At 72.5% G+C, this 57,671-nt stretch carries 51 protein-coding genes (1 of these 51 running past the window's edge); 33 read left to right on the forward strand and 18 right to left on the reverse strand.

What is annotated here, in order from left to right:
- Nucleotides 1–304: 304 nt before the first annotated feature.
- The 4 genes from BM290_RS40445 (at nucleotide 305) to BM290_RS40460 (ending at nucleotide 6,513) form a co-directional block, all read left to right on the forward strand.
- Nucleotides 305–943, forward strand: a complete 639-nt coding sequence (locus BM290_RS40445) for an alpha/beta fold hydrolase (RefSeq protein WP_093621280.1) — start codon at nucleotides 305–307, stop codon at nucleotides 941–943.
- A gap of 9 nt (nucleotides 944–952) precedes the next feature.
- Nucleotides 953–1,789 (forward strand): hypothetical protein, encoded by an 837-nt coding sequence (locus BM290_RS40450; RefSeq protein WP_093621281.1) that lies wholly within the window; start codon nucleotides 953–955, stop codon nucleotides 1,787–1,789.
- 482 nt (nucleotides 1,790–2,271) lie between these two features.
- The gene (locus BM290_RS40455) at nucleotides 2,272–3,795 is read left to right on the forward strand and encodes a S8 family serine peptidase (protein ID WP_093621282.1); all 1,524 of its coding nucleotides are present in this window, start codon (nucleotides 2,272–2,274) and stop codon (nucleotides 3,793–3,795) included.
- 81 nt (nucleotides 3,796–3,876) lie between these two features.
- Nucleotides 3,877–6,513 carry an EAL domain-containing protein gene (locus tag BM290_RS40460; protein WP_093621283.1) on the forward strand — a complete coding sequence of 879 codons (2,637 nt, stop codon included), beginning with the start codon at nucleotides 3,877–3,879 and terminating at the stop codon, nucleotides 6,511–6,513.
- Nucleotides 6,514–6,748: 235 nt separating this feature from the next.
- Here BM290_RS40460 and BM290_RS48825 read toward each other — a convergent pair whose 3' ends face one another.
- The gene (locus BM290_RS48825) at nucleotides 6,749–6,925 is read right to left on the reverse strand and encodes a hypothetical protein (protein ID WP_177320099.1); all 177 of its coding nucleotides are present in this window, start codon (nucleotides 6,923–6,925) and stop codon (nucleotides 6,749–6,751) included.
- A 110-nt stretch (nucleotides 6,926–7,035) separates the two neighbouring features.
- On the opposite strand from BM290_RS48825, the gene BM290_RS40470 reads away from it, so the two are divergent.
- The 4 genes from BM290_RS40470 to BM290_RS40485 all read left to right on the forward strand — a co-directional run bounded on the left by BM290_RS40470 (nucleotide 7,036) and on the right by BM290_RS40485 (nucleotide 12,313).
- Nucleotides 7,036–8,265: a sensor histidine kinase gene (locus BM290_RS40470; RefSeq protein ID WP_093621285.1), complete on the forward strand. Its 1,230-nt coding sequence runs from the start codon at nucleotides 7,036–7,038 to the stop codon at nucleotides 8,263–8,265.
- Nucleotides 8,253–8,897, forward strand: coding sequence for a response regulator transcription factor (locus BM290_RS40475; RefSeq protein WP_093621286.1), 645 nt, complete (start codon nucleotides 8,253–8,255; stop codon nucleotides 8,895–8,897). The genes BM290_RS40470 and BM290_RS40475 overlap by 13 nt, the downstream gene beginning before the upstream one ends.
- A gap of 99 nt (nucleotides 8,898–8,996) precedes the next feature.
- Nucleotides 8,997–9,752 carry an ABC transporter ATP-binding protein gene (locus BM290_RS40480; RefSeq protein ID WP_093621287.1) on the forward strand — a complete coding sequence of 252 codons (756 nt, stop codon included), beginning with the start codon at nucleotides 8,997–8,999 and terminating at the stop codon, nucleotides 9,750–9,752.
- On the forward strand, nucleotides 9,749–12,313 hold the full coding sequence (locus BM290_RS40485) for an FtsX-like permease family protein (RefSeq protein WP_093621288.1): 2,565 nt from the start codon (nucleotides 9,749–9,751) through the stop codon (nucleotides 12,311–12,313). Before BM290_RS40480 ends, BM290_RS40485 begins: the two co-directional genes overlap by 4 nt.
- Before the next feature lie 87 nt (nucleotides 12,314–12,400).
- On the opposite strand, the gene BM290_RS40490 is transcribed toward BM290_RS40485, so the two are convergent.
- Entirely contained in the window at nucleotides 12,401–13,936 is a 1,536-nt protein-coding gene (locus BM290_RS40490; protein WP_239143855.1) for a flavin monoamine oxidase family protein, read from the reverse strand.
- A 367-nt stretch (nucleotides 13,937–14,303) separates the two neighbouring features.
- Entirely contained in the window at nucleotides 14,304–15,341 is a 1,038-nt protein-coding gene (locus tag BM290_RS40495; protein ID WP_093621290.1) for a zinc-dependent alcohol dehydrogenase family protein, read from the reverse strand.
- Between the two features lie 548 nt (nucleotides 15,342–15,889).
- On the opposite strand from BM290_RS40495, the gene BM290_RS40500 reads away from it, so the two are divergent.
- Nucleotides 15,890–16,339 (forward strand): cytidine deaminase family protein, encoded by a 450-nt coding sequence (locus tag BM290_RS40500; protein WP_093621291.1) that lies wholly within the window; start codon nucleotides 15,890–15,892, stop codon nucleotides 16,337–16,339.
- 49 nt (nucleotides 16,340–16,388) lie between these two features.
- On the forward strand, nucleotides 16,389–16,616 hold the full coding sequence (locus BM290_RS40505) for a hypothetical protein (RefSeq protein WP_143134115.1): 228 nt from the start codon (nucleotides 16,389–16,391) through the stop codon (nucleotides 16,614–16,616).
- A 4-nt stretch (nucleotides 16,617–16,620) separates the two neighbouring features.
- Here the strand turns inward: BM290_RS40505 and BM290_RS40510 are convergent, their stop codons facing one another.
- The gene (locus BM290_RS40510; protein ID WP_143134116.1) at nucleotides 16,621–16,935 is read right to left on the reverse strand and encodes a hypothetical protein; all 315 of its coding nucleotides are present in this window, start codon (nucleotides 16,933–16,935) and stop codon (nucleotides 16,621–16,623) included.
- Nucleotides 16,936–17,032: 97 nt separating this feature from the next.
- Entirely contained in the window at nucleotides 17,033–19,015 is a 1,983-nt protein-coding gene (locus BM290_RS48830) for a hypothetical protein (protein ID WP_093621293.1), read from the reverse strand.
- A gap of 162 nt (nucleotides 19,016–19,177) precedes the next feature.
- On the opposite strand from BM290_RS48830, the gene BM290_RS40520 reads away from it, so the two are divergent.
- The 9 genes from BM290_RS40520 to BM290_RS40560 all read left to right on the forward strand — a co-directional run bounded on the left by BM290_RS40520 (nucleotide 19,178) and on the right by BM290_RS40560 (nucleotide 28,803).
- A complete protein-coding gene (locus tag BM290_RS40520; protein ID WP_093621294.1) occupies nucleotides 19,178–20,134 on the forward strand; it encodes an NAD-dependent epimerase/dehydratase family protein in 957 nt (318 codons plus the stop codon).
- A gap of 246 nt (nucleotides 20,135–20,380) precedes the next feature.
- The gene (locus BM290_RS40525) at nucleotides 20,381–21,532 is read left to right on the forward strand and encodes a glycosyltransferase (protein WP_239143854.1); all 1,152 of its coding nucleotides are present in this window, start codon (nucleotides 20,381–20,383) and stop codon (nucleotides 21,530–21,532) included.
- A gap of 12 nt (nucleotides 21,533–21,544) precedes the next feature.
- Nucleotides 21,545–22,252, forward strand: coding sequence for a hypothetical protein (locus BM290_RS40530; RefSeq protein WP_093621296.1), 708 nt, complete (start codon nucleotides 21,545–21,547; stop codon nucleotides 22,250–22,252).
- On the forward strand, nucleotides 22,249–22,587 hold the full coding sequence (locus BM290_RS40535; RefSeq protein WP_093621297.1) for a hypothetical protein: 339 nt from the start codon (nucleotides 22,249–22,251) through the stop codon (nucleotides 22,585–22,587). The genes BM290_RS40530 and BM290_RS40535 overlap by 4 nt, the downstream gene beginning before the upstream one ends.
- Entirely contained in the window at nucleotides 22,587–23,672 is a 1,086-nt protein-coding gene (locus tag BM290_RS40540) for a glycosyltransferase family 4 protein (protein ID WP_093621298.1), read from the forward strand. The genes BM290_RS40535 and BM290_RS40540 overlap by 1 nt, the downstream gene beginning before the upstream one ends.
- Nucleotides 23,669–24,442 (forward strand): hypothetical protein, encoded by a 774-nt coding sequence (locus BM290_RS40545; RefSeq protein WP_093621299.1) that lies wholly within the window; start codon nucleotides 23,669–23,671, stop codon nucleotides 24,440–24,442. Before BM290_RS40540 ends, BM290_RS40545 begins: the two co-directional genes overlap by 4 nt.
- 96 nt (nucleotides 24,443–24,538) lie before the next feature.
- Nucleotides 24,539–26,041 carry a M1 family metallopeptidase gene (locus BM290_RS40550; RefSeq protein ID WP_093621300.1) on the forward strand — a complete coding sequence of 501 codons (1,503 nt, stop codon included), beginning with the start codon at nucleotides 24,539–24,541 and terminating at the stop codon, nucleotides 26,039–26,041.
- Nucleotides 26,042–26,106: 65 nt separating this feature from the next.
- Nucleotides 26,107–27,582 (forward strand): M1 family metallopeptidase, encoded by a 1,476-nt coding sequence (locus tag BM290_RS40555; protein WP_239143853.1) that lies wholly within the window; start codon nucleotides 26,107–26,109, stop codon nucleotides 27,580–27,582.
- 54 nt (nucleotides 27,583–27,636) lie between these two features.
- Nucleotides 27,637–28,803 carry a hypothetical protein gene (locus tag BM290_RS40560; RefSeq protein ID WP_093621301.1) on the forward strand — a complete coding sequence of 389 codons (1,167 nt, stop codon included), beginning with the start codon at nucleotides 27,637–27,639 and terminating at the stop codon, nucleotides 28,801–28,803.
- 38 nt (nucleotides 28,804–28,841) lie between these two features.
- Here BM290_RS40560 and BM290_RS40565 read toward each other — a convergent pair whose 3' ends face one another.
- Nucleotides 28,842–30,455 (reverse strand): xylulokinase, encoded by a 1,614-nt coding sequence (locus tag BM290_RS40565; protein ID WP_093621387.1) that lies wholly within the window; start codon nucleotides 30,453–30,455, stop codon nucleotides 28,842–28,844.
- Between the two features lie 212 nt (nucleotides 30,456–30,667).
- Here BM290_RS40565 and BM290_RS40570 point away from each other — a divergent pair, with 212 nt between their 5' ends.
- Nucleotides 30,668–32,530, forward strand: coding sequence for a S1 family peptidase (locus BM290_RS40570; protein ID WP_177320100.1), 1,863 nt, complete (start codon nucleotides 30,668–30,670; stop codon nucleotides 32,528–32,530).
- A 109-nt stretch (nucleotides 32,531–32,639) separates the two neighbouring features.
- Entirely contained in the window at nucleotides 32,640–33,455 is an 816-nt protein-coding gene (locus BM290_RS40575; protein WP_239143852.1) for an SAM-dependent methyltransferase, read from the forward strand.
- Between the two features lie 9 nt (nucleotides 33,456–33,464).
- Here BM290_RS40575 and BM290_RS40580 read toward each other — a convergent pair whose 3' ends face one another.
- On the reverse strand, nucleotides 33,465–34,799 hold the full coding sequence (locus BM290_RS40580; protein ID WP_093621304.1) for an aromatic acid exporter family protein: 1,335 nt from the start codon (nucleotides 34,797–34,799) through the stop codon (nucleotides 33,465–33,467).
- Nucleotides 34,800–34,946: 147 nt separating this feature from the next.
- Here BM290_RS40580 and BM290_RS48835 point away from each other — a divergent pair, with 147 nt between their 5' ends.
- Nucleotides 34,947–35,099, forward strand: coding sequence for a hypothetical protein (locus BM290_RS48835; protein ID WP_177320101.1), 153 nt, complete (start codon nucleotides 34,947–34,949; stop codon nucleotides 35,097–35,099).
- Nucleotides 35,100–35,106: 7 nt separating this feature from the next.
- Here BM290_RS48835 and BM290_RS40585 read toward each other — a convergent pair whose 3' ends face one another.
- Nucleotides 35,107–35,403, reverse strand: coding sequence for a chorismate mutase (locus BM290_RS40585; protein WP_093621305.1), 297 nt, complete (start codon nucleotides 35,401–35,403; stop codon nucleotides 35,107–35,109).
- A 66-nt stretch (nucleotides 35,404–35,469) separates the two neighbouring features.
- Here BM290_RS40585 and BM290_RS40590 point away from each other — a divergent pair, with 66 nt between their 5' ends.
- The gene (locus BM290_RS40590) at nucleotides 35,470–36,156 is read left to right on the forward strand and encodes a hypothetical protein (RefSeq protein ID WP_093621306.1); all 687 of its coding nucleotides are present in this window, start codon (nucleotides 35,470–35,472) and stop codon (nucleotides 36,154–36,156) included.
- A 34-nt stretch (nucleotides 36,157–36,190) separates the two neighbouring features.
- Nucleotides 36,191–37,666: a hypothetical protein gene (locus tag BM290_RS40595; protein ID WP_093621307.1), complete on the forward strand. Its 1,476-nt coding sequence runs from the start codon at nucleotides 36,191–36,193 to the stop codon at nucleotides 37,664–37,666.
- Nucleotides 37,667–37,759: 93 nt separating this feature from the next.
- On the opposite strand, the gene malQ is transcribed toward BM290_RS40595, so the two are convergent.
- Together malQ and BM290_RS40605 are read right to left on the reverse strand one after the other, a co-directional pair.
- Nucleotides 37,760–39,607: a 4-alpha-glucanotransferase gene (gene malQ / locus BM290_RS40600; protein WP_093621308.1), complete on the reverse strand. Its 1,848-nt coding sequence runs from the start codon at nucleotides 39,605–39,607 to the stop codon at nucleotides 37,760–37,762.
- 110 nt (nucleotides 39,608–39,717) lie between these two features.
- The gene (locus BM290_RS40605; protein ID WP_143134118.1) at nucleotides 39,718–41,280 is read right to left on the reverse strand and encodes a GGDEF domain-containing protein; all 1,563 of its coding nucleotides are present in this window, start codon (nucleotides 41,278–41,280) and stop codon (nucleotides 39,718–39,720) included.
- A gap of 254 nt (nucleotides 41,281–41,534) precedes the next feature.
- On the opposite strand from BM290_RS40605, the gene BM290_RS40610 reads away from it, so the two are divergent.
- On the forward strand, nucleotides 41,535–42,536 hold the full coding sequence (locus BM290_RS40610; protein WP_093621310.1) for a heme-binding protein: 1,002 nt from the start codon (nucleotides 41,535–41,537) through the stop codon (nucleotides 42,534–42,536).
- 94 nt (nucleotides 42,537–42,630) lie between these two features.
- On the opposite strand, the gene BM290_RS40615 is transcribed toward BM290_RS40610, so the two are convergent.
- The 4 genes from BM290_RS40615 to BM290_RS40630 form a co-directional block, all read right to left on the reverse strand.
- Entirely contained in the window at nucleotides 42,631–43,692 is a 1,062-nt protein-coding gene (locus tag BM290_RS40615; RefSeq protein ID WP_093621311.1) for an alanine racemase, read from the reverse strand.
- 135 nt (nucleotides 43,693–43,827) lie between these two features.
- Nucleotides 43,828–44,733 carry a M56 family metallopeptidase gene (locus BM290_RS40620; protein WP_093621312.1) on the reverse strand — a complete coding sequence of 302 codons (906 nt, stop codon included), beginning with the start codon at nucleotides 44,731–44,733 and terminating at the stop codon, nucleotides 43,828–43,830.
- 57 nt (nucleotides 44,734–44,790) lie between these two features.
- Nucleotides 44,791–45,558: an RNA polymerase sigma factor SigF gene (locus BM290_RS40625; protein WP_093621313.1), complete on the reverse strand. Its 768-nt coding sequence runs from the start codon at nucleotides 45,556–45,558 to the stop codon at nucleotides 44,791–44,793.
- 99 nt (nucleotides 45,559–45,657) lie between these two features.
- Nucleotides 45,658–47,640: a sensor histidine kinase gene (locus tag BM290_RS40630; RefSeq protein ID WP_143134119.1), complete on the reverse strand. Its 1,983-nt coding sequence runs from the start codon at nucleotides 47,638–47,640 to the stop codon at nucleotides 45,658–45,660.
- Between the two features lie 208 nt (nucleotides 47,641–47,848).
- Here BM290_RS40630 and BM290_RS40635 point away from each other — a divergent pair, with 208 nt between their 5' ends.
- Together BM290_RS40635 and BM290_RS40640 are read left to right on the forward strand one after the other, a co-directional pair.
- Entirely contained in the window at nucleotides 47,849–48,565 is a 717-nt protein-coding gene (locus tag BM290_RS40635; protein WP_093621315.1) for a DsbA family protein, read from the forward strand.
- Nucleotides 48,562–49,182: a vitamin K epoxide reductase family protein gene (locus BM290_RS40640; protein WP_093621316.1), complete on the forward strand. Its 621-nt coding sequence runs from the start codon at nucleotides 48,562–48,564 to the stop codon at nucleotides 49,180–49,182. The genes BM290_RS40635 and BM290_RS40640 overlap by 4 nt, the downstream gene beginning before the upstream one ends.
- Here the strand turns inward: BM290_RS40640 and BM290_RS48840 are convergent.
- Nucleotides 49,145–49,321 carry a hypothetical protein gene (locus BM290_RS48840; protein WP_177320102.1) on the reverse strand — a complete coding sequence of 59 codons (177 nt, stop codon included), beginning with the start codon at nucleotides 49,319–49,321 and terminating at the stop codon, nucleotides 49,145–49,147. The two genes, BM290_RS40640 and BM290_RS48840, sit on opposite strands and share 38 nt — an antisense overlap.
- Here BM290_RS48840 and BM290_RS40645 point away from each other — a divergent pair.
- Nucleotides 49,296–49,694 (forward strand): TetR/AcrR family transcriptional regulator, encoded by a 399-nt coding sequence (locus tag BM290_RS40645; RefSeq protein ID WP_203779561.1) that lies wholly within the window; start codon nucleotides 49,296–49,298, stop codon nucleotides 49,692–49,694. The two genes, BM290_RS48840 and BM290_RS40645, sit on opposite strands and share 26 nt — an antisense overlap.
- Here BM290_RS40645 and BM290_RS40650 read toward each other — a convergent pair.
- Together BM290_RS40650 and BM290_RS40655 are read right to left on the reverse strand one after the other, a co-directional pair.
- The gene (locus BM290_RS40650) at nucleotides 49,684–50,343 is read right to left on the reverse strand and encodes a hypothetical protein (RefSeq protein ID WP_093621317.1); all 660 of its coding nucleotides are present in this window, start codon (nucleotides 50,341–50,343) and stop codon (nucleotides 49,684–49,686) included. The two genes, BM290_RS40645 and BM290_RS40650, sit on opposite strands and share 11 nt — an antisense overlap.
- Before the next feature lie 9 nt (nucleotides 50,344–50,352).
- Entirely contained in the window at nucleotides 50,353–52,950 is a 2,598-nt protein-coding gene (locus tag BM290_RS40655; RefSeq protein ID WP_425319653.1) for an FtsK/SpoIIIE domain-containing protein, read from the reverse strand.
- 156 nt (nucleotides 52,951–53,106) lie between these two features.
- Between BM290_RS40655 and BM290_RS40660 the strand changes: the two genes are divergently transcribed.
- Nucleotides 53,107–53,367 (forward strand): hypothetical protein, encoded by a 261-nt coding sequence (locus BM290_RS40660; protein WP_093621318.1) that lies wholly within the window; start codon nucleotides 53,107–53,109, stop codon nucleotides 53,365–53,367.
- A 304-nt stretch (nucleotides 53,368–53,671) separates the two neighbouring features.
- On the forward strand, nucleotides 53,672–54,115 hold the full coding sequence (locus BM290_RS40665; protein WP_093621319.1) for a hypothetical protein: 444 nt from the start codon (nucleotides 53,672–53,674) through the stop codon (nucleotides 54,113–54,115).
- A 3-nt stretch (nucleotides 54,116–54,118) separates the two neighbouring features.
- Here BM290_RS40665 and BM290_RS40670 read toward each other — a convergent pair whose 3' ends face one another.
- Nucleotides 54,119–55,288, reverse strand: a complete 1,170-nt coding sequence (locus tag BM290_RS40670) for an MFS transporter (RefSeq protein WP_239143850.1) — start codon at nucleotides 55,286–55,288, stop codon at nucleotides 54,119–54,121.
- 84 nt (nucleotides 55,289–55,372) lie between these two features.
- Here BM290_RS40670 and BM290_RS40675 point away from each other — a divergent pair, with 84 nt between their 5' ends.
- The 3 genes from BM290_RS40675 to BM290_RS40685 form a co-directional block, all read left to right on the forward strand.
- Entirely contained in the window at nucleotides 55,373–56,248 is an 876-nt protein-coding gene (locus BM290_RS40675; RefSeq protein ID WP_093621390.1) for a LysR family transcriptional regulator, read from the forward strand.
- 97 nt (nucleotides 56,249–56,345) lie between these two features.
- A complete protein-coding gene (locus BM290_RS40680; RefSeq protein WP_093621321.1) occupies nucleotides 56,346–57,227 on the forward strand; it encodes an aminoglycoside phosphotransferase family protein in 882 nt (293 codons plus the stop codon).
- 99 nt (nucleotides 57,228–57,326) lie between these two features.
- A protein-coding gene (locus BM290_RS40685) for a hypothetical protein (protein ID WP_093621322.1) crosses the window boundary here: on the forward strand, nucleotides 57,327–57,671 show its 5' portion. 177 nt of this gene lie beyond the right edge of the window; the window shows 345 of its 522 coding nt (coding positions 1–345); its start codon is at nucleotides 57,327–57,329; its stop codon lies off the right edge, out of view.

The following is a 57,671-nucleotide window of genomic DNA, read 5'->3' on the forward strand; positions in this document are numbered from 1 at the left end:
CCCTGCGTCCCGGCCCCTGCGTCCCGGCCCCTGCGTCCCGGCCCCTGCGTCCCGGCCCCTGCGTCCCGGCCCCTGCGTCCCGGCCCCTGCGTCCCGGCCACGGCGTCCCGGCCACGGCGTCCCGGCCACGGCGTCGCTGCACCAGGGTCCTCGCCCCGGCGTCCCGGCCCCGGTGGAATCGCCCCAGGGATGTCGCGCGGCAAGACAGCCGGGAGGCCCCGGCAGCGAGTGAGCGACAGCGCGGAAGGGCACCGCCGCATGGTTCGATGACTTCGTCCGATTCTCGACCTCGGAAGGAAGCGCGATGAGCCCTTTCGTCCTCATCCATGGGGCCGGTGATGTCGGCTGGTACTGGCATCTGGTGGAAGCCGAACTGCGGGCGCGCGGCCATCACACGGTCGCTCCCGATCTGCCCTGCGACGACGACACGGCGGGCCTGCCGGAGTACGCCGACGCTGTCGTCGCGGCGGCCGGTGACCGCGCCGGCCTCGTGGTGGTGGCACAGTCGCTGGGCGGGTTCACCGCTCCGCTCGTGTGCGAACGGCTCCCGGCGCGGCTGATGGTGCTGGTCGCCCCGATGATCCCGGCACCGGGTGAGGCGGTCACCGATTACTGGGCCGACACCGGTTGGGACCGAGAGCCGCGCGAGCAGCACGACGACCTCTTCTACCAGGACGTCGCCCCCGAACTGGCCGCCGAAGCCCGGGCTCGGGGCCGTACCCAGTCCGAGGCACGTCTGGCGGAGCCGACCCCCATGCGCGTCTGGCCGGCCGTACCCACAAAGGTGTTGATCTGTCGCGACGACCGCCTGTTGCCGCCCGCCTTTCAGCGCCGCATCGCCCGCGAGCGGCTGGGTCTCGTTCCTGACGAGATCGACGGCGGGCACACGCCGGCGCTGAGCCGGCCCGCCGCCCTCGCCGACCGCCTGGTGGGCTACCTCTAGGCTCGCCGAATGAATCTTGATGGGCTTCTGGAGGACGGTTCCTGGCAGTTCGACGGCCCTGCTTCGGCGGCGTTCCGGCTCGCCCCGGACACCACTGCTCGTCGAGGCGCGCTGGTCGAGCACATCCTGGGCCGCCCGGAGCCTGATCCGGAACTCTGGGAATCCATCCTGATCGAAACGTTCCTGAACCATCCGGCCGCCTCCGATCTTCAAAGGTTGCGCCTGGAGATGACCGATTTCCATCACTCGGCGCGCCGGGCGGCGTCCGCCATCGCGCGACAGCCACGCACCGCTCTCACTGAGCTGTGGTTCGGGCACCCTTTCCGGTACCTGTACGAGACGGCGACCACCTCGACGGGCCGCGGCTTCAATCCGCTCGACCACTACGACGAGGGTTTCGTCGGCGACGCGGGCGGCGCCATGTGGCAGGCGTTGCCCGCTCTGCGCACCCTGACCGTCGAAGGCGCGCTGCTCTTCCATGCGGTGTCCGCCCCCGCCGTCATCCACGTGCGGTCCCGGGGCGTGATCAGCTCGGACGGCTCTGTCCTCCCCGGCCCGCTGCCCACGCTGACCCACTTCGAGCTGGAGATCGCCACCGACGTCTTCGGCACCGCCTGCCCCGTCGAACAGCTGGAAGAACTGACCCCGGCGAGCTTCCCGGCTCTGATCTCCCTGGACCTGACCCGAGCCGAATTCGACGGCGAGCCCCTGCTCACACTCGCCAACCTCCCGATCCTGTCCCATCTGACCTCCCTCCGAGTGGGCCCTCACGAACTCGACGACACTGAATGGGCCGCCATCGCCCCCCACTTCGACCACTTGTCCTTGACCATCTCCGGCACCTGACCTCGCCCTGCCGCCCACGGCTCCCGGATCCAGTCACTGCCGGGCGGCCCGTGGTCGCCGCGTCCGCCCGTGCGCCGTCCGCGTGTTTCAACCGCTGCCGGCGGGCCGCGGGTTGTCGATCGTCGGTCGGCCATCCGATCGAACGCGTCCGCCAAGAGCTGGCCCATGAACTGCCGTCGCTCCGGTTCTGTATGGCCGGGCGCGGGGCCGTTGCCGGCCGGACCCGCCGGATCGCTCTCGGCTGGGCCGTTCCGGTTCTCCCTGTGTAGTCGTCCGGCCCGGGCCGTGGTCTTCGTTCGCCTTGCTGTCATGGGTATGGCTCCGCCATGGTCGGCCCGGTCGTGGTTCGCGGTGTCCTTCTTCACCACAGGCCGGGTGCGGTCGGCAGATCGGGTGTGAGCTGGAGCATCCCGGCGCGAAAGGTTCAGGTCGCTGGGCGGCCTGCCGATGCACGCCATCGCGTCACGGGAAAGAGGGAGCGGATGGTGGGAACTGGACGGTGGGTCCGGCGGACCGGAATCGGTGTGGTGGCGACGATGCTCGCCACCACACCGTTCGGGGCCGGCCCGGCGCGTGCGGCCGAGCCGGAGGTACGGCTGGCCGGCGCTGCCTGGCTCGATGCCGGCGGTGCCAACGCCGCTGTCACGGCGGTGCGTAGCGCGGCCGGAGGCACAGTACGGAACGGCACAGCCGACACGGCGTCCCTGACCGGCGCCGGCATCGGTGTGGCGCTGATCGACTCGGGAGTCGCCCCGGTCGCCGGCCTCAACCAGCCGGGCAAGGTGATCAACGGCCCGGACCTGTCGTTCGAATCGCAGACCCCCGGCCTGCAATATCTCGACACCTACGGGCACGGCACCCACATGGCCGGCATCATCGCCGGATCGGACCCGAGCAGCGGATTCCAGGGTGTAGCCCCCGGCGCGCACCTGATCAGCCTGAAGACCGCCGCCTACGACGGCGCCGTCGATGTCTCGCAGGTCATCGCAGCCATCGACTGGGTGGTCGCGCACCGCAACGACCCGGGCCTGAACATCCGGGTGCTGAACCTGTCGTTCGGCACCGACTCGATCCAGCCGTCCCTCACCGACCCCCTGTCGTTCGCGGTGGAGTCGGCCTGGAAGAAGGGCATCGTCGTGGTCACCAGCGCGGGCAACGACGGCGCTGCCCGCGTGACGATGCCGGCGGCCAACCCGTACGTCCTGGCGGTCGGCGCCGCCGACCCGAACGGAACCGACACCCGCACCGACGACACGATCGCCACGTTCAGCAACCGCGGAACCGTGGTCCGCCACCCCGACCTGCTCGCCGCCGGCCGGTCGCTGGTGTCGCTGCGGGTGCCCGGCTCGTACATCGACACCCAATACCCGACCGCGCGCGTCGGCGACAACCTGTTCCGCGGCAGCGGCACCTCGCAGGCCGCCGCCGTCGTGTCCGGCTCGGTGGCCCTGCTGCTGCAGCAGCGTCCCGGCCTGACGCCGGACCAGGTCAAGCAGCTGCTGATGAAGGCGGCCGACCCGCTGGCCAAGCCGGACCCGATCGGCTCGGGTGCCGGACAGCTGGACATCGCCGAAGCATCCACCCTGATCATGCCGCTCAACGCCACCCAGGTGTGGGCGCCGGCGACCGGCCTCGGATCGCTGGAGGCCTCCCGGGGCACCAGCCACGTGGCCGACAGCGTCTCGGGCGTCGAGCTCACCGGCGAACGCGACATCTTCGGCATGCCGTGGGTGCCGCTGACCTGGACCACCGCCGCACGCAACGGCAAGGCGTGGACGGGCGGCACCTGGAACGGCTCGGTGTGGTCCGGACCGGGCTTCACCGGCACGTCCTGGGCGTCGAGCAGCTGGGCCCTCGTCACGTGGACCGGCAGATCGTGGGCCGGGCGTTCCTGGGCGGGCGACACGTGGGCCGGCCGCTCCTGGGCGGGCGGCACATGGACCGGACGCTCCTGGGCCGGCGGCACGTGGGCCGGCCGCTCCTGGGCGGGCCGTAGCTGGGCCTGATCCAGCCGCCGACTCACCTGTTCTCTCAACCGCGGCGCAACACGGCCGACTGGGAGAACGGACAGCCGGGAGGGGAGGAACATGGCAGGCGGGGGAGTTCGTACACCCGGCGCACGTGTCCTCGCCCTCTCGGCGGCGCTGGCCGTCGTGGTCGTCGCCGTTCAGGCCGCGATGTGGCACCTCACCGGGGCACCCTCGCCACGGGGTGCCGGCCCGCTGCTGCTCGGCACACTGGTGCTGCTGTTCGCGCTGGCCGAGCGGTTCACCGTCAAGTTCCCGGTCCGTCGCGGCGCCCACACGATGACCCTGAGCGAGATCCCGCTCGTCCTCGGCCTCCTCATGATCCACCCGGCACTGCTGGTCCTGGTCCGGCTGGCCGGCGCGCTCGCCGGGCTGATCCTGCTCCGCGGCCAGCGCGGCAGCAAACTGGTCTTCAACACCATCCTGTACCTCACCCAGGCGACCATGGCCGCCGTGGTGTTCCACCTGCTCGGCGGCCCTGCCGATCCCTACGGACCGGTGGGGTGGGCGGCCGCCTTCGCGTCGACGTTCGTCGCTGATCTCGTGTCGATCGTGTTGATCAGCGCGGTCATCGCATTGCACGACGACAGCCAGGAGTGGCGGCGGCTGATGAGCGCCGACGTCAAGGAACTGCTGCAGATGCCGCTGGTCGCGGTCTCCACCACCCTCGCGCTGGTCACGGCGCTGCTGGTGCGCCAGCAGATCTGGGCGGGGCTGCTGCTCGGCGTGCTCGTCTTCGCTGCCTACCGGGTCTTCGACCGGTACGCCCAGCAGACCCGTACCCACCAGCAGGTCGAGGACCTCTACCGGTTCACCCGCTCGCTGGACGGGCTGACCGACGCCCGCGACGTGGCCCGCACCACCCTCGACCAGGCCCGCGACGTCGTCCGCGCCGAAGAGACCGCGCTCATCGTCCCGCAGGACGGCCGTCTGCTCCGCATGCGCATGCACGGCCGGGACCGTTTCGAGGTAACGCCGGTCAACGGCTCCGGCGATCCGGGATCCGGCCATCATTCCGGTCAGGCCGTCGCTGATCGGATCACGAGGGGGCACGTCGAAGGACCGACCGCCGCTGAGCCAGGGATCGCTCGTGATGCCGCCTCTGAGGTGCCTCTCGATCATCCGCCGGCGGCGGTGAACCGTGACGCTTCCGAGGACAGCGGCACGGTCGATGACGACGACTGGTGGCGGCCCGCCCGCACCGGCACGCCGGTCCTGCGGCCCCAGTCGATCGCGGTCCCGGTCCGGCTGGGAGAACTCAGCGGTGTGCTGTATGTGTCCGGCTGCCTGCCCGACACTCCCGCCTTCACCGACGACAACCTGCGGCTGCTGCAGGCGATGGCCTCGCACGCCGGTAGTGCCCTGTCCGAGGCCCGGCTGCTGGAGCGGCTTCGCCACACCGCCGCGCACGACCCGCTCACCGGTCTGCCCAACCGTCAGCGATATCTGGCCGACCTCCAGGAGGCCACCGACACCGCGGCGGCCGACGGACGGACCGTCGGAGTCCTGCTGCTCGACCTCGACCGGTTCAAGGATGTCAACGACGGCCTCGGGCACGACACCGGGGACGATCTGCTGCGCCAGATCGGCCGGCGGCTGGAGGACCGTTACGGCGCACACGGGACCGTGTCCCGTTTCGGCGGCGACGAGTTCGCCCTGATCATCCGGGACGGTGGCAGCCAGGAGGCGATCCTCGCCCTCGCCGAGGACGTGCGCCGGACCGTCGAACTGCCCGCGCCCGTCGGTGACCTCGAACTGGACGTGCAGGTCAGCATCGGTGTCTGTGTGGCGCCGGAGCACGGCGCCGACGCGGATCGCCTGCTGCGCCGCGCCGACCTGGCCATGTACGCCGCGAAGGACTCCCGCTGCGGTGTCCGCGTCTACCGGGCGGAGGACGACCACGACACGGCCCGCCGTCTCGCCCTCATGGCCGGATTGCGAGTCGCCGTCGACGCCGGCACCCTGACCGTCGTCTACCAGCCGAAGGTCGACCCGGCCGGCGGCCGCGTCCTCGGCGCCGAGGCGCTCGTGCGCTGGCAGCACGAGGGCCGCCCGGTCCCGCCGGACGAATTCATCCCCCTCGCCGAACGCGCCCGCCTGATCGGGCCACTGACCGCGCACGTGCTCGACACCGCACTCGCCGACTGTGCGACCTGGCGTGGCCTCGGGCACCCCCTGACGGTCGCCGTCAACCTGTCGCCGGACATGCTCACCGACCCGGCCCTGACCGGCCAGATCGAACAGGCGCTGAGCCGCCACGGCCTGCCCGCGGCCGCGCTGACCCTGGAGATCACCGAGAACGCCATCATGGCCGACCCGACCAACGCCCGGCGCACGCTCGACGCCCTGCACGGCCTCGGGGTGAAGCTCTCGATCGACGACTTCGGCACCGGCCATTCCTCGCTGGGCAGGCTCGCGCACCTGCCCATCCACGAGATGAAGATCGACAAGAGTTTCGTCCGGCACATCGTCACCGACCACACCCGCCGCGCCGTCACCGACGCCGCGCTGCAACTGGCCCGCGCCCTGGACCTCACCGTCGTCGCGGAAGGCGTCGAGGAACAGGACGAACTCGATTACCTGCGGCGCCACGGCTGCCACGCCATCCAGGGATACCTCATCTCGAAGCCGATCCCTCCCGTCGAGTTCCTCACCTGGCTGACCACGCACCGGTCCGCCGGGCAGCTGGCGGTGTGAGACAAGCTGCCTGCCGCCCACCTCTACGGAAGGCGGGTCAGCCATCTGCTCGATTCGTGGCGCTCGGCCGGTACCGCTACGTCCCGCCTGTTGGGCAATGGGTCGTCGGCCTGGTCCTGGACTCCGCTCACACACCGAGGCCGCAACGCCGACGGCACGTCCGCCCACCTGGTCCCCGCACATGTCGAACCCTTCATGCCCACTCTGATCGCCGGCGTCGCCACGCGGCGACACGTCAACGAGATCGGTAGTGCTGCACCGCCAGCGCCGCGGCGCAGGCGAGCGTCGCCAGCCCGAATCCCGAGGCGATGAACAGGTTGACGCCGAGACTCGACGTGACGCCGTTGGCGGCGAGACTGACGATCAGCAGCGCCCAGAGCGCCGGTCGGATCCAGGTGCGTGTCTCATTCATGCCGGCCACGCTATGAGCCGGTCGCGGGCCCGACCATCCCGCCAGGGTGAGTCTTGAAGGTATAGCCTGCGCTACTGTCGCCGCCCAGCCGGCGGCCTATCGTTCGTCGCATGCCGCAGGAGAACTGGCGCAGGTTACGCGCCGCCGTCGATGCCCTCGAACGCATCGTCGGCGGTCTGGGCACCGCGCTGCTCGCCCTCGGCGCCCTGGTGTGGACGGCTGTCGTGGTGTTGCTCTGCCCGGTCGGCATCGGGGTGCCACTGGTGCCGACGGTGTTCCGGGTCGCCCGCGCGGTCGCTGACCGGGAGCGTGCCCGGCTGACCCGCTGGGGTCCTCCGGTGGTGGACCCGCCACCGCTGCCCGCCGGCGTGCGCGACGCCTTGCATGCCCCTGATGTCCGGCGTGACATGGCGTGGCTGGCCTGGCACGGCACCGCCGGGTTCCTGCTCGGCGCCATCGGCATCAGCCTGCCCGTCTACGCGGTCGAGGACGTCACGTTCCCGCTGTGGTTCTGGGCCATCGATCCCGAGATGGGCGCACCCGGCATGATCTGGTGGCGGGTCGACGGGCTGGCCGGAGCGCTCGGCGTGGCCGTGGTCGGTGTCGGGTTCGGCGCCGTCGCCGTGGCTCTCGGGCCGGGGATCGCCCGGCTCCAGGCGATGCCCGGTCGGCGGCTGCTGCCGCCGTCGGGCGACATCGACCTGTCCCGGCGGGTGGCCGAGCTGACGGCCACCCGCGCGGCGGCCCTCGACGCGCACGCCGCCGAGCTTCGCCGGATCGAGCGTTCCCTGCACGACGGCACACAGAACAGGCTGGTCGCGCTCAACGTGCTGATCGGGGCCGCGCGCCGCGCCCAGGCCCGCAATCCGGATGCGGTCGCCGACATCCTCGACCGGGCACAGGAGGCCACCGAGCAGGCGCTCGCCGAGCTGCGGACCGTGGTGCGCGGCATCCTGCCTCCGGTGCTCGACGATCGAGGCCTGATCGGGGCTCTCGCGGGTCTGGCCGGTACGTGCGCGGTGCCGTGCGAGATCGACGTGGACGTGCCCGGCCGGTGTGCCGTCTCGGTCGAGGCGACCGCCTACTTCGTGGTCGCCGAGTCGCTCACCAACGTGGTCAAACACAGTGGCGCCACCTCGGTCCGCGTGACTGTGCGGCGCGCCGGCGACCGGCTGCACCTGCGGATCACCGACGACGGCAAGGGCGGCGCCGACGAGTCCGGCGGCTCCGGATTGGGCGGCATCCGCCGACGGGTCGAGGCTTACGATGGCCGCTTCCTGATCTCCAGCCCACCGGCTGGGCCGACGACATTGGACGTGGAGTTGCCGTGCGGATCGTGATCGCCGAGGACGATGCCCTGCTACGCGAGGGACTTGCGTTGCTGCTACGAGCCGAAGGACTGGAGGTCCTCGCCACCACCGATGGTCCCGGCACGTTCCTGGCCGCCGTCGAGGAGCATCGGCCGGACGTTGCGATCGTCGACGTCCGGATGCCGCCGACGCACACCGACGAGGGCATCGTCGCCGCCGTCGAGGCCCGCAGACGGCAGCCCGGCCTGGCCGTGCTCGTGCTCTCCGCCTACGTGGAGCAGGCCTTCGCCACCGACCTGCTGGCCGGCGGATCGTCGGGGCTCGGCTATCTGCTCAAGGAGCGTGTCGGCCGGGTCGAGGAGTTCCTCGCCGCCCTGGAACGGGTGGCGAGCGGCGGCACCGCCGTCGATCCCGAAGTGGTGGGGCAGTTGCTGGCCCGTCCACGCCCCTACGACACTCTCGGCTCCCTCAGCGCACGCGAGCGGGAGGTGCTCGCCCTGATGGCCGAGGGCCTCGGCAACTCGGCGATCGCCGAACGGCTCTTCGTCACCGACGGCGCCGTCCACAAACACATCCGCAGCATCTTCGCCAAACTCGGGCTCGCTCCCGACGACCGTGCCGATCGGAGGGTGACCGCAGTGCTGCGCTACCTCGAGAAGTAGCGCCTGCTGTACCAGGGTTGGGCAGTTCGCTTCATTTTCCGCGACTGCGCCGGCAAACAGACTTCTCCGCGAACCGAAAACACACGGAGAGGCCAGCGAATGTCCGTCCACACCGAGCCCGCGGTGCGCGTCACCGGGCTCACCCGTACGTATCACGCCGACGGCGAGCCGGTTCACGCGCTCGCCGGAGTCGACGCGTCGTTCCAGCGCGGCACCTTCACGGCCATCATGGGGCCGTCGGGCTCCGGCAAGAGCACGCTCCTGCAGGCGGCGGCCGGCCTGGACCGGCCAACCGACGGCAGCGTGTGGATCGGTGGGACCGAGTTGTCGCGGCTCTCCGAGACCAAGCTGACCGAACTGCGCCGCGGCCGGATCGGGTTCGTCTTCCAGGCGTTCAACCTCATCGGCGCGCTCACCGTCGAGGAGAACATCCTGCTGCCGTTGCGCCTGGCCGGCGCCCGCCCCGATCGCGCGTGGATCACGCAGGTGGTCGACCGGGTCGGCCTCGGACAGCGGTTGCGCCACCGGCCGTCCGCGCTGTCCGGCGGCCAGCAGCAGCGGGTCGCCATCGCGCGGGCCCTCGCCTCCCGGCCCGAGGTCATCTTCTGCGACGAGCCGACCGGTGCGCTCGACACGAACACGGCGGCCGAGGTTCTGACGCTGCTGCGGGCGATCGTCGACGAGCACGGGCAGACCGTCGTCATGGTCACCCATGATCCGGTGGCCGCCTCCTACGCGGATCGCGTCATGGTTCTCGCCGACGGGCGGATCGTGCACGACATGCCACAACCCGGTGCCGACCGGATCGCCGAGCACCTGGCCACCCTCGGCCGTAGCCGGGCGGTGACCCGATGATCTCGCTGGCCACGCGCATGCTGCGGCACCGGCCCGGCTCGTCCGTCGCCACGCTGCTGGCGCTGGCTCTGGGCGCCCTGATCCTCACCGCGATGGGCGTGCTCGTCGAATCCGGTCTCAGGTATCACCCCGCGCCGGTCCGGTATGCGGCCGCCGATCTCGTCGTGGCCCGGCCCGACACCACGTTCACCAGCAGGGAGTTCGACGGCGAGATCTATCGCAGCACAGTGGCGCTGCCCGAGGGCGGCACGGTTCCGGCTGGCTTGGCCGGGCGGATTCGCGGCATCGAGGGCGTCGCCACGGTCGCGGTCGACGAGAACATTGCGGTCCACACCGGCGCCGGCACGCCGTTGTCGGGGCGAGGCTGGGCGAGCGCCGTTCTCACACCGTATGAGCTGGTCGACGGGAGGGCGCCTGCCAATGACGACGACGTCGTGCTGAGCACGGATCCGGTCCCGGGCGGCCTCGATTCCGGTGTGGCCCCGGGCGGTGCCGCTTCTGGCGGTGTCTCGACGGGGGAGGCCGGTCGAGCGCGGGTCGGTGAGCAGGTGCGCCTGGTCGTCGGGGGAGTGCTCCGGACGTACCGGATCAGTGGTCTGGCGCGAGGGAACGGGAACGCCGCAGCGGTCTTCTTCAGCGACGCGCATGCCGCCGCTCTCGCGCCGCACCGCGGCGCTGTCAGCGCCGTCGGTGTGATCGCCGCTCCGGGGACCGATCTCGGCAGACTGGCAGACCAGGTCGGGCAGGTCGCCGGTGACACCGCGGTGCTCCGCCGCGCTGACAGCGGGCTCGCGGAGCGGTCCGCGGACGGTGCCGCGGCGGGGCTGCTGATCCAGGTCGGGGCTTCGTTCGGTGGCTATGTCATCTTGCTGATCGTGTTCGTGGTCGCGGCCACCATCGGTCTCAGCGTGCGGCACCGGCGGCGGGACCTGGCCCTGGTTCGCGCCGTCGCCGCCACGCCGGGGCAGGTACGCCGCATGATCATGGCCGAGTCGGCGCTGGTCAGCGTGTTCGCCTCGGCGATCGGTGTGCCGGCCGGCCTGGCCGCCGCTGGCTGGCTCACCGGCGAGCTCACCAGCCGAGGGTTCGTGCCGGAGGGCTTCCCGATGGCACCGGGCGTGATCGCCGCAGCGGGGGCCACGGGAGTCATCCTGGTGTCCGCGGTGCTCGCCGGCCTGCTCGCCGCGCGCCGGATCAGCGGGATCAAACCGGCCGAAGCACTCGGCGAGGCCGCGATCGAGCCGGTCTCCGCCGGGCGCGTCCGATGGATCAGCGGCCTCGTCGCTCTGACCGCCGCGGGTTCCTCCGCCTTCGCGGCGGTCGCCGCCGGCGGGCAGACCGCGCTCGGTGCCGCGCTCGGCATGCTGTACCTGTTCGTGCTCGCGGTCGCGCTGCTCGCGCCGTGGATCAACGCGGCCGCCGCACGGCTGCTCGCCCCGCTGCTCCGCGCGGCGTTCGGGACCAGCGGATACCTGGCGGCCGCCAACCTGCGTGCGAACGCCCGGGGCGCGGCGAGCGTGCTCACCTCGCTGGTCCTGGCGGTCGGGTTCGGCGGATCAGTGTGGTTCCTGCAGAACAACCTGGAACGCCAGGCGGTGGCGCAGAGCCGATCCGGGCTGATCGCCACCCGAGCGCTGGTCACCGGAGCGGGTCTGTCCGACTCCGTCGTCGCCGAGGTTCGTGCGGTTCCAGGGGTACGAGCGGCGACCCCGGTTCGTAACACCAGTGTCGTCGCGTCCGTGATGGGAGACGGCGAGGTGATCGGCGCCCGAGCCGTGGACCCCGCCGGGATCGACGCAACGCTCGATCTGGGGGTGACCAGCGGCAGCCTCGCCGACCTGCGCGACGGGACCGCGGCGGTGTCGAGGACGCAGGCGTCCACGTTCGGCTGGGATCTGGGGGAGAAGGTGGCGCTGCGGCTCGGTGACGGCACACCGGCTGACGTCCGGGTTGTCGCGATCTACGAGCATGGGCTCGGGTTCGGCGACGTGGTCCTGCCACGGTCCGCGGTGATCGGGCACACCGCCACCAACCTCGACGACCAGATCCTGATCAGTGCCCCGGCCTCGGCCGACGTCGCTCTGCGGGAGATCGCGGCCGCCCACCCCGGCGCCGCTCTCGTCGACACCGGCACGGTTACCGGTGGTCTCGCCAAGGACCTCGCGCTCAGCGCCTGGCTCAACCGGCTGCTGATCGCCGTGATGGTCGGATACACCGTGGTCGCGGCCGCCAACACGATGGTCATGGCAGCACTCGCCCGCCGCCGGGAACTCGCCGTGCTCCGCCTGACCGGAGTGACCCGGCGCCAGGTCAAACGTATGATCAACGCGGAACAGGCCGGTCTGCTCGGCGTCGCTGTGCTGCTCGGCGGCACGATCGCCGCGCTGACCCTGAGCAGCGTGGTGCGGGCGCTCACCGGAAACCTCGTGCCCTACGTGCCGCCGCTCGGTGTGGCGACCGTCCTCGGTGGCACAGCCGTCCTCGCGTTGGCCACGACCATCCTCCCGATCGCCCGGCTGCTGCGTGTGCCGCCGGTCGAACACATCGGCGTCAGGGAGTAGCAGATGTTCCTGCCGCGCCGGTCCGCCGCTGCCCGACGTCTGTCCGCCTGCCGATGGCGGCTGAGAAGTGCCGGCCGTGGTGTGCGATCAGGAGGTGAGGACGCGCTGGTGCAGAGCGGTGACCACGGCACGGGCGGACAGGAGAGCGCCGTGTTGCCAGGCGACGGCCTGGCTCAACCAGTCGCCGGCGAAGTAGACCCGGCCGGCCGGCTTCAGCAGCAAGCGGAAAGCGGTGCTGTCCTCCCACGGAGCATAGTTCCAGGCGGCCTCCAGGTGCGGCGTGCGATGCCAGGCGACCGAGAAGGCCGAGGCCAGCTCGGTGCGGTACCTGTCGCCGTGGATCTTCACGCCCTGCGCTACGGCTCGGGCCGTTCGTTCTGCGGGCGGCAGGGCGCCGTAGGCCTCGGCGGCGTCGGCGAAGTTGTAGTAACCGACAAGCAGCCCCCGCGGGGCGTGGAAGTCGTGCGACGGATACCAGATCTGGCCGATGTCCAGATCGGTCTGGGTGCTGCCGCCGTAGATCCGCAGGTCGTTCTCCCACCAGCGGCTGCGGTACTCCAGGCCGATCTTGCCGGCGGCGAACGGGAAGAAGGCCGTGAGCGCCGAGGTGATGTCCGGACCCAGGTTGTGCGGGATGCGGGCCATCAGGTTCGGCGGCAGGGTGGCTATGCAGAAGTCGGCGGTGATCGAATGCTCCCGGCCGCCCTGACGGTAGATGACGGTCACATCCGAGGCACGGCCGTTGACCTTGAGGACCTGGGCGCCCAGCCGCACGCGCTGACGGCCGACCTTCGTGGTGAGGGCGGCGGCGATCCGGTCCATGCCACCGACCGGCTGGAACATCATCATCGCCTGGTCGTAGCCGAATTCGAAGCTGATGTACCGTCCGACCTGGCTGGCGAACACGTCGGACAGCGACGGCGGTCCCGGCAGCGGTGTCCCATGGTCCTCACCCGCTCCGGGGTAAGACGCGAAGCCCCGCCGTGTGGACCCCACGTATTCGTGTTCGCTCCCGATGTCGCCGAAGTCCTCCAGGAAGGACAGCAGCCGCGCTTTGTCCTCGTCGGTCAGCACACTGTCGAGGGCGCCCTGGTCGGTGGCCTTGGCGAGCAGCTCGGACACGTACCCGTAGAGGTCGGCCTTGGCGGTCCGGAAACGGACCGGCGACCCGCCCGCCTCGTTGTAGATCAACGTGTCGGCGTTGGCGTTGACAAAAGGCTCGATCGGGACGCCCAGCTCACGGCAGTAATCGAGAGTGACCATCCACTGGGCGATCCGGGCCGGACCGGCATTGAGATAGGTGCCGGACGAGAAACCGGCCCGCTGGGTGTGACCGTCGAGGTCGGTCTCCACCCGGCCGCCCCGGATCGTCAGGTTGCGGCCGCCGGTCACGTCGCGGGCTTCGAGAATCGTGCAGTCGTAGCCGGCCTTGCCCAGCTCGTAGGCGGCCGTCAGCCCGGCGATCCCGCCACCCAGGATGACGACCTTGCGGGTGCCACGGCCGGTCAGATGGAAATCGGCGCGCTGTGGGGCCTGGAAGTCGGGTGTCGCGGTGGGTGTCGGCGCGTGCCCGAGCGCGCCCATCGTGGCGAAGAGGGCGCCGGCTCCACCGCTGACGCCCACCGAGGTAAGAAAACGACGCCGTGTGAGTTCCCCGTTACTCATCGCCTGAGCCTTTCGCCGGGGCATCACATTGACATCTATCAAGTGTTGCGGCTTGGTAACCGGCGGCGGGATGGCGCGGGGTGGCAGCAAAGATGGCCGGCGCACGCTGCTGCCGGTCTCGATGCGGGCCAACCGGCGGTTCATGGCGAAGTCGGCGGGGTTCCGGGCCGACCACTCAACGGCTTCGACCTGGTGCAGCCGGGTGTGATCCCGGTGCGCCATTGGAAGGCGGTCGGCGCCGCCAAGGATGTCGACGACGCAGCCGCGTTCATGTACGGGGAAGTGGCCTTCAAAAGGCCTGAGGGAAGGCGGAGGGGTGGACGTCTCAGGGCAGCCGTGGGTCGATCATCGTCATTCCAGCGACCGGGGCAGTGTCGAAGACCGGCAGCAACGAGGCGGCCTCGGCCAGGCCGATGGTTCGCTCGATCAGGCGTTGCGGGGCCAGCCGCCCCTCGGCGATGAGCCCCATCATCTCCGGGTAGTCGACAGCCGCCATCCCGTGGCTGCCGAGGACGTCGAGTTCCCAGCCGATCACCCGAGCCATCGGCACGCGGGGGTGCCCGTCGACCGGCGGCAGCAGGCCCACCTGCACGTGCCTGCCGCGGCGACGGAGGCTGAGGATCGCATCGGCACAGGTCTGTTCGCCCCCGACCGCGTCGACGGAGACATGACTGCCGCCCGCGGTGAGATCGGCGACCGCGGCTGGAACGTCCTCCGAGGCGAGCAGCGTGTGCTCGGCGCCGAGTTCCGCGGCCACCGCCAGGGCGGCCGGATTACGGTCGACCGCGATGACCCTGCCCCCGAGCGCACGGGCGATCATCACCGCGCTGAGGCCCACACCACCGGCGCCGATGACGGTCACCCATTCGCCCTCGGTGACATCGGCCCGGCCGGCCAGCGCCCGGTATGCCGTGGCGAACCGGCACCCCAGGCCCGCCGCCGCCTCGAACCCGACCCGGTCCGGGATCGTCACCAGGTTGGTGTCGGCGGCGTGCAGGGGCACCAGCTCGGCGAACGAGCCCCAGTGCGTGAAACCGGGCTGCTGCTGGTCCGGACAGACCTGCGCCTGGCCGGTCCGGCACCACTCGCACCGTCCGCAGCCACAGACGAACGGGACGGTCACCCGGTCGCCGGCCGTCCAGCGATCGACGCCGTCGCCCACCGACGCGATCACCCCGGCCAGTTCATGTCCGGGAACGTGCGGCAGGGTGATCTCGTCGTGGCCCGCCCAGGCGTGCCAGTCGCTGCGGCACATTCCGGTCGCCATCACCCGAACCACCACGCCCCCGGGTGGCGCGGACGGCTCCGGCACCTCCCGCACCTCGGGCTGACCCTCGATCGCATCGAACACCACCGCGCGCATCGGCACATCCTCTCAGCCACCGGCGCCCAAGTCGTAACGGATCGGGGGAGCGAGGCAGGGCCGGGTGTCTCACCGAATTTCGGCGGCGGGAAACAGTGTTCCCTTGCATGCACTGCGGCGACGACGGGTGGAAGCGGGGTTCGCCCGCAATATCGCGGGCCCGGCCCAACGCAAAAGCGCACGACGGAGTGAGGGACGTCGGATCCGGCCGCGTGAGGTTGGAGTGTCTGGGCTGGGAAGACGGGCTCGGCCACGTGAACTCGGTGTGGGAGAGGGAGAGGCGGGTTGTCTGCGTGAGTTCGCGCGATCGACACGAGAACACGGGTGTGGCGGCGCGAGTCGGTGATGGAGCGGCTGCGGCTGCGTGATTTCGGGTGTCGGGCCGAGAAGGCGGGTCGGCTGCCTGAGTTCAGGTGATGGAGTGGAAGAAGGCGGATCGGCTGCTGTCGGGGCGGCGGAACGTGAGTTCGGGCCCCGCAGGAACGGCGGCGTAAGAGAGGAGGGAATCGGCATCCGGGGGCTTGAGAATCGGGCGTTAGAGTCGCCGCATGTCGATTTCCTCGCTGGAACTGACCGAAGACGATCGGAAGCTGATCGAGCTTGCCCGCAGCATCGTCGATGCCAACACCGACGGTGAGCACGGCATCTACACGATGGGAGCGGCGGTTAGGGCCGTCGACGGGTCGATGTATGGGGGAATCAATCTCTATCACTTCCTTGGTGGTCCGTGTGCCGAGCTTGTCGCGCTGGGGCACGCCCGTGCGTCCGGCGCTCGTGAACTCACGACCATCGTCGCGGTCGGCAACCACGGACGCGGGCCGGTGGGGCCGTGCGGGCGTGACCGGCAGATCCTGTTCGACTACCACCCGGGCATCCGGGTGATCCTGCCCACCGAGAAAGGACTCCGGAGCGTACGGATCACCGACCTCATGCCACTCGCAGCACGGTGGACGCCGGACGAGGGTACGCAGGAATTCGACCCCAGCCTGTTCGAGTGAGCTGCTTATTCGCTGGTGCCGGGTGCCATGGGTGGGCGACGATCCGCCGGTGACGAACACTCCCGAAGGATTCACCTACCGCATCCGCAAGAACGGCGACGTGGAGATGCTGCACCATGGCCGCCCGGCCGGGGTGCTGCGTGGCGCCAAGGCGGCCCGTTTCCTGGCCGACGTCGACAACGAGGACCCCCAGGAGTTGATGGCCCGGCTGACCGGGAACTACCGGCACGGCAACGAGCGCACCGCCAAGAACCACCCCCGCAACCGGCGTCCGTGAACGATCAGTCTTTCCGGTCAGGTGCGGCCGGCGTTTTCGCGTAGTGGTTGTTGGTCAATGAGGCGGTCGCGTCGTCGCCGATCTGCACGTACCCGCTGCTACGAAGGTTCTTGATCGTGATCCGGCTCCCACCGGCGGGCGGCGGGTCATCCGGCCGACGGCACCGGAGCGGGACGGCCGCAGTCACCTCGAGCGCGACGACCGCAGTCACCTCGAGCGCGACCGGCGTCAACAGGAAGCTGCCCACGCTCGCGGACTGATCCGCGTCGCCCAGGGTCGCCCGCGTCAGGAAGACGACCCCGGCCACGGCGAACGCCACGAGGAAAGCTCCCGCAACCAGCCACACCTGATCACGGTCCCGGCCACCCCTCGTCGAGGCATCCCTCCGAGGACGGCCCGGAGTAACGAGGATCCTGCTAATCCGGCACCGTCCCGGACGGGGGAGACGCCGACGGGCATTCCCCTGGAGGTGAAGAGTCCAGCAGGGTCGGGCGGGGCTGCGGCGTGCTGTGAGGAGTGGCTGGTGCGAGCTGATCCGGAGGTGATGGGGTCGGGCGGGGCTGCGGCGTGCTGTGAGGAGTGGCTGGTGCGAGCCGATCCGGAAGTGAAGGGGCCGGGCGTGGTTGCGGCGTGCTGTGAGGAGTGGCCGGCGCGGGCTGATCCGGAGACGAAGGGGTCAGCGGGGCCGGGCGGGGCTGCGGGGCGGGCCGGGGAGTGGCCGGCGGGAATTGCCCTGGTTGTGCATAGGTCGGCGGGTTCGGGTGGGGTTGCGGCGTGGTGCGCGAGGTGGCAGGTGAGGGCTGATCCGGCGGCCAAGGCGTCGGTGGCGTGGTGCGCGGTTGCGGTGTGGGCCGGCGGGATGCCGGTGGCGCCGGTGCAGGACGCGCGGAAGGTGGAGAAGGCGACGACGCCGGTGGAGAAGGCGACGACGCCGGTGGAGAAGGCGGTGCGGCCCGACGCGCGAGGAACGAAGGCGGCGAGGCATCCCAAGGCGACTGAACAGTCCGGCCAGACGCCTGCGGGCGCTTGGCCCCGCCCGGTTCCGGTCGGGGTGGCGGCGCGGTCTCACCGGCGGTGGGCAGGTCCGGCGGGGGCGCGTGCGGCGCCGGCGTGGCTGAAGGACGCGATGGGGGGTGGGGCGCGGCCGGGGCGGGGCGTGGCGGCGATGCCGCGGGTGGGCGATAGAGCGGTTCGGAAACAGGCGGCGGTACGGTCGGACGCGTGCCCGTGGCAGGCGCAAGAGGTGTCGTGACCGCCGGGGGTGGCTGGGTCAGGCGGCCCGCCGGCGAGTCGTCGACGGCCGGCCGGGCGGTGGTGAGGTCGAGTTCGGTGTGCGGTTCGTCGCCGGTGCCGATCATGATGCTGGTCATGTCGTCGATCGATGTCAGGCCGAAGAGCCCCAGCAGGGTGGCGGGCCGGTGGGGCAGGCCGTCGGCGTACCCCAGAAGGTTGTCGTCCTCGGTGTTCTCCGCGGCGCCGACCAAGGCGCACAGGAAACTGGCCAGCGTGGCCGGATCGGCCGTCTCTGCGGTGACCAGCGCGACATAGCGGCGGGCCAGATCCTCGCTGCCGGCGAGCAGCGCGCCGGCCGGGATGACGGTCCGCTCCACCACGTAGCGGGAGTCGAGGCGGGTCATCGCGTCGTCACCGAGCTGGACCGACTCGCAGTCGTGGATCTCGGCCGTGCAGGTCGCCCGCGCCGGGCCGTTGTCGGAGGGCCGTTCGGCGAGGCGGGACAGGGTGGACCGCAGGGTGCGCGCCACCCGCGTGTTGTCCCGCCCGGGGACCGCCCGCGCCAGCACCCGGCGCACCCGCGGCGAGCGCAGCGCGTCGTCGTCGGCGATCACCGCCTGCCTGATGTGCACGTGGTCGGCCCGGGTGAGCTCGCAGTCGTTCCCGACCACGACCGCCGTCGAGGCGCGAGCGTGCACGGTGTGCGCCGGGAACATCAACCCCAGGCCGCGGGTACGGATCTCGTCGTGCGCGGGTGTGGCGGCCTGCAGCAGTCCCGGGCCGTGCGCACGGATCCCGTGGTGCGCGGGCGTGGCCGCCTGCAGCAGCCCGACGCCGTGGTAGTCGAGCCGCACCGGATCGGCCCGACGGCCGTCCGGCCACCGGCGCGGATAGGTCCGGTCGGGGCGGCTCTCGACCTCCAGCCGATGCTCCCGAACCTCGTCCGCGCCGACCGCCCGCAGCAGCTCGAAGATCCGCGGGTCCTCGGCGGCGCCGCCCGGCCGCTCGCGGTTGCGTTGCAGCCACGCCGCCAGGGAACTGCCCAGCCCGGTGGCGCGGACCGGCTCGGACGGGCTGTCGCGCAGCGGCCGGCCGGCGGGCGAGCCGTCCACGGTCTCCGGCGCCGTGCTGTCACGCGAGGAGGCGCCGGGGCCGGTCAGTGGCACGGACCTCCGGCTCTGCGCGGGCCGGGACTCACTCCGCTGCCGATATCCTCGGAACACCGGGCACCCCCAGACATCGACGTGTCCGCATCGAGACTGGCATTCCGCGACCGGCGTGGACAGGGGCTGGCCGTGCCACTTCGGCGCGGCTACTAGAGTGCGTCTGTGCGGGTGGTGGTCACGGGGGCGGCGGGGTTCATCGGTGGCCACCTGGCCCCGGCGCTGGCCGCCGCCGGGCACGACGTGCTGGCGGTCGACGCGCGGTCACGCGGCGCGACTCCGGCCGGCCTCGCCGAGCTGGCCCGTAGCGGCATCACGGTGACCGATTGTGATCTCGTCACGGGCGATCTGGGGCCGCTGGCTGACGCCGACGTGGTGCTGCACCTCGCGGGGCGTCCGGGCGTGCGTTCGTCCTTCGGTGCGGGAGCCGCGGACACCCGGCGGGACAACGTCACCGCCACGGCGCGTCTGCTCGACGCGTGCGCGGCCGGGAAGCCGCGGTTCGTGCTGGCCTCCAGTTCCTCGGTCTACGGGGATGCGTGCCGGCCGTGCTCCGAGGACGATCCGATCGCCCCGGGTAGCCCGTACGCCAGATCGAAATCGGACGCCGAGGCGCTCGCACAGCGAGCAGCCGACGGTGGTCTCCCGGTCGTGGTGCTGCGCTATTTCTCGGTCTACGGGCCGCGGCAGCGCCCGGACATGGCCTTTCACCGGTTCATCGAGGCGGCGCTGGACGGCTCGCCCGCGCCGCTCCACGGCGACGGCGGCCAGAGCCGCTCGTTCACCTTCGTCGACGATGTGGTCGACGCGACGATCCGGGCGGCGCTGACGCCGCTGCCGCCGGGCACGGTGCTCAACGTGGGCCATCCGGTCACGGTCCGTCTGCGCGACGCTCTCGATCGCATCGGTACGCTGCTGGGCGCCCCGCCGCCCACGGTGTCCGCCGGCGCCGCGCCCGGCGACATGACCCGCACCTGGGCCGCCACCGCCCGCGCCACCGAGCTGCTCGGCTGGACCGCGACGACCTCTCTGGACGAGGGCCTGACCGAGCAGATCGCCTGGCACCGGAAGAAAAACGCAGAAAACGGACGAGAAGCGGCCGCGGCCGGTGAGCGGCCGTGAAGAAGAAGACCCGAGAAGCAGTGGCGACCGGTGGGCGGCCGCGAAGAAGGGGACCCGGGAAGCGGCGGCGACCGGTGAGCGGCCTTGAAGAAGGCCCGGGAAGCAGTGGCGACCGGTGGGCGGCCGCGAAGAAGGGGACCCGGGAAGCGGCGACGACCGATGAGCGGCCGTGAAGAAGACCCAGGGAAGCGGCCCCGGCAAGAACACGCAGGACGGGAAACGGTGACGAGGGAGCGGGGAGACGTCGTGCAGACCGGTGACCGGCACCGAGCGGCCTACATCGCGTTCGACAGGTTCCCGTCGGCGAAGGGCTCGGCCGTGCACATCCGGCACATGGCCGCCGAGTTGTTCGAGCGTCACGGCGGCGGCCTGCTGTGTGTGCTGGGCGGCGGCGACCTGCCCGCCTACCAGTGGGAGGACGGTGTCGAGATCGTCCGCTTCACCGGCGTGGTGCCGAACCTGCTGGACCGGGCGCAGGCCTTCTCCGCGTGGGTCGCCGACCGGCTCGAACCGCACCGGGACACGCTGGAGATCTGCCACGTCCGGGACCCGTGGAGCGCCCTGCCGGCGCTGGCCACCGGCGCGCGGCTGGTCTACGAGGCGAACGGCCTGCCGTCGATCGAGCTGCCGTACGCGTGGCCGATGGCCGCCCCGTCGACGCTGGCGAAGGTTCGTGAGATCGAGGAGCACTGTCTGGGCCGGGCCGCGGCGGTGGTCGTTCCGTCGTACGTCATCGAGAGTGCCGTGACCGGCCGGGGTGTGCCGCCGGACCGCTTGCATCTGATCCCGAACGGCGCCGACCCGGTGCCCGCCGGGGTGCCGCGCCCACCGGACGCGCCCGGCCGTTATGTCGTCTATGTCGGCGCGCTGCAGCCGTGGCAGGGCGTCGACGTGCTGCTGCGGGCCTTCGCCCGCCTGGCCGACCTGACCGACCTGCGCCTGGTGGTCTGCTCGTCGGTGACGCCGGCCCGGGCGCGCCCGCTGATCCGGCTCGCCGAGCGCCTGGAGATCCCGGTTACCTGGCGTTTCCAGCTGCCGCACGAGGAGGTCGCCGGCTGGCTGGCGCACGCCGAGCTGTCGGTGGCGCCGCTGACCGCGACCGCCCGCAACCTGGATCAGGGCTGCAGCCCGATCAAGGTGTGGGAGTCGATGGCGGCAGGAACCGCGGTGGTGGCCTCGGACCTCCCGGTCATCCGCGAGGTTCTGGGTGATCTGGGCCGGTTCGTGCCGCCGGATCGCCCGGCCGAGCTGGCCCGCGCGATCCGGGTGCTGCTCGAATACCCGGACATCAGCCGTGACCTGGGTGAACGATCCCGGCAGAAGATCCTCGACGGGTTCACCTGGCAGCATGCGCGAACTCGTCTCGGCCGGGTCTATGACCTGGTCGCGGGCCACTGATAGGTTCCGGTCATGTTCTGGCGCAAGCAGAAGGCCGCGATCGCCGGTTTCCATCCGCTGCACCAGGCGCTCATCCACCAGCGCGGCTTCTCCGCGACGCAGCCGGCCGCGGGCTGGGCGGAGCTGGCCGCCAGCCTCCACCGGCACGCCGGACTGGTCCGCCGTTCGAAGTGGGAGCTGCCGCCGCGGATGCTCGGCGTGATCGTGCCGCTGATCGCCGAGATCTGCACCGACCTGGGCCGCAAGGGCGCCCTCACGGTCACCGCCGACCTGCGTGGCCACGAGGCGCCCGGCAAGACCCATCCGCCACGTGACCTGCCGGTCCGGCCGCCGGTCAAGTCGGCGACGGACACCTGGGCGGTCGACCCGTGGCTGCGGCTGCGTGCCGACCTGCGCGACGGCAGCGTGCTGGAGGTGCTCGTCGTCGACCGGGTCCGGACGCGGCGGGTGACCAAACGCAATCCGCGCGGCAAAACCAAGATCAAACGCAAGGTCAAACAGGTCCAGATCATCAAGGTACGCCGGAAGCTGCCCCCGGACGCCCCCGGCAACCGCCCGGTGTCCCCGCCGCCACGCTGGATCCGCGCGGTCGTGCAGGACGGCCCGCGCCGTAGCGTGACCGCCGCCGCCAAGGTGACCCGCAAGCCGCAGAGCCACCACGAGCAGCTCGACTGGATCCTCGCGGTGGCCACCGAACCGTTCCGTTGGAGTGCACGTTGACGCCCTGCGCGGTCACCACCGGCTTCTTCACCCTCGGCAAGTGCGGCCGCATGGCGGTGGCCGGCTGCCCCGCCTGCGGGCGGGCGATCTGCGCCGACCACATCGCCGACGGCGGCCTGTGCCCGGAGTGCGCGGCGGCCCGGGGTCAGCTCGGTCATCCGGCCGCGGTCGCCGCCCAGCGCCGTCGCGCCTACCGGCAGCGGTCGTCCGAGCAGTACGACGACACCGTCTGGTACACGAGTTTCGACACCTTCGACCGGTCCGCCTTCGACCCGGGCGCGGGCGCCTCCCAGGACTACCTCGACGACGGCGACGACGCCCTGGTGGACAGCTGATGCGCCTGCTCTGGGTGACCGAGAACTATCCACCCAGCCCCGGCGGCATGGCCAACTCGTGCGACCGGATCGTCCGCGGGCTGCGTGCCGCCGGCGTCGTGGTGGACGTGGTGCACCTGAGCCGGCGGACCACCCACCATCGTGAGAACGGGCTGCACACCGTGCCGCTCGGCGACGACCCGGAACACGCGCTACGCCTGCTCTGGACCACGCTGGAGCCGCGGATCGGCGACTACACGCACGTCGTCGCGTTCGGCGGGACCCATCCGATGCTGGCCGCCCCGGTCTACGCCCGGTGGGGCGGCCTGCCGCTGGTCACGCTGCTGCGCGGCAACGACTTCGACACCGGTGTGTTCTCGCTGCGCCGCCAGCCGGTGGTCCTGGAGGCGCTGCGCGCGTCGGCGCACGTCTGCGTCGTCGCCGCCGGCACCGCCGGTCAGGTCAGCGCACTGGCCCCGGACACCCCGGTGACGTGGGTGGCGAACGGTATCGACACCACCGAGTGGCGGATCCTGCCGTCCGAGCAGCGCGCCGCCGACGACTGGCGCACCGGGCACGTGGCCGCGGGCCATCGCACGATCGGCGTGATCGGTCAGCTCAAGAACAAGAAGGGCGTACGCCTGCTGCTCGATGCCCTCCCGGCCGACCGTTTCCACCTGATCCTGGCCGGCGACCTGGAGCCCGGCATCGGCGACTGGCTCGCCGGGCATCCGCAGGTCGCGCACACGGTGTGGCCGTTCCGGGACCGCTACCAGCTGCTTTCCGTCTACGCCTCCTGCGACCTGGTGGCGCTGCCGTCGTTCTACGACGGCCTGCCGAACGTCGCCCTGGAGGCCGCCGCCCTCGGCATCCCGCTGCTCACGTCGGACGCGGGCGGCCTCGCCGACCTGGTCGACGACGAGATCGGCTTCCGGTTCCCGGCCGGTGACCCGCACGCCTGCCGGGCCGCCGTCCACCGGGCCGCGACCGCCGGCGACGACGTGCTGAGAACGCTCGGGGAGGCGGGCGCGCGGCGGGTCCGTGACCGGTTCGGCGTCGACGGCGAGACCGACGGCTACCTGAAGGTGCTGGAATCGGTGCGGTGATCGCCTGCTACGTCCGCGGCGGCGGGCTCGGGCATCTCACCCGGATCCGGGCCTACCTGCACACCTGCCATCCCGGGGCGACGGCGACGATCCTGACCGCCTCCGCGTTCACCGCCGACCCGCGGGTCCTCGGCCCGCACCGGCTGCTGCCCGCCGAGGCGCTGCCGTCGCTGCGCCCGTCGACGCTGGTGGTCGACGCGTTCCCGGCCGGGCTCGACGGCGAGCTGTCGGCGGCCTCGGTCCCGCCCGGCGCGCGCACGGTCCACCTGGCCCGGCTGCTGCGCTGGGACGCCTACCGGCCGCTGCTGCCCGCTGAGCCGATCGCCTTCGACGAGACGTGGCTGCTGGAGGACCTCACGCCCGAGCACCGGGCGTACCTGCCGGGGACGGCCGCGCCGCTCACCCTGAGCGATCCGCCCGGCGTCACCCCGCGCGGCGTGGCCGAGGGCTCCTGGTTGATCGTGCACTCCGGCCCCGGACCGGAGATCCAGGAGCTTCTCGGGTACGCCCGTGACTGCGCCGCCGCGGAGGGAGTCCGTCCCCGGCTGGTGCTGGCCTGTCCACGCCGGCCCGGCGACCTGCCGGCGGACGTGGCGCACGTCGACCCGTACCCCGCCTGGCCGCTCTTCGCCACCGCCGCCCGGGTGATCACCGCGGCCGGGTTCAACGCCGTCCGCCAGATGCGCCCGTGGCGTGCCAAGCACCTGATGCTGCCGTTCCCGCGCCGCTTCGACGACCAGTACACCCGGGCGTCCCTCGCCCGGCGGTGATCGGGACCCAGTTCCGCAAGATCGCCCAGTTTGCGGGGATTGCCTGCTTATCGTGGTGATGTCGATGCCCGGGTACGGCCGTGAGGGGAAACCACCTTGTTCCGCAGAAGTGTCACGGCGGGTGTGCTCGCCCTCGTCCTCGGCATCCCCGCAGGCGTCCACGCCGCGCCACCGCCCGGCCGTCCCGGCGCCGGCGACGTCTACTACCCGTCCTACGGCAACGGGGGGTACGACGTCGCGCACTACGACATCCGGCTGCGCTACCAGCCGAAGACCGACCGGCTGACCGGCGTCACCACGATCCTGGCGTCGGCCACCCAGGACCTGTCCCGGTTCAACCTGGACTTCTCGCTGGCCACCACGTCGGTACGGGTCAACAACCGGCCCGCCCGGTTCACCCTGGCCCGGGACCACGAGCTGGTCGTCACCCCGGCCCGGCCACTGGTGAAGGGCGAGGCGCTGACGATCGTCGTGGAGTACGACGACATCCCGTCGAAGGCCGTCGGCGCCGGCAAGACCGCGTGGAACCGGACCCCGGACGGCGTGCTGGCCGTCGGCGAGCCGGAGATCGCCTGGTGGTGGTACCCGAGCAACGACCACCCGGCCGACAAGGCGAGCTACGACGTGTCGGTGCTGGTGCCGGACGGGGTGGAGGTGATCTCCAACGGCACGCCGACCGAGTGGGCCTCCGCGACCGTCGACGGCTGGTCCCGCTACTCGTGGCGGCAGGAGAAGCCGCAGGCCGCCTACCTGGCGTTCCTCGCGATCGGCGACTTCGACGTCAACCTGGACTTCTCCGCCGACGGCAGCCCGATCATCAACGCGTACAGCAAGCGCCTCAGCGCGGGCACGGCCGCCGCGGCGAAGGCCAGCGTGGAGCGTACCGACGAGATCATCGACTGGCTGGCCGGGAAGTTCGGCCCCTACCCGTTCGACAGCCGCGGCGGCGTGGTCACCGCCGCCTATGACCAGGCCTTCGCCCTGGAGAACCAGACCCGGCCGGTGTACGACGGAAGCTTCTTCGAGGCCGGCGCCAACAGTTCCGTGGTGGTTCACGAGCTGGCTCACCAGTGGTTCGGCGACTCGGTCTCGGTCGCCCAGTGGAAGGACATCTGGCTCAACGAGGGCTTCGCGTCCTACGCCGAATGGATGTGGTCGGAGGAGCAGGGCGAGGGAACCGCCGACGAGCTGGCGCGATACGTCTACACCACCAAGTATCCGGCCGACGACCCGTTCTGGAAGGTGAAGCCCGGCGACCCCGGCTCGGCCGACCTGTTCGCGAGCGCCGTCTACGACCGGGGCGCGCTCACCCTGCACCACCTGCGCAAACTGGTCGGCGACACGCACTTCTTCGCGATCCTGAAGGCGTGGACCGCAGCGAAGAAGTACGGTGCCGGCACGACACCCGAGTTCCAGGCTCTGGCCGAGCGCATCTCCGGCGCGGACCTGGACGCCTTCCTGACCACCTGGCTGTACACCCCGTCCCGCCCGGACCTGGCCGTCGGCGCGCGGGCCGCCGCCCCGGCCGAGCCCGCATCCTGGTCCAGGATCGCCGCCTCCCGCCACGCCGGGTCCCGGCACTCCGTACAGGGTGGTTAATAGATTCTTTTAAATGCATTGGTACGTTTGCCCGGATCGGAACCATTCCGTGAAGGGAGACACCCTTGCTCCGCAGAACCGTCATCGTGACGGCGGCCGTGATGGCCGCCGTCCTCGGCGTCGCGACCGGCTCGCAGGCCGCGCCCGCACCCGGGAGCCCCGGCGCCGGCGACGTCTACTACCCCGACTACGGCAACGGGGGATACGACGTCGCGCACTACGACATACGCCTGCGCTACTACCCGGACACCGACCGGCTGACCGGCGCCACCACGATCCTGGCGTCGGCCACCCAGGACCTGTCCCGGTTCAACCTCGACTTCGCGCTGGCCACCACGTCGGTACGGGTCAACAACCGTCCCGCCGGCTTCACCAAGCAGGGCGACCACGAACTGGTGGTCACCCCGGCCCGGTCGATCGCGAAGGGCGCCCCGCTCACGATCGTCGTCGAGTACGACGACATCCCGTCGAACGTCGTCGCCTCCGGGTTCACCTCGTGGAACCGGACGCCGGACGGCGCGCTGGCCGTCAACGAGCCGGAGATCGCCTGGTGGTGGTACCCGAGCAACGACCACCCGACCGACAAGGCGAGCTTCGACGTGTCGGTGCTGGTGCCGGACGGGGTGGAGGCGATCTCCAACGGCACGCCGACCCGGTGGGCGGCGCCCGCCTTCGACGGCTGGAGCCGCTGGTCGTGGCGGCAGGACAGGCCGCAGGCCACCTACCTGGCCTTCCTGGCGATCGGTGACTTCGAGACCTACCAGGACACCTCGGCCGACGGCAGCCCGATCGTCACGGCGTACAACACGCGCCTCGACGCGGCCACCGCCGCCGCGGCGAGGACCAGCGTGGAGCGCTCCGACGAGATCACCGACTGGCTGGCCGGGAAGTTCGGCCCCTACCCGTTCGGCGCGCGCGGCGGCGTGGTCACCGGCGCCGACGATCAGGGCTTCGCCCTGGAGACCCAGACCCGGCCGGTGTACGACGGACGCTCGTTCCTGCGGGGCTCGAACAACTCACTGATCGTCCACGAGCTGGCCCATCAGTGGTTCGGCGACTCGGTCTCGGTCGGCCAGTGGAAGGACATCTGGCTCAACGAGGGCTTCGCGTCGTACGCCCAATGGCTCTGGTCCGAGGATCAGGGCGAGGGGACCGCCGAGGAGATCGCCGACTACGTCTACTCGACGGCGTATCCGGCGGACAGCGCGTTCTGGCAGGTGCTGCCGGGCGACCCGGGGGCGGGCGACCTGTTCGACGGCGCCGTCTACGACCGGGGCGCGCTCACCCTGCACCACCTGCGCAAACTGGTCGGCGACGAAGACTTCTTCGCGATCCTGAAGGCGTGGACCGAGGCCAGGAAGTACGGCGCCGGCACGACGCCCGAGTTCCAGGCCCTGGCCGAGCGCATCTCCGGCGTCGACCTGGACGCGTTCCTGCAGGAGTGGCTCTACACCCCGGGCCGCCCCGACCTGGGCGTCAGCACCCTGGCCGTCCCGGCGCAGCCGAAGTCCTGGCCGCAGATCGTGGCCGCCCACCACTGACGGAAAACGGCCGATAAACCGCAGATCGGTTTCTCCCGGTCCTACCGTGGGCCGATGAGACGCATCGCGCTGACCTGCGCCGCCCCGGCCCTGGCGGTCGCCGTCGCCGTCACCGGCACGGCGGCCGCCACCGACGTCGTCCCCGCGCCGGCCGCCTCCCCACCGCTCGGTGACGACTTCTTCGCGGCCTCGGACATGCGGCGTGGCCTGCTCGCCCCGACCGATCTGCCGGCGGGCTGGAGCGCGGGCGAGGTGTCGTCGGGCCAGACCGACCAGATCGACCGCCTGGACACCGACGCCTGCTCGATCGACGGCGGGATGAGCGTGCAGCGTGGCGACAACGGCAGCCCCATCACCTATGCGGCGCAGAGCTTCACGCACACCGACGGCAGCAGTCTCACGATCGACCTCTACGCACTCGGAGCCGAGCCGGTCGCCGACTGGATCGCCGACACTGCCGCGCCGCCCACCGCATGCCCGGTCGTCACGGCGGACGGCGTCGTCGTCGAGCATCACCGGCTCCCGCTGCCCGGCCTCGGTAAGCCCGCTTCCGGCCTGATCCGGGTGACCCGCGACCGGCAGGAGGCGCCGCAACGCCGGCACACGGCTATCATCGGCTGGAACGCGGTGGTGGTCGCCATCGAGGAGACGAACACCAGCGAGGCCGCTCAGGCCCGATTCGTCGGCATCGTCGAGAAAGCCGCCCGGCAGGTGGAGAGGATCGCCGGCGGCCCCGCGATCGAGGATCTCCGGCGGGGCCTGCTCACCCTCGCCGACCTGCCCGAGGGTTTCCGGGTCACCGCCGACGACACCGCCGAGAGCCGCACGCTGCTCACCGAACGAGGGTGCGACGGCGCCGTGACCAACGCCGGTGACGAGCGGCTCGCGGCCGTCCGCAGCTTCGCCAGGGGCGGTGCCACCGTCTCGGTGGCGGTCGCGGTCACCGCCGACCCCTATGCGCTGATCAGCGCCATGCGGAGCCGGATCACCGACTGCCCCGCGGCGCCCGGCCAGGCCGTCGCCGAGCCCCCGTCGATCTCCACCGACATGAGTGTCGGGGGCATCGTCTACCAGGATCGGCCCGCCCGGCTGCGGGGCATCGCCAACTACCGGGACATCGTCTCCGACGTGCGGGTGACGATGACCGACGGCATCGATCTGACGGCGGCCGAGGAGATCCGCGAGGCCGCGCTCCGTGCCACCTGGCGCGTCTACGACTGACCGGCGGGTGGCCCTCCGCCGAGGGCCACCCGCCCGGGTCAGCTGTGCTCGACCGCGGCCTGCTCGACCGGGAGCGCCGCCACGTACCGCTGCATGAACGCGTTGAACCCGGCCACGTCCTCCGGCTCCGGCTCCGCGGTATCCAGCTGCGCGCCGGCGAAGACCGACGTGGTCAGGAAGTCGGCGAGGCTCTGCCCCGGCTGCCGCGCCGTCACGAACCCGGCCAGCACCGCGATGCCCCACGCGCCGCCCTCGCCGGCCAGATCGCCGACCGACACCGGCGTGTTGATCGCCGCGGCCAGCAGCTTCTGCGCCACGCCCTCGGTCTTGAACAGGCCGCCGTGCGCGAACATGCTGTCCAGCTGCACCGACTCGGCCTTCTGCAGCACGTCCATGCCGATCCGCAGGGTGGCCAGCGCCGAGTACAGCTGGGTGCGCATGAAGCTGCCCAGCGTCAGCGCGCTGCCCGGCTCGCGCAGGAACAGCGGCCGCCCCTCGTGCAGTTTGGTGATCGGCTCCCCGGACAGGTAGTTGAACGCCATCAGCCCGCCGCCGTCGGCCGCGCCGGTCAATGCCGACCGGAACAGCGTCTCGAAGATCTGCCCGCTGGAGGCGGACACGCCGAGCGCGGTGGCGAACTCGGTGAACAGCCCGGCCCACGAGTTCAGCTCGCTCGCGCCGTTGTTGCAGTGCACCATCGCCACCAGGTCACCGGCCGGCGTGGTCACCAGGTCGATCTCCGGGTGCGTCCGGCTCAGCGGCCCGTCCAGCACGATCATCGCGAAGATGCTGGTCCCGGCGCTGATGTTGCCGGTGCGGCGGGCGATCGAGTTGGTCGCCACCATGCCGGTGCCGGCGTCGCCCTCCGGCGGGCACAGCACAGCGCCCGGCTGCAGCGTGCCGCTCGGGTCGAGCAGCCGCGCGCCGGCCTCGGTCAGCGTCCCGGCGGCCTCACCGGCGGGCAGCACCGCCGGCAGCAGGCCGGCCAGCTTCACCGGCACCCGGCCGGCGGCCAGCTCGTCGAACTGCGCCAGCATCCGCGCGTCGTACCCACCGGTGGTCACGTCGATCGGGAACACGCCGCTCGCGTCGCCGACGCCCAGCACCTGCCGGCCGCTGAGCTTCCAGTGCACGTAGCCCGCGAGCGTGGTCAGGTGGGCGAGCCGGCCCACGTGCTCCTCGCCGTCGAGGACCGCCTGGTAGAGGTGGGCGATGCTCCAGCGATGCGGGATGTTGTGCCCGAACAGCTCGCTGAGCTGCTCGGACGCGTCGCCGGTGTTGGTGTTGCGCCACGTGCGGAACGGGGTGAGCAGCTCACCCTCGGCGTCGAACGCCAGGTAGCCGTGCATCATCGCGGAGACGCCGAGCGCCCCCACCGACCGCAGCTCCGTCCCGTACCGGCTGCGGACCTCCGCCGCGAGCGCGGCGAAGCAGCCCTGCAGGCCCTCCCACACCGCTTCGAGGGAGTAGGTCCAGACGCGGTCGACGAACTGGTTCTCCCAGTCGTGGCTGCCGACCGCGATCGCCGCATGATCCGGCCCGGTCAGCACGGCCTTGATCCGCGTCGACCCCAACTCGATCCCGAGAGCGGTCCGCCCCTCGTCGATCGCTGCCCGCACGTCGGCCGGCGGCCGTGCATCCGTTTCAGTCATGGTCATGTCATACCGCACGCCAACAGGTGGAACGTGACCGGCCCGGCAGGTTTTGCAGCGCTGCAAGGTCGAAATCGGGCGGCGCGGGGGCTCACCCGGCTGGTCCGGGCGCTGTCGGGTTACCGCATCGATTCGACGTAGGTCGATGGATTCGGGCACACTGCTGATCGCACTCAAGGACGACACGGGAGGCCTTGACGATGGACACGACGATGACTGCCGCCCGCGGCCGCGCGAGACGGGCGGTCCGCCGCCTCGTGCCGGCCGCCGCACTGGCCGGGCTGACCCTGGCCGCCGGGGTGGGCTCCGCGCCGGCCTCGGGCGTCACCGGCGGCACACCGGCCGAGGGGTACGCGTTCGCCGCCCACATCCAGGCCGGCGACCTGCTGCGCGGATGCTCCGGCGCCCTGATCGACCCGGAGTGGGTCGCCACCAGCGCCGCCTGCTTCACCGGCGCCGGCGCGCCCGCCGAGGTCACCACGGTCACCGTCGGCCGGCCCGACCTGAGCGTGTCCGGCGGCCAGCAGCGCCGCGTCGTCGACGTGGTGCCGCACCCGGACCGCGTGCTGGCCCTGGCCAAGCTCTCCGCCCCGGTCATCGACATCACGCCGGTGCCCCTCGCCGCCGTCGCGCCGGCCGCCGGGGAAACCCTGCAGGTCCTGGGGTATGGCCGGACCGCCACCGCCTGGGTGCCGGGCCGTCTGCACCGCGGCGACCTGACCGTCCAGGCCGTCGGCGGCGCCACCATCGACCTCGCTCCGGCGGCGGGCACGTCGGCCGGCATCTGCAAGGGCGACGCCGGTGGACCCGCGCTGCGGCCGCGCGGCGCCGGATTCGAGCTCGTCGGCGTGCACGCCACGTCCGGTCAGGCCGGCTGCCTCACGGCGCCGGACGGCGCGACCGCCACGGCGACCGAGGCCCGGCTCGACGACATCGCCGGCTGGGTCCGCCAGACCGTCCGCGGCGGCACGTTCGTCCGCCTCCCCACGAGCGCGGCGGTCCTCGACACCCGCGGCTCGATCGGCGGGGCGCCGGGCGTCAAGGCCGCCGGCGCCACCACGTCGTTCCAGGTCACCGGCGTCGGCGGGGTGCCCGCCACCGGCGTGACAGCGGTGCTGCTGGACATCACCGCGGTCACCACCACCGCCGGGATGTACCTGACCGTGTTCCCCGAGGGCACCACCCGGCCGGCGGCGCTGTCCACGCTCAACGTCAGCGCCAACCAGGTCCTGTCCAACAGCGCCGTGGTGACGGTGCCCGGCAGCGGCAGGCTCTCCGTCTACAACAGCGCCGGCGGTGTGCACATCGTGGTCGACGTGCAGGGCTACTACACCCGTACCGGCACGTCCGGCGGAGGCTACGTGCCGGTCACGCCGACCCGCGTGGTGGACACCCGCAGCGGGCTCGGCGGTGGCGGCACCACCACGATCCCGAGCGGCGGCAGCCGGACGTTCCCGTTCACCGGCGGGGTGATCCCGGCCGGGGCGTCCGCCGCGTTCGTCGATCTGATCGCCACCGGCGCCACCGCGCAGGGCTGGATCGGCACGTACGCGACCGGCGGCGCCAACCGCAGTGTCATGGACTACGTCCCGGGCACCACGTCGCACGGCGTCTCGGTGCGCCTCGGCACGGACGGGCGGGCCACCTTCACCAACAACAGCGGCTCACCGATCCACCTGGTGATGACGGCGACCGGCTACTTCACCGGCGCCCCGGCCACCGGCGCCGGCCTGCGCACCCTCGCGGCACGGCGGCTGGTGGACACCCGCGGCAACGCCGCCCCGATCGCGGCGAACGGCACCGTCGACATCGCCACCGGCCTGCCGCCCGGCGCCACCGCCGTGGTCAATTTCATCGTCGTGGACAACACGACCGCCGGATACCTGCGCGCCTGGCCGGTCGGCGGCGCCGAGCCGGCCACCTCGCTGTCCAACTACCCACCTGCCGCCGACGTGGCCCGCGGCGGCCTGGCCCAGGTGCCGGTCGGCACGGACGGCAGGATCCGCGTCCGCAACGTCAGCACCGGCACCACCAACCTGGTGGTGGACCTGGAGGCGTGGTACGCGGGCTCCTGACCCCGGCGAGGCCGCGCGCGTGACCGGCGCGCGCGGCCACCGGCGGGCCCGCGGGCGCATGTGGACACTGCGATGGCGCGGAATCGATCATCGGTGTTAGATAACGGGCGTGGATGACAGGACCGCCGCCGCCCGGGGCATCGACCCCACCCAGCCGCACCCGGCCCGGCGCTACAACTACTGGCTCGGCGGCAAGGACAACTTCGCCGCCGACCGGGCCTCCGGCGACGAGCTGCAGCGGCACTTCCCGAAGGTGCGTGACGGCGCGATCGCCAACCGGGCCCTGCTGCAGCGGGCCACCCGGTTCCTCGCCGAGGAGGCCGGCATCCGGCAGTTCCTCGACATCGGCACCGGCCTGCCGACCGCCGACAACACCCACGAGGTCGCGCAGCGGCACGCCCCGGCGAGCCGGATCGTCTACGTCGACAACGATCCGCTGGTCATGGTGCACGCGCGGGCGCTGCTCAACAGCAGCCCGGAGGGGCGGACGGCGTACATCGAGGCCGATCTGAACGATCCCGAGGCGATCCTCTCCCACGAGGTGCTGCACGAGACCCTCGACCTGAAGCAGCCGGTCGGGCTGATGCTGATCGCGGTCCTGCACTTCATCCACGGCCACGGCGCCGCCCAGCCGATCGTCGGCAAACTGCTCGACGCCCTGCCGTCCGGCAGCTTCCTGGTCGCCACCCACGCCACCTCCGACTTCGGCACGCCCGAGCAGCAGGCCCTCTACCAGCAGCTGGTCGAGCAGGGCCGGTCCGACGTCTGGACCCGCCCGCGGGACGAGTTCGCCGCCCTCTTCGACGGCCTGGACCTGGTCGAGCCGGGCGTCGTCCCGGCGAGCGAGTGGCGACCCGACCCGGGCGCGGTGATCCCGGACCGTTCCGACATCAACGTGTGGACAGCCGTCGGCCGCAAACCCTGATGCGGGCTCTCAGCGGCTGAGGGCCTTCTCCCAGATCAGGCGTACGGCGGGGAGCACCTCGGAGACGGCCGGGATGCTCGGGCCCGGCTCGCGCACGCCGACGGTCAGGGCCGGTGCGGAGCGTTCCAGTGAGCCCGCCATCCGGTCGATGTCGGTGATGATCGAGCCGGTCAGCACCAGCACACCGGTGTCGTCCACCTCGGTCCGGACCTTGCGCAGTGTCCGGTGGCGTTCCTCACGCAGCCCGTTGAGCAGCTCGTGCAGGTTGCCGGTGTCCGGCCCGCTGTCGGCGTGCCGGTCGGCGACCAGGGCGGCGTGCGCCGTGAACGCGTCGGCCGCGGTGGCCAGCACCTGGCCGATCTCGCCGGGCACCCCGGGGGAGCCGGGTGTCGCGGCGGCGTCGAACATCGACCGGGCCACCGAGTTGACCTGCTGAACCCCGTGCTCCAGCGCGCGCAGCGTCTGGTCGAGCGGAGTCACCCGGGTCATCGGCGTGGTCAGCGACCAGCGAGCCTGCCGGCCCAGCTCGTCGACCGCGGCGACCGCGTCGGCCAGATCCTCGTCCAGCTCACGCGAACGGGCCAGCCACGCGGCCGCCTGGTCACGGTCGTAGCCGTCCCGGACGCCCGCGCCGAGACGGCCCAGCAGCGCGGCGATCTCGGTCGACAGGTGGGCCAGCTTCCACCGGGCCCGCTCCAGCGGCGTCATGCCGCTGACCAGCGGCGACACGATCACGCCGACGACGATGCCGAGGACGGTCGCGGCGACCCGCTGCCACACGAACGACTCCGTCACCACCGTGCCGCCGACCAGGATGCCCAGCGACGTCAGCGGCACCGTGGCCGAGCCGTCGCCCAGCCGCAGCAGCCGGCCCAGCGCCAGACCGCACCCGGCGATCACCGCGACACCCCACTCGTTGATGCCGAAGGCGCCCCACACCACCACCGCCACACCGATCCCGGCGAGCGTGCCGACCAGCCGCTGCGCGCCCTCGCGCACCGAGGCGTGCGAGCTCATCTGCACCGACAGCGTCGCGGAGATCGCCGCGGTGATCGGCCCGACCAGGTGCAGGGTGTCGGCGGCCGTCCAGGCGATCCCGGCGGCCGCCGCGGTGACCAGCACCGACCGGGCGGTGTCCGGCTCGATCCGGTCGCGGCACCGGCGGGCCAGCCGCCGCGCCGGGGCCGGCAGGTGCGGGAGCACCCGGGCCAGCAGTGCGCGGCAGGTGAGCTCGACCGCGGGTTTGACCTTGCGCCGCAACAGGGTCGCGACGACCGCGCAGAGAGTCAGGCCGACAGCGACGACCGTGATCGGATGAGTGGACGACAGGAACGACTGGAACAACGAAACAGCTTTCTTTCTCGCGTACGGGTGTCCGACGCAAAAACTATCGGCGGGCACGTCCGGCCAATCGCCGAAATCGGGCAAATGTGATCACCGTCGCCCTCGTCGGAGTGCCGCCCCGGCCGGCGTCCTCGCGACGCTCACCCGGTGCCGGACCGGGCCGGCCACCACACCGTGCTCGGCCTGGTGCTGCTCGGAACCGGCATCGGCGCCGGATCCCGGTCGGCCGCCTGCACCGTGCTCGGCCTGGTGCTGTTCGGAACCGGCATCGGCGCCGGAGTCCGGTCGGCCGCCCTGTGACGGCCGGTCAGTCGTTGTCCGGCGCCGCGGTCCGGTGGTGCTCGGTCAGCTCCAGGTCGATGAAAGCGCTGATCATCGCGCGGTAGACGCGCTCCACCACCTCGGGTGAGGCGTCCTGCTCGGTGGCCAGGGCGCGCACCCGGCTGATCACCTGCTCGACGCGCGCGGGAGCGCGGACCCCCTGCTCGTCGCTCTTGAAGGCGGCCGCCGCCCGGACCAGCCGCTCGCGCTGGGCGAGCAGGCCGACGACCTGGCTGTCGAGAGCGTCGATCCGGCGGCGGACGTCGTCCAGGGAGGTGGCCATCCGTCCATCGTGCCAGGTGGCCACCGGGCGGGTGTGGCGCGACGCCGGAGCGGGCAGAGATCGGGAATGCTGAGCAAAACGATCCGGATCGCGTCGGGTGCCGGACTTCTGGGCCTTTCGATGACGGCGTGCACCGCAGCCGAGCCCGCCGTGACCACCAGCCCGGCGGCGCAGACGAGCCCGGCGGCGAGCACGCGGGCCGCGGCCGCCGACGGGATCCCGGCCGGCGCCCTGCTCCAGCCCGCTGACGTCGGCGGGGTGCAGGCCGAGCCGCTGGACCAGGGCGAGTACGCCCATGTGCGTCCGCTGCGGCCGTGTGGCGACGACCGCTATCCCAGTGACGGCTCGCGGACCGACGCGGTGGCCGTGCAGTACGCCGTGCCCGGCGCCGAACAGGGCAGCACCCCCAGCGTGGTGATCGAGTTCGTCGGGCGGCACGAGCCCGGGGGAGCGGCCGCACAGTTCCGGGACATCGGCGCGGCCCTGGACCGGTGCCCCGGCGGACTCGGCGAGGGACAGCGCAAGTGGGAGATCGTCGAGTCCGACGACGACTCGATGCTGATCCGGATCGGACAGCGGTTCGCCTACGCCGACGAGAAGCCGGCGACCGTCAACCACTATGCGGCGCTGTCCCGGGTGAACGACGCCGTCGTCGTGGTCGCCGACCTGGGCTGGGAGAACTCCGACGGGTCGGAGAAGCTCGTCCGTGACCTGATCGCCAAGGCGGAGCAGCGGGCCGCCACCGTGTCCTGAACCGCTACCGTGCCCGATATGCGATGATCGATGCGTGCAGAGACCGGCTCTCCTGACGGCCGCGGCCGCCGGCTCCGTCGCGATCCTGGGAGCGCTGTCCGGAGCTGATCAGTTCGCGGCGCAGGCCGGAGTGCTGGCGCTCGGTTCCCTCGGCGTCGTCGTCGCCGCGCGGCACGAGGCGGCCCGCCGGGTCCGGTGGTCGCTGCTCGCGGGCATCGCCGTGCTCGCGGTCGCCGTCGCCGTACCGGACATCCTGAGCCCGCCGGTCACCGGCCCACAGTTGCTGTCGCCGGCGGCCGGCGACACCGGCACGTTCGTGCGGGACGTGGTGGACAGCGAGTGGCTCACCGTCCTCGCGGTCCTGCTGGCGTGCGCGGCCTTCACGCGGGCGGCGACCACGAGGCGGCCGGCCGGGGAGATGCCCGGGGGCGCGGAGTCCGGGATGTCGGCGGCCACCGAGCCGGGCGCCGCGGCGCCGGGGATCACGAGCCACGGCGTCCAGGGGCCGGCCGTCACGGATTCCGGTGGCGAGGGGCCGGCAGTTACGAGCCACGGCGTCCAGGGGCCGGCGGTCACGGATTCCGGTGGCGAGAAGCTGGCGGTCACGAGCCACGGCGTCCAGGGGCCGGCGGTCACGGATTCCGGTGGCGAGGGGCTGGCGGTTACGAGCCACGGCGGCGAGGGGCCGACGGTTACGAGCCACGGCGGCGAGGGGCCGGCCGTCACGGACCACGGCGGCGAGGAATCGTCGGTTGCGGGGCCTGCGGTCGGGAGGCCCGCCGGGAACGAATCGGCGGTGACCACGTCTGCCGACCACCGGAGAGCGAGACCGGCGATCGTGGCCGCGGCGGTGGGTTTCCTGCTCCTCGTCGTCGCCCTCGCTGATCTGGGAGTGGCCGCGGCCGGGCAGAGGACCGGCGAGGCGGCGCGCGAGTTGATCGTCACCGTGGCGTTTCCGATGTTGGTCGCTCTGCTGGCGATCATTTCGGCGGTCTGGGGCGCCTACCGCGTGGCCGGTGAGGCGGCGGTAGGCGATGGCGTGACGGTGTCCGATGACGCAGCGGCCACCGATGGCCCGGCGATGGCTGATGGCACAGCGCCGGATGGTGGGACTGCGATGGCTGGCGGCATGGCCTCGGATGGCGGTACGGCGTCGGATGGCGGCACGGCGTCGGATGGTGGGACTGCGGCGGCCCGCGGCACGGTGGAGGCCGGCGGGATTCTGGCGGCGGTTCGTGCGGCGGCCGGCGCCATGCTGAGCGCCGGCGGCCTGGTCGCCGCCGGTGGACTGCTGCTGGCGGTCTCCGCGCTGGCGGTGGTCTACCTAGGGGTGCTGTCGGCGCCGCTGCCCTTCGGCTACGCACGCCAACTGATCTTCGATGTGGCGACGATCCGTACCACGTGGGGTGATCTTGATCTGATCGCCGCGCTGAGGCTTGCCGGATGTCTCGGCGGTGCGGCCTGTGCCGTCCTCGGATCCATGTCCGCGGTGCGTCGGCCCGCGCCCTGATCGAAGGCGCGGCCGGGTGCGCGGAGGCCGCGGGCCGCGCGTGTCCTGAGTGACCCGCCCGCGCCCGGAGAAAGGGCACGGGCGGGCAAGGGTTCAGGACGGGCGGTCGGTGAGGGTGGCCAGGACGTCGCGGGCGAGTGGCGCCGCCAGCAGTTCCTCGACCGGTGCGGGCAGGGCGATCCGCCAGTTCGGGTATTCGTCGATGGTGCCGGGCATGTTGGGTCGTTCGCTGACGCCGGCGGCGTCGTCGAGGGTGGCGACGACGACCCGGGACGGGCTGGCGGCGAGTTCGCGGTATTCGGCGAGGACGACGGCGTGCACCTGGTCGGGGCCGAACGGGCCGGACGGGTCGACGGCGGCCTGTTCGCACAGTTCGCGGCGGGCGCCGGCGACGAAGGCCGGGTCGTACGTCTTGCCGATCCGGTCCATGTCGGTCTCGTCGGCGCCGGTCAGGATGCCGGCGATGGTGGCCTGGTCGTGGGTGCTCGCCGCGCCCATCGAGCCGGCCGGGTTGAACCGGGACATCCGGCCCATCTCGGTACGGTAGCCGAGCATCCCGATCGCGGCCATCGTCTCCCGGACCTCGGGGGCGACGGTGCCGATGTCCTCGCCGACGATCCACGCGCCGGCCCGGCACGCCTCGATGCGCAGCACGGCGAGCAGCGCGTCGACCGGGTACCGCACGTAGGCGCCGTCGGCGACGGTTCCGTCGACGGGCACCCAGAACAGCTGCCACAGCTGCATGACGTGGTCGATGCGCAGCGCCCCGGCGTGCCGCAGCCCGGCCCGGATCAGGGCGGTGAACGGCGCGAACCCGGCCGCGGTGAGCAGCTGCGGGTCGAACGGCGGGAGCGACCAGCGCTGACCCTCCCGGTTCCACGGGTCGGCGGGGCAGCCCACCTCGAAGTCGAAGGCGAGCAGGTCCTGATGCTGCCAGGCGTCGGCGGACCCGAAGTCGAAGCCGACGGCCATGTCCACGCAGACGGTGACGCCGCTGTGGCAGGCGACGGCGAACTGCCGGTCGGCGACCCACTGGCACCACATGTGGAAGCGGATCCGGTCGGCGTGCGCGCCGGTGAACACGGCGACGGCCGGGGCCTGCGGGTGCCGGTACCGCTCGGGCCACTGGCGCCAGTCGCCGCCGTACAGCTCGGCCAGCACCGACCAGGTGGCGAACGCGGTCAGGTCGTCGCCTTGCTCGCCGGCCCAGGCCTGGAACTCGGCCGGCTCGTCGCGCCGGGTCACCGCCCACACCCGTTCCAGCGCGGTGGTCTTGAGCTTGGCGACGGCGTCCCGGTCGATGCGGCGCTGCGCGTTGAGGGCGCGTCCGGCGGCGGCCAGGTCGGACAGGTCGGCACGTTCCGCGCCGGGCGCCTCGCCGGGCGCCACGTGCAGGACGTTCAGCCACTGCCGGCTGGCCGGGCTGTAGGGCGAGTTCATCGCCGGGCTGACCGGGGCCATCGCGTGGACCGGGCTGACCATCACCACCCCGGCCTTGCGGGCGGCCGCCGACCGGGCGATCAGCGCCAGGTCGCGGAAGTCGCCGATGCCCCACGAGTCGCGGCTGCGAGCGGCGTACAGCTGCACGGCGAGCCCACCGGTGCGCGGCGGCTGCGGGAGCTGCTCGGGCGCGGCCAGGAGCAGGTGCGTGGAGCCGTCGCCGGTGGTCAGCCGGTGGTACCCGGGCCGGTCGACGAAACCCTCGGCGTGGGCCACGCCGCCGTCCTCCAGGTCGATTCGGCCGTACAGCCGGGGATGCCAGCGGCCGGGTGTCGCGATGACGACGTCGGCGTCGGCCTCGCCGCGCCGGAACCGCGCGGCGAGCGTGTCACCGGTGCGGTCCGCGACACCGCGGACGATGCCGAAGGCGTCGGTCCAGCGCGGGACGACGCCCAGCGCGGCGTAGTCGCTGTCGGTGCGGGCGTGCGGCGTCAGGGTCATACCGAAGACGGTCCCGGCGCCGCGGTGCGCGCACGTTTCCGCAGGCGGTGCGTCCGGGTTGCAGACGATGGGGGTACGCCGTCCGCGCCCCCGCCGCGCGCAAGAGGCGGTCAGGCCGCGCTGACCCGGTCCCGGCCGGCGTGCTTGGCGGCGTAGAGACTCGTGTCGGCGCGCCCGAGCAGCAGATCCGGGGTGACCGGCCCGTCGGTGTGGGTGGCCACGCCGATGCTCACGGTCACCGGCAGCGTGCCGGTCAGCGGGCTCCAGTCGTTCGTCCGTACCATCGCCGCCAGGGTTTCGCAGCGGTGCTGTGCCGCGGTCGCGCCGACTCCCGGCAGGAGCAGCAGGAACTCCTCCCCACCGAGCCGGGCGGCGATCTCCGAGCCGGTGACGAACCGGTTGAGCAGCGCCCCGAGCTCGCGCAGCACGGCGTCCCCGGCGGCGTGGGTCAGCTGGTCGTTGATCCGTTTGAAGTGGTCGGCGTCGACGACCGCGACGGACAGCGGCTGACCGCTGCGGCGGGCGGCGGCGACCGCGGCGGCCAGTCGCTCGTCGGCGTAGCGGCGGTTGTACAGCCCGGTGAGCGCGTCCTGGTAGGCCAGCGCCTGGAACCGTTCGGAGGCCCGGCGCGCCTCCTCGGCCTCGAAGATCGCCTGCATGGCGTAGGCGCGGGCCTCGCGTTCGGCGGAGTGCAGCGCCTCCGAGCGGGCGTGGTAGAGCCGGTACTCCTCGTACGCCTCCCGGAACCGTCCGCCCTCGGCGTGCCACTCGGCGCGGGCGCGGTGGACGCGGGCGGCGACACCGGCGAGCCCGCGTTTGTCGCAGACCTCCCCGGCCCAGTCCAGGGTCCGGCCGGTCAGCTCGGCGCGGCCGGTGCTCTGGTAGATCTCGACCAGGGTGAGCAGGCATTCGGGCAGGCTGTCGGCCTCGCTGAGCAGCGGCCCGTACGGGTCGTCGAGGACCGGCTGCAGCGCCGCCTCGGCCTCGTCGGGGCGGCCCTGCAGGAGCGCGATCCGGGCGAGGGTGTCCAGGTAGAGGCCGTCCAGCCCGATGCCGTGGTCGGCGGCGATCGTCCGCATCTGCCGGGCCAGGTCGTTGGCGGTGTCGACGTCCTCGTTCTCGTAGGCGGTGAAGGCCATGTTGTTGATGACCGTGAGCGCCTGGTCGGCGTCGTCGTTCTTCTCGGCGATCAGCAGCGCCTCACCGAACCGGCGCTCGGCCTCGTGGAACTGCCCGTTGAGGTCGAGCAGCAGGGCCAGCGTGATGAGGTTGCTGCAGCGCAGCCGCTCGGGCAGGTTCTCGGCGTGCTGGAGTCCGGTGACCGCGTGGGCGAGGGCCTGCGCGCTGTCGCCGAGCCGCCGGTAGAAGATCGCCTGGAGCCGGTGCCCGCGGGCCAGCAGCACGTCGTGGCCGTTCTGCTCGGCCCAGAGGGTGACGGCCGCGGCGACCCGTCCCTGCTCGGCCAGGTCGCCGCGCCGGCCAGCCACGTCGGCGAGGATCAGCTGCGCCCGGTGCACCAGGTCGTCGAAGCCGTGGTGGCGGGCCTGCAGCTCCACGACCGCGGCCGGCGCCGACACCGCCTCGAAGTTCTTCGGGGTGAGCAGTTCCAGCTCCTGCAGGCGCGCGATCAACTGCTCGCGTGTCGAGGACTGATCCGGCGGGGTCGTGATCACCGCTGAAGGTTCGGCCCGCAACCCCGTCACCTGAGACGTCTCCCGGCCGGTCACGATGACCATTATCAAAGAGCCCGGCCCGAATCGGTGACGGCGTATCAGCCGATCATTCCTGTCCGAGTGGGTCGACCGGCCCTGACCTGGTGATCCTCTAGCGAACGCCGTATCAGGAAACCGCGGAATCGTTCTTTTGGACGGAAGCCGGGATCCGCTCGGCGGCCACAAGAATCGACTCCCTGGAAAGGCTGCCACTCGTGACCAGTGCCGCAAACATCGAACGTCTCGAACGCGAGGGCCGTCACCTCGAGCCCGCCCGTACCGGCGACCCGGATCTCGGCCCCTTCGCACTGCTCCCCGGCACCTGGGCGAACAAGCCGAATCTGCCCGGACGTGGCTGGAACATGATCGCCCTGCCGTTCGCCCCCGCCGACGGCCAGGGCGGGCCACCCTTCCGCCTGCTGGTGAACCAGTACAACGAGGAGCTCAAGTTCCAGCTGGTCGACAAGGCCGTGCCGAACCGCGGCGTCGACCTGGCCGGCCCGAAGAACACCGACCAGAAGATCGTGGCCATCGACTACGAGCAGGCCATCGCGCAGATCGTCGCGGACGACTTCCCGCAGAGCGGGCTGGCCGGCCGTCCCGACCTGGCGATCCACCACGAGCCGGGGCTGCTGCTGAACCTGCTCGACCAGGTCGAGATCGGCGGTCCCCGGATCGCGCGCCTGGCCACGATCCCGCACGGCGACTCGGTGCTCGCGCTCGGCGACTTCCGGACCGATCCGGGCGCGCCGAACATCCCGACCGTCAACTCGCTGCCGATCGGGGTCAGCCAGGATCTGAACAGCCCCTACCTGGCGGCGTACAAGCACTTCCACGACAACCCGTTCCAGAACCTGTTCGACCCCACCGATCCGACCGCGCTGCTCAAGTTGGCCAACCAGGGCGTGAACATCAAGCAGACCACGGTTCTGGAGTTCGACTCGACGGTCGAGCGGGCCGGGATCAGCAACATCCCGTTCGTCGTGAAGCAGGCCAACGCCTCCGAGATGAAGGCGACGTTCTTCCTGCAGGAGATCGAGGAGGCGGACGGGACCATCCGGCTGCGCCTGCAGTACGTCCAGGTGGTGCAGCTGGACTTCTTCCCGCGCCGGGACGGCGGGCCGGGCCGCATCAAGTGGCCGCACGTCAGCATCAACACCATGGAGAAGGTGTCCGACCACGTGGACACCGGCTCGTACGCCAAGATGCCCGGCTGAAACGGATGCGGGAGCCCCGTGAGGCTCCCGCATCTCCCCGTCAGACGCGCAGGCTGGCGGGGGCGAGGGACGGCCGCCTGGGGCGCGGGACGGCTCAGGTGTTCGCGCCACGGGCGTCGACCGGCCAGCGGTCGACCAGCTCCCCGCCGGAGACCACGATCAGCTCGTCGGCCAGGTTGACCGCGGCGCAGGCGTGGTTCGGCACGATCTGCAAGGTGTCGCCGAGTGCGGGCAGCGGTGTGCCGTCCGGCAGGGTGACCGTCGCGTGGTGCTCGGAGAGCGCGACTATCCGGGCGTCCGGATGGTCGGGCAACCGGCCGTGACCGGTGGCCCACGGCTGACGGTCGGCGCCGAGGATCTTGCTGCCGGCGTCCACGATCACCCGGTCGGCGCGGCGGCTGACCACAGTGGACGCGACGGTCATCGCGATCTGCGACCAGTCGGCGGTGCCCAGCTCGATCTGCTGCGCGTCGCCGAAGACGTAGAGGCCGGGACGCATCTCGGTGATCGGGCCTGCGGTGGTGAGGGCGGCCGTCGGGGTGGAGCCACCGCTGACCACGCCCGCGTCGAGTCCGGCGGCGGCGACCGAAGCGGCCGCCGTGGCCAGGGCGGTCGATTCGTCCTCTTGCGCCGATCGTTGGCGCTGTGGACCGTACGCATGCCCGGGAAACGTGAACACCCCGCGAACCCGCAGCCCGGCCGCCTGCGCCGCCACCGCGATCTCGCCGGCGCGGCCCGGCTCCGCCCCGCTGCGGTGATGCCCGCTGTCCACCTCGACCAGCACCTCCAGGCCGGGGACCGCGCGGCCGAGCGCCGCGGCGCTTTCCGCCGAGTCGACGCCGGCCCGCAGCGCCACCCGGCGCGCCAGCGCCCGCAGCCGGGCCGTCTGCTGCGGCGACGGCCACACCGGGTAGGCGATGAACAGGTCGTCGAGGCCGCCGTCGGCGAAGACCTCGGCCTCCCGCACGGTCGCCACCGTGAGGCCCTTCGCGCCGAGCGCCATCTGGCGGCGGGCGATCCGCACACATTTGTGGGTCTTCGCGTGCGGGCGCAGTGCCAGGCCACGGGCGGCGGCGCCGGCGGCCATCGCCCGCAGGTTGGCCTCCAGCACGTCGACGTCCACGCAGAGAAAGGGGGTGGGCAGGTCAACCGGCACGGCGTCCTCCTCGGGGCACTGCGGCGTGCCGGCGACTTCTCGGGCACGCCCATTGTCCCCCGCGGACCGTTCTCCACCGCGGCCCGGCGTGTCTCGACCGGGGTCCGGCGTGTCTCATTCGCGGCGCAGCGTGGCTCAAGCGCGGCCCAGCGCGGCGGTGATCAACTCGCCGAGGTCCCAGGCGGCCTCGGCGGTCCACGCCAGTGAGAACGCCGCCAGCGCCACCGGCACCAGGGCGACCACCGCGGCGACCCGGGCGCGGGGCTTCAGCAGGCTCGCCACCCGGCGTGGCACCACCCCGCCCGGCGACGCCGCGTGCAGCCCGGCCGGGGCGAGCGGGGCGGCCGCCGCGAGCGCCGCCGCGCCGATCGCCTGCGCCACCGTCCGACGGGAGCCGACCTCGGTCGCCGCGTGCTCGTCGGCGGCCCGTTCCACCAGGTAGTCGACGTGCCGCGACACCCACCACAGGGCCGGGTGCGCGGCCGCCGCCAGCTCGGCGACCCGGATCAGCCGGTGATGGTGGGCGGCCAGATGCGCCCGTTCGTGCGCCAGCAGCGCGACGAACTGCGCGGGAGACAGGGCGTCGCGCATCCCGGTGGTCACCACCACATGACCGGGCCTTCCAGGTACGGCGAAGGCGTGCGGCGCCGGGTCGGCCACCACCACGAGCGGCCCGGGCCGGTCCGTGCCCGCCCCGGCCAGCTCCAGCAGCCGCCGCTGCCGCCGCCAGGTCACGCCGATCGACACCGCCGCCGCGGCCAGCAGCGCCACACCGGCCCACGACACCCACGGATAGTGCGCGGTGTCGTCGACCACGAACTGCGCCGACCAGCCGAACCAGTGCGCGACCACGGGCCGCTCGGCGACCGCCTTGAGCGCGAAGACCAGCAGGTTGATCAGGCTGGCCGCCGCGGCGCCGGCAGCGGACCAGGCCACCACCGGCGCGGCCACCCGTGGTGACAGCCGGTCGGCGAGCAGCCGGACCAGCAGGAGCAGCACGGGCGGCACCACGACGACCGAGACGAGGAAGTGGTCGAACATGAGGGCAGGCTAACCCGCCCGGCCCCCGGAGGGCCCTGGCCGAAGGTCCCGCCCGGGTCAGGCGGCGCAGTCGTCGAGGCGGGTACGCAGCTTGCCGAGGGCCTTGGCGAGCAACCGGGACACGTGCATCTGTGAGACGCCGACCTGCTCGGCGATCTCCGACTGGGTGAGGTTGCCGTAGAAGCGCAAGCTGATGATCTTCTGCTCGCGCTCGTCGAGGGCGGCCATCGCCGGGCCCAGCGCGATCCGCAGCTCGGCCAGCGCGAAACCGGTGTCCTCGCTGCCCAGGGTGTCCCCGAGCGACATGCTGCCCTCGGCGTTCGCCGGGGTGGACAGGCTCGTCGACTGGTACGCCCGGGCGCCCTCCAGCCCTTCGAGGACGTCCTCCTCGCTGATCCCCAGGTGCTCGGCGATGTCGGCGACCGTCGGGGCGCGGCCCAGCGAATGGGTGAGGTCGTTGTTCGCCCCGGTGATGGCCAGGCGCAGCTCCTGCAGGCGGCGGGGCACCCGGACCGACCAGGTGCGGTCCCGGAAGTGCCGTTTCAGCTCGCCGACGATGGTCGGGATGGCGAACCCGGCGAACTCGATGCCCCGCTCGGCGTCGAACCGGTCGACCGCCTTGATCAGCCCTACGACGGCGACCTGGAACAGGTCGTCGACCGGCTCGCCACGGCCGGCGTACCGGTTGGCCAGGTGCCGGGCCAGCGGCATCCACGCCTCGATCGCCCGGTCCCGGACGAACGCGCGAGAGGGGTGGCCGGCCGGCATCGCCGCCAGGTCGTTGATCAGCTCACTGGCCCGGTCGGTGGTGGCAACGGCAGTCATGGGTCCTCGCCTTCGGCAATGGCGTGCAGAGATGGCAGCCGGCTGCTTGACTGCGAGTCTCACCCCATTGCCCCGTCCGCCGGGGAGGCTAAACGTGATTCACTCGCGGGAGTGACGGGGGAGCCGGATCACGATGCGCGTGCCGGGCCGGTGCGCCGGATCCAGGTGGACCGTGCCGCCGTGCGCCTCGACGAGCCCACGGACCAGCGGCAGGCCCAGGCCGTTGCCGGGGATGGCGGTGTGCCGGGCGTTGGCGCCCCGGTGGAAGCGGGTGAACAGCAGCTCCCGGTCGCCGTCGGGGATGCCGATGCCGGTGTCGGCCACCGACAGCTCCACCACGTCCGGCCCGTCGGCGGCTGCGGTGACCAGCACGTCCCCGCCGCCGGGGCAGTATTTGACGGCGTTGGACAGCAGCTGGTCGGCGATCTGGCGGAGGCGCTCCTCGTCGGCGTCGAGGACCAGCGCGGCCGGCAGCTCGGTGTGGACCCGGACCCCGGAGGGTGGCCGCAGGTCGCGGACGGCGGCCTCGACCACGGCGGTCAGGTCGGTGGGCCGTGCCCGGATCCGGTGGTGCCCGGACTCCAGCGCGGTCAGCTCCAGCAGCTCGTCGATGATCCGCTGGAGGTGGCCGACGTTACGGCGTACCGCGGCGATCATCTGCTGCCGGTCCGGGTCGTCCAGCTCGTCGGTGAGCAGCGTGGTGTAGCTGATGATCGAGGTGAGCGGGGTGCGCAGTTCGTGCCCGGCCAGCGTGAGGAAGTCGTTGCGGGCCTGGTTGAGCTGCATGGTCAGCTCGCGGCTGCGCATCCGGGTGAGGAACTGGCCGAGCTGGGCGGCCACGCCGTCGAGCAGGCCGGTGAGCAGGAACTCGTCGTACTCGGTGGTCGAGCAGAGGGTGGCCAGCACGCCGAGGACCTGGTCGCCGTCGCAGACCGGCACGGTGAGGCTGGCCCGCAGCCCCCGCCCGGCGGCGGCGTGGGCGAACGCGTACGCCTCCGGGGTCTCGGTGAACCGCGGATCGGTGAGGTCGGGGATCCACAGCGGCCGCCCGGTCGACCACACGAACCCGGGACCGGCGTCACCGCGGGGGATCCGTTCCGGCACCAGGTCGTCGACGTGCACTCCCGGCGCGCTCCAATGGCCGGCCGTGCGCAGCACGTCGGCGACGTCGTCGACCACGAACAGCGCGACGTGCGGCCAGTCCAGGGCCTCGCCGATCGCGCGCAGCAGCGGTGGCGCGACCTGCTCGAGACCGTCCGCGGCGGCCAGCAGCCGGGTCATCTCCAGCTCGCAGTCACGGAACCGTTCCCGGCGCCGCCGCTCGGTCACGTCGCGCACCGTGGAGACCGCGCCGAGCAGCTCACCGGCGACGCCGTAGACCGGCTCGGCGTTGGTCAGCGCGTACCGGTCCGGGGCGCCCGGGACCCGCAGCACCGCCTCCACGTCACGGACGCTGCGCCCGTCGAGCGCGCAGAGCACCGGGATCTCCTCCGGCAGGTACGGCCGTCCGTCCAGGTGACGCAGCCGCGACCCGGCGGCGGCCAGCGCCTGCACGGGCGGCGTCGTGTCGTCCAGTCCGCAGAACCGGCGCAGCATCCGGTTGAACAGCACCGGCCGCTGGTCCGCGCCGACCGCGAGGACACCCACCTGCAGGCTGTCCAGCAGGGCGTCGACGAAACCCCGGGTCTCGGCCAGCCGGGCCGGCGGGGAAGCGGACCCGAGCATCGCGGCGACCTCGGTGAGCGCCGCGAGATCGTGTTCCACCCAGGTCCGGGCCGAGGTGTCCAGGACCGTCACCCGGTGGGCGGGACGATCAGGGGCGGCCGGCACCGGAACGGCGGCCATCGACCGTACCCCCAGATCGGTTATCAGAGGGTGTCCGGCGAAGCCGGGCTCGGTGAGCAGGTCACCGACCGTGACCGGGCCGCCCGAGCCGAACCGCCGCACCGGGCAGGCCGCCGGCAACCCGAACGTCCCCAGCAACGCCTCGCCTGTGCTGATCACCGCCATCGGCGTGCCGACCAGACGGGCCGCCAGGCGGGCGGCGGCATCCCACGGCACCTGCACCTGAGAGGCCGTCACACCAACCACCTCGCCCCGCTCGCCGTTGAGGGAAACGACACTCTGCGCATCGGCACCGCCTGCAGGGGCATGAGCCTTTCGGGCAACTTCCCCGGCGGGACCTTCGGCCCCCACCGCGGCGGGCTGGTGGGCCCGACTACCGCCGCCGCCGGTCCCGACCTCGCCGTCAGCGCTCACGAACACCCTCGATCCGCGCGACCTTGGTGGCATGAGCACGAGAACCAGCAGCGCCGTCGCGTCGGCACGGCGCGGTCAGGACGCCAACCGGATCGTCATGGGCATCGGCGGCGCGATCATCGTCGCGCTGGTCGCCGCCATCGTCGTCGCGGTGCTCACCGCGACGAAGGACACGAAGGCGGAGGGGCCGCTCGTCACTCCGGCGGCGGCCACCGCGAACGGCGGGATCCGGGTGGGCGCCGCCGGGGCCGGCACCACCGTCGCGGTCTACCTGGACTACATGTGCCCGTTCTGCGGCCGGTTCGAGCGGGCCAACAGCGCCGACCTGGGCGCGCTGGTCGCCGAGGGCGGTGTCGCGCTGGAGCTGCACCCGATGTCGTTCCTCGACCACGCGTCCAACGGCGCCGAGTACTCCACCCGGGCCGCGAACGCCGTGGTGACCGTCGCCGACCGGGACGCCGCGCACCTGCTCGCCTTCAACAACGCGCTCTTCGAGAACCAGCCCGCCGAGGGCGGCAGTGGCCTCGACGACACCCGGATCGCCTCGCTCGCGGCCGCCGCCGGAGTGCCGGCCACGGTGATCAGCACGTTCACCGACCGTACCTATGTGCCGTGGATCCAGCAGGCCACCCGGGCGGCCTTCGACAGCGGCATCACCGGCACCCCGACCGTCAAGATCAACGGCGTCGCGACCGGCGTCGACCTCTACACCGCGGGGCCGTTGCGGGCCGCGATCACCGCGCGATGACCGACCTTCTGGTACGGGCACGCCAGGTCCGGCACAGCGACGCCTGGATCTACGGCACCATGCTGGTCTCCGCGCTGATCAGCCTGACCGCGTCGCTCGTGCTCTCCGTCGACGCGGTGGAGCTGGCCCGGAACCCGGCCGCCGACCTGTCCTGCAACCTCAACGCGGTGGTCAGCTGCGGCACGGTCGGGCTCTCCTGGCAGGCCCAGCTGTTCGGTTTCCCCAACGCGTTCCTCGGCCTGATCGCCGAACCGGTCGTGATCACCCTGGCGGTGGCGGCCCTCGGCGGTGTCCGGTTCCCGCGCTGGTTCATGATCGCGGCGCAGACCGTCTACACCCTCGGGCTGATCTTCGCGTACTGGCTGTTCTACCAGGCGCTGGTGAACATCGGCGCGCTCTGCCCGTGGTGCCTGCTCGTCACCGTCTCCACCACCCTGGTGTGGGTGTCGCTCACCCACGTGACCATCCGCGACGACTGCCTGCCGATGCCGTCGTCGTGGCGGGGCCCGGCCCGTCGCGCCCTCGCTGCCGACTGGGACGCCCTGGCCGTGACGGTGTGGCTGCTGGTCCTGGCCCTGATCATCGTGACGCACTACGGAGCAGCGCTTTTCTCCTGACGTCCAAGACCGCGATCGCGGCGACCGCGGTGATCGTGGCCACCACCGCGGCCAGGTAGCACCAGGGGGACGCCAGGTGGTTGGCCGCGGTCAGCACGGTCGGCTCCCGGTCGGTGAAGACCCGGAACACGATCGCCATCGGCCCCTCCCAGCGCGGGCCGCTGCGGGAGCCCGGCCGCGGCCGCCGGCCGGTCTACTGCTCGCGGGCCTGCCAGGTCCGCGAGGTCGCCGCCGAGGCGGGCGTGTCACCGCGGGTCGTGCAGTACCACTTCGCCGGCAAGCAGGACCTGCTGGTCACCGCCCTGCGGGAGCTGCACCGCGACAACGGGATCCGGGCTCGCGAGCGGATCGCGGCGGCCGGGCCGCGCCCCGGCATCGACCCCGCCCGCGAGGCGGACCTGCTGGTCAGCGGCGTCACCGGGCTCGGGCTCGACCTGCTGCACCACTGTCGCAGCGTCGTCGAGGTCCACCGCACCCTCGACTACCACCTCGACCGGATCCTCAGGACGTGAGCGCGGCGACCACGGCGATGAAGAGCAGCCAGCAGGTGACCATCACCCCGTAGGAGACGACCAGGCCCAGCACCGGCGTGGAGAGGGTGGGCAGGGGAGACTCGTCCGGGTCGGGGCGGCGCGGGCGGCCCGCGGTGAACAGGACGACGAGGCTGACACCGTAGGCTAGCAGCGGCAGGGCCAGCGCGCTCAGGACCGCGTCACCGACCGACGCCCGGCTCTGCGACGCCTGCACGGCGAACATGCCGAACGAGACCAGGAACGCCACCGCCCCCGTCACCCCGTGCACCACCAGGGCCCGGCCCAGCACCGACATGCCCGGCAGCAGCCGCGGCCGTCCGGCCCAGTGGTCGGCACGTTCGATCGCCTCGTCGGCCCGGTCGAGGGCGCTGCTCGCGGCGACGGCCGCCGCGGCCGCGTCGTCCCCGCCCGGCCCGGCCACCGCGGTCAGATCCGGTGCCGGGCCGCCGGTCTCCCGGGCCAGGCCCGCCAGCCGCCGCCGCTGCTCGTCGAGCCGGCCGGCGATCCCGGCGAGGCCCCGGCGGCCCTGCTCGTGCGCGTCGCGTACCTCGTCGCGCCATGCCGCGTCGTCACGGAGCTCCGCGCTCAGCTCCCGCGACAGCGCGGTGTACCCGGCCCAGTCGGTCATCGCGAGTGGTCACTCCTGGTCGAGGTCGAACGTGTCGAAGCGTCCCGGCTGGACGAACGGCACGATGAGCTGCATACGGTTGTCGTGGCGGTCGATCAGCAACGCCCGGTTCGGCCGCGGCTCCCAGGCCACCGTGTGATCGCCGAGCAGCGCGCCCAGTTCGGTGGCGACCACATTGACCACGACCAGGCAGGCGACGTCGTCGCGCCCGGCGGACCCGCCGACCGCCTCGGCGAACCGGCGTGGCAGCCGCCACCAGCTCAGCAGGTGCACGCCCCGGCCCGGTCCCTCGCGCAGCACGGTGCGCAGGTCGTCCAGGCCGGTCCGGCGGTCCGGTCCCCGCTCGGCCAGCACCGGCATCGCCGTCTCGGCCGCCAGCACCAGCAGATAGGTGGGCCGCTGCCCGGCGCCGCCCGGCGTGGCGGTCCCGGCCAGCACCGCCCGCAGTCCGTGGGCGTCGACCTCGTCGACGGCGTGCCCGGCCGCGCCGAGATCGGCCCGGATCAGGTCGCGTGTCCCGCCCGCGTCCGGCGCCAGGCAGGCGAGCACGAAACGGGCCGTGCCCGGCTCGTGCCGGTGGGCGAGCCCGAACGCCGCGGCGTGCACGATGTCGCCGCCGACCGGCGAGGTGCCCAGCGCCGCCACGTGACGCCCGGGCCGCGCGTCGAGGACGAACGAGGCGGCCGGCGAGCCGACGTCGACCGCCAAGCCGGCCAGCGCCCGCACCGGCCCGTCGGCCGGGCCGGGGACCACGTGTGCCTCGGCGTAACCGACGAACACGGCCGGCGGCTCCCCGCCCGGCGGGCGCGACTCCCACAGCAGACGGCGGCGGGCGTTCAGCACGTCCGGCTCGGCGTACGGGAAACGGACCACCCGGTTGCCACCCACGTAGCCGCCCGCGTCGTTGACCACCGCGGCGCCTACGGCCAGCCCGTCCGCGGCGGAGTTCGTCGCGTCCAGGATCCCCGACCCGCCCGGCAGCGCCACCCGCAGCGGGAACTGGCCGAAGATCGACTCCTTCTTGGTGTACAGCGCCTCGATGCCGGAGAGCGTCTGCGACGCCAGGATCAGATGGATGCCGTACGACCGCCCCTTGCGCGCCAGACTCTCCAGCGACCCGGCCGCGGACCGGGCCACCCGGTCGTTGCCCGCGAAGAGGACCTGGAACTCGTCGATCACCGCCAGGATCCGCGGCATCGGCAGGTCCGGGGCGGCCTCGCGCAACTGGGCCAGCTTGGTCACGCCGTGCCGCTTCAGCGCGGCGGCCCGGCGGTTCATCTCCCGCTCCAGCCGGCGCAGCACGGCCAGCCCGTACTCCCGGTCCGACTCGATGCCCACGGTGCGCGCGTGCGGCACCCACGACGGGTCGGTGGCGGTCGCGGTGAACTCCGCGAACGACACGCCCTCCTTGAAGTCGAGCAGGTAGAGGGTCAGCTCGCCGGGGGAGTAGCGCGACGCCAGCGCGTAGAGCAGGACCAGCAGCAGGTTCGTCTTGCCGCCACCGGAGCGCCCGGCGATCAGCGCGTGCGGCGTCGCATCGTCCAGCGACAGCGTGTACGGATCCCGGCCCGCCATACCCACCCGGGCGCTGAGCCCGTCCGCCGACGACTCCTGCCAGATCCGGTCCGGCAGCAGGCCCGCCAGATCGGTACGGGACGCGGCCGTCACGCTCTCCGCGACCCGACGGCTGATCCGGGCGGCGAACTCCGGGCCCGCGCCCGCGTCCAGCGTCAGCCAGGCCGGGAAGCCGCTGCCGTCCGGCGAGTAGGACTCGTCGCCGGCCGGCTCGGACATGCCGAACCACTCGTCCTGCTCGGTGAAGAGTTCCGTGGTGTGCGACAGGCGCGGTGGCGGGCCGGCGTGCGGCGGCGGCGCCGGCGGCCACCCGGCGATCAGAAGGAACACGCCGGACGCCGGGCCCGCGTAGGCCAGGGCGGCGAGCCGGTCGTGATCCCGCTCGCCGATGTCGCCGGGCAGCGCCGCGACCGCCAGCAGCAGAGCCTCCCGCCGCGGCTGTCCGGCCTGTGCCGCGCTCACCCGCTGCTCGGCGGTGGCCAGGGCGTCGCGGAACGCGTCCCGGTCGGTCGCCGGCGCCGCCCACTGCCCGGCGTCGATCATCGGCTGGAACGGCACGAACACCGAGCCGAGACCACCGCCGTCGACCGGCAGCACCCGCAGCGCGTCGCCCGGCAGCGCGGCCAGCACCCGCACCAGGACGCCCCGCAGCCACGCGGCGACGGCGGGATCACCGGCGTCCCGGTCGACGGTGAGGTGCCCGGCGCCCAGGAACGGCGCCACCGCCCCGAACTCCCGGTCCTCGCCGAGCGACGCGTCACCGACCTTCAGGCAGAGCGGCGCGTCCGGCGCGGCGTCCCGGCCGAGCGGGTGGTCGAGGAGGTCGTCGGTCAGCGGGCGGCTCAGCCAGGCCGGCAGACCGTCGACGACGCGCCGCAGCCCGGCGGTCAGCTCGCGTTGCCGGGCCGGGCTCGCGTCGTGGTCGAGGGCGTCGTACTGCCGGTCGAGGGCGGCCTCGGCATCGGCGATCAGGCCGGCGGCGCGGCGATGGGCGGTCACCGCCGCACGGAACCACCGTCGGTACGCCCGCACTCGCTCTCCCCCGTAGACGGCCGGTCGATCCGGGGCAGCGTAGCGGATCGATGTCCGGTCGCGGGGGCGCGTCGGGACACGCCGTCACCGGCCGGACAAACGTGACAGAGATCCGTTAGCATCCGCGGATCATCGATACATGGGGGAGGTCCGGCTGTGGCATCCATCGACGAGATCACCAGCCAATTGCGATCCGTGGTCTCCAGCGCCGATGAGGCGGTCAGCGAGGCGGGGGGCGCGATATCCGAGACCGAGCAATTCATCGCGCAGGCCAACGCGATGAACGCCGAGGGGCTCGCGGCGGACCTGGCGGTGGTCAAGTCCACCATCGAGAGCGGCTTGGCGCAGATCACCGCCGCCATCGCGACGATCGATGAGGCGATCACCCAGGCGGATCAGGCGCGCGGGCGTACTTGAATAGCAGGCGGCTCGTCCAGTGGGCCGCCAGCACAAGCATCGCCGTCGCCGTCGCGGCGCCCCGATCGCAGCCGCCGGGACGGCGACGGCCGGGGCGCTCCCCCGGCCGCGGTCCGGACCAGGGACGTCGTGGGGGTCGTCGGGAGCGTGGTGGCCGGCGCGGCCGGAGGCGCGGTGAGCACCTTCGCCGCCTATCTGCCCACCCTTCCGGTGGCGATCGCGACAGGTGTCTTCGCCACGCTCGGAACGGCGTTCGGCACGATCGGGGCCGCGGCGGTCGTGAAAGTGTGGAGAGGCGCGCGTAATGCACATCGATAGCAAGGCGGAACGGCTCGTCCGGGAGGCCCTGGACGCCGTCGTGAAGAGGGACGTCGCGCGGTTCGCGGACGCGCTCGTCGCACTGAGCGGGCCGGAGGTGGCAACTGCCGGGTACCGGCTTGCCGCCTCCGTGGTGTTCGCGGTTCTGCAGGAGCAGTACCGCGGACAGCCGCCGGCCGAGGAGATCCGTGCGGTGGCCGAGGAAGTGGCCGATGCGGAGAACTGGACCGACCTGACCGCCGACGAGATCGAGACGTTCCTCGCCACCTACTATGCCGGCGCCACGGTGGACACCGTCATGCCGATCGAGCGCGCGGTCCTGGTGGCCTATGTGCTCGCCGCCAACCTGCTCGCGTCCTACCACAACGACGGCGAGTGGTGGTTCAACTACCTCGACCGGGTCGAGCTGGCCCTGGAGACCGCCCCGTGACCGTCACGGGCTGGTGACCAGGGACGGCACGCGGCGCAGCGACGTCGCGAGCAGCCCGCCGGCCACCAGGCACGCCGCGGCCAGCAGCACCACGGCCGGCCAGGCGCCGTACGACCAGGCGGTCCCGGCCAGGTTGCCGAACAGCGACGACCCGGCGTAGTAGGCGAACAGGTAGAGCGACGCGGCCTGACCGGCCGGGACCCCGCCGGCGTGCGCGCGGACCGGGACCCAGCCGCTGGCCACGCCGTGCACGCAGAAGAACCCGGCGGTCATCACCGCGAGCCCGGCCACCGTGAGCGCCAGGTGGTCGGGCAGCGTGAGCAGCAGCCCGGCCGCGGTGAGCAGGAATCCGAACGGCAGGACGGCGCGGCGTCCGTGCCGGTCGGCGAGCCGGCCCGCGATCGACGAGCTGAGCGTGCCCGCCGGGTAGACGAGGAAGACGGCGCCGGCGGCGGCCGCCCCGAGCGTGAACGGTGCGCTGGTCAGCCGGAATCCCATGGCGTTGTAGACGGCGACGAACGATCCCATCGCGACGGCGCCGATCCCGTACAGGCTGAGCAGTGCCGGGTCGGTGAAAGCCCGGCGGGACAGGGCCACGTGCGGTCCGGCGGCGAAGTTGCGCGACGCGGGGAGCAGCGACGCGACGATCACCGCGCAGGCCAGGCCGACGGCGGCCACCGCCGCGAGGGACAGCCGCCAGCCGTACGCCTCCGCGACGACCGAGCTGATCAGCCGTCCGGTCATCCCGCCGAGCGCGGTGCCCCCGATGTACAGCCCGGCGGCCCGGCCCTGACGGTCGGCGGGCAGTTCCTCACGCAGGTAGGCGGTGGCGACCGCGGGCAGCCCGGCGAGCGTCACGCCCTGGACGAGCCGCAGGCCCAGCAGCGCGTGCCAGGTCGGTGCGAACGCGCACGCCAGCCCGGCCAGCGCGGACAGCGTGAGCGACAGATGGATCAGCGGGGTACGCCCGGTCCTCTCCGAGAGCGGGCCGGTGACCAGCAGCGCCACCCCGAGGCCGAGGGTCGCCGCCGACAGCGACCAGGAGCTCTGCGCCGGGGTCACGCCGAACGCCCGAGACAGCTCCGGCAGCAGCGCCTGAACGCTGTACAGCAGGGCGAACGTGGCCACGCCGGCGGCGAACAGGGCTAGGCAGGCCCGGTGATATCTGCTCACGGGACTCACTGTTCGCGGTGGCGGCCGCATACGTCCAATGCATGAAAATCATCGACCTCATGCGTACGGCGTATGCTGCGCGTGATGCAGCTGGAAGATCTGCGTGCCCTGCTCGCACTCGGTGATCATCAACACGTGACCGAGGCGGCCGCCGCGCTGGGCACCACCCAGCCGAGCCTGTCCCGCCTGCTCGCCCGGGTGGAGGCCGAGCTGGGGGCGCGGCTGTTCGAGCGGGACGCCCGCGGCGTGCACCCGAACCCGCTCGGTGAGCTGACCCTGACCGCGGCCCGTGACCTGGTCGGCCGCTACGACCGCCTGTGCCGTGACCTGGCCGGCCTGCTCGACCCGGACTCGGGGACGGTGCGGCTGGCGTTCCTCGACTCGATGGCCACGTCACTGGTGCCGCGGATCCTGCACGACGTGCGCGAGCGGGCTCCCCGGCTGCGGGTGGAGCTGCGCCAGGAGCCCGGCCACGTCATCCTGCCCGACCTGGAGTCGGGGGCGGCCGAGCTGGCGCTGATCTCCCCGCAGCCGCGCGGGCCGTACGGCTGGCTCCCCCTCCAGAAGCAGAAGCTGGCCTTGATCGTCCCGCCCGGCCATCGCCTGGTCCCGCGCCGCCGGGCGCGCCTGGCCGACGCCGCCGGCGAGGACTTCGTCACGGTGCCGCCCGGATTCGGGTTCCGCGTCCTGATCGACGGCCTGTTCGCGGCGGCCGGTGTAACCCCGCGCATCGCGCTGGAGATCGGAGACCTGGCGACCATCGAGGGCCTGGTCGGGGCGGGCCTCGGTGTCGCGCTGGTGCCGGAGAGCTTCGCCGGCGCCACCGGCACGGTCGGCCTGCCCCTGGCCGCCCCCGGCGCCGAACGGGTCGTCGGCCTGACCTGGCGCGCCGACCGTCCACCGGGCCCGGCCGCCGCCCGGTTCCGCGCGATCGTCGAGGCCTCGGCACCCTACACCTGACCCGGCGTCCACGCCGTTCCCGGCCGGCTCGCAGCGCTGTCTCCCGGCACGGGAAAAGGCGTGGGGAACCGGCCGGGTCTGCACTACGGTGCTCCGGATGGACGGGCTGACGGTGCCGGTGTCGTTTCTCGAGTCGCCACGATGGTGGCGCGGCGGGGGTGAGTGGCTGGCCGGGCTGCCCGAGCTGGTCCGGGCACAGTGCGCGCGATGGCGCCTGACCCTCGACGGCGAGCCGGCGCACGGCTCCACCGCGCTGGTCGTGCCGGTGCGCCGGGGCGGGGAGAGGCTGATGCTGCGGCTCGCCCCGCCGGGCCCCGACGTCACGGGGCAGGTGGCGGCGTTGCGGTTCTGGGACGGGCGCGGGACGGTCCGGCTTGTCGACGCCGATGCCGATGCCGGGGTGATGCTGCTGGAACGGCTCAGTGGCGTCTCGCTGCGGGACGTGCCGGTGGACGAGGCGATGCACGTGCTGGGCACGATGATGGGCCGTCTCGCGGTGCCCGCCCCGGACCACGTCCGCAGCACGGCCGACGCCGTCGCCGGGCGGGTGGCGGCTCTGGGCGGCGAGTGGGAGCGGCTGGGCCGGCCGTTCGACGAGCGGATCCTGCGCCGGGCGCTGACCGTCGGTGAGCGGCTGTCGCGCGGCGGCGGCGGTGACGCGGTCGACGCCGACCTGCATTCGGCACAGGTGCTGCGCGGCGGCCGGGAGCCGTGGCTCATGGTCGACCCGGTTCTGATGCGCGGCGACCGGGCCTTCGACCTGGGCCGCGTGCTGTGGACACGTCTCGACGAGATGCCCGCGCCGGTCGACGTCGTCCGCGGCTTCGACATCGCCGTCCGCGCCGCCGCCCTGGATCGGGACCACGCGCGTGACTGGGTGCTGTATCGAGCCGTCGACTACTGGCTGTGGGGCCTCGGCGCCGGGCTGACCGAGGATCCGCTCCGGTGCGAGCGCCTGGTGGCGGTCTTCGAGGGCTGACCCGTCCGGGCGCCATCGTGATGCCGTCATGGTGCCATTTGATGCCGCGATGATGCCACAGGGTTGCGCGTGGCATCACGGTGATGCCATAGTGGTGCCATGGAACTGCGCCCCTACATCGACGCCCTGCGTCATGAGCTTGCGCTCGCTGCCGCGGCCGGTGGCGAGGATGCCCGTGAGCTGGCTGAGCGCCTCACCGCGCCGCTCGAGTCGGCGACCCGCCTCGCCCTGCTGGACGCGTTGTCCGAGGCGGCCGCCGAGATCACCCGCGACCTGGCCCCCGGCTCGGTCGACCTGCGCCTGCGCAACCGCGAGCCCAGCTTCGTCGTGACACCGGCCCCGGCCGACCCGTGGACCGACGCCGCACCGGTGCCGCCCCCGCCCGACCCGGTTCCGGCGCCGGCGCCCGCACCGGGTGAGGACGAGGCGACCGTCCGGATCAGT

It is taken from the genome of Actinoplanes philippinensis, from assembly GCF_900113015.1.
GTDB lineage: Bacteria > Actinomycetota > Actinomycetes > Mycobacteriales > Micromonosporaceae > Actinoplanes > Actinoplanes philippinensis.

Coding starts and splice junctions, on each gene's coding strand:
- BM290_RS40445 (WP_093621280.1), top strand. CDS start 305: ATGAGCCCTTTCGTCCTCATCCATGGGGCCGGTGATGTCGGCTGGTAC.
- BM290_RS40450 (WP_093621281.1), top strand. CDS start 953: ATGAATCTTGATGGGCTTCTGGAGGACGGTTCCTGGCAGTTCGACGGC.
- BM290_RS40455 (WP_093621282.1), top strand. CDS start 2,272: ATGGTGGGAACTGGACGGTGGGTCCGGCGGACCGGAATCGGTGTGGTG.
- BM290_RS40460 (WP_093621283.1), top strand. CDS start 3,877: ATGGCAGGCGGGGGAGTTCGTACACCCGGCGCACGTGTCCTCGCCCTC.
- BM290_RS48825 (WP_177320099.1), bottom strand. CDS start 6,925: ATGAATGAGACACGCACCTGGATCCGACCGGCGCTCTGGGCGCTGCTG.
- BM290_RS40470 (WP_093621285.1), top strand. CDS start 7,036: ATGCCGCAGGAGAACTGGCGCAGGTTACGCGCCGCCGTCGATGCCCTC.
- BM290_RS40480 (WP_093621287.1), top strand. CDS start 8,997: ATGTCCGTCCACACCGAGCCCGCGGTGCGCGTCACCGGGCTCACCCGT.
- BM290_RS40485 (WP_093621288.1), top strand. CDS start 9,749: ATGATCTCGCTGGCCACGCGCATGCTGCGGCACCGGCCCGGCTCGTCC.
- BM290_RS40495 (WP_093621290.1), bottom strand. CDS start 15,341: ATGCGCGCGGTGGTGTTCGATGCGATCGAGGGTCAGCCCGAGGTGCGG.
- BM290_RS40500 (WP_093621291.1), top strand. CDS start 15,890: ATGTCGATTTCCTCGCTGGAACTGACCGAAGACGATCGGAAGCTGATC.
- BM290_RS40530 (WP_093621296.1), top strand. CDS start 21,545: ATGTTCTGGCGCAAGCAGAAGGCCGCGATCGCCGGTTTCCATCCGCTG.
- BM290_RS40540 (WP_093621298.1), top strand. CDS start 22,587: ATGCGCCTGCTCTGGGTGACCGAGAACTATCCACCCAGCCCCGGCGGC.
- BM290_RS40560 (WP_093621301.1), top strand. CDS start 27,637: ATGAGACGCATCGCGCTGACCTGCGCCGCCCCGGCCCTGGCGGTCGCC.
- BM290_RS40565 (WP_093621387.1), bottom strand. CDS start 30,455: ATGACTGAAACGGATGCACGGCCGCCGGCCGACGTGCGGGCAGCGATC.
- BM290_RS40570 (WP_177320100.1), top strand. CDS start 30,668: ATGACTGCCGCCCGCGGCCGCGCGAGACGGGCGGTCCGCCGCCTCGTG.
- BM290_RS40585 (WP_093621305.1), bottom strand. CDS start 35,403: ATGGCCACCTCCCTGGACGACGTCCGCCGCCGGATCGACGCTCTCGAC.
- BM290_RS40590 (WP_093621306.1), top strand. CDS start 35,470: ATGCTGAGCAAAACGATCCGGATCGCGTCGGGTGCCGGACTTCTGGGC.
- malQ (WP_093621308.1), bottom strand. CDS start 39,607: ATGACCCTGACGCCGCACGCCCGCACCGACAGCGACTACGCCGCGCTG.
- BM290_RS40620 (WP_093621312.1), bottom strand. CDS start 44,733: ATGTTCGACCACTTCCTCGTCTCGGTCGTCGTGGTGCCGCCCGTGCTG.
- BM290_RS40625 (WP_093621313.1), bottom strand. CDS start 45,558: ATGACTGCCGTTGCCACCACCGACCGGGCCAGTGAGCTGATCAACGAC.
- BM290_RS40635 (WP_093621315.1), top strand. CDS start 47,849: ATGAGCACGAGAACCAGCAGCGCCGTCGCGTCGGCACGGCGCGGTCAG.
- BM290_RS40640 (WP_093621316.1), top strand. CDS start 48,562: ATGACCGACCTTCTGGTACGGGCACGCCAGGTCCGGCACAGCGACGCC.
- BM290_RS48840 (WP_177320102.1), bottom strand. CDS start 49,321: ATGGCGATCGTGTTCCGGGTCTTCACCGACCGGGAGCCGACCGTGCTG.
- BM290_RS40650 (WP_093621317.1), bottom strand. CDS start 50,343: ATGACCGACTGGGCCGGGTACACCGCGCTGTCGCGGGAGCTGAGCGCG.
- BM290_RS40665 (WP_093621319.1), top strand. CDS start 53,672: ATGCACATCGATAGCAAGGCGGAACGGCTCGTCCGGGAGGCCCTGGAC.
- BM290_RS40675 (WP_093621390.1), top strand. CDS start 55,373: ATGCAGCTGGAAGATCTGCGTGCCCTGCTCGCACTCGGTGATCATCAA.
- BM290_RS40680 (WP_093621321.1), top strand. CDS start 56,346: ATGGACGGGCTGACGGTGCCGGTGTCGTTTCTCGAGTCGCCACGATGG.